Annotated in this window: 48 protein-coding genes and 1 pseudogene (1 of these 49 running past the window's edge); 28 read left to right on the forward strand and 21 right to left on the reverse strand. The window is 57.4% G+C overall.

What is annotated here, in order from left to right; genetic code table 11:
* Window positions 1–285: 285 nt before the first annotated feature.
* Window positions 286–1,296 carry an isopenicillin N synthase family dioxygenase gene (locus EF096_RS02295; RefSeq protein WP_123888002.1) on the reverse strand — a complete coding sequence of 337 codons (1,011 nt, stop codon included), beginning with the start codon at window positions 1,294–1,296 and terminating at the stop codon, window positions 286–288.
* Between the two features lie 577 nt (window positions 1,297–1,873).
* Between EF096_RS02295 and EF096_RS02300 the strand changes: the two genes are divergently transcribed.
* Window positions 1,874–3,232 carry an amidohydrolase family protein gene (locus EF096_RS02300; RefSeq protein WP_123888003.1) on the forward strand — a complete coding sequence of 453 codons (1,359 nt, stop codon included), beginning with the start codon at window positions 1,874–1,876 and terminating at the stop codon, window positions 3,230–3,232.
* Window positions 3,233–4,355: 1,123 nt separating this feature from the next.
* Here EF096_RS02300 and EF096_RS02305 read toward each other — a convergent pair.
* Together EF096_RS02305 and EF096_RS02310 are read right to left on the reverse strand one after the other, a co-directional pair.
* A complete protein-coding gene (locus tag EF096_RS02305; protein WP_123888004.1) occupies window positions 4,356–5,426 on the reverse strand; it encodes a BMP family ABC transporter substrate-binding protein in 1,071 nt (356 codons plus the stop codon).
* Window positions 5,427–5,663: 237 nt separating this feature from the next.
* A complete protein-coding gene (locus EF096_RS02310; RefSeq protein WP_123888005.1) occupies window positions 5,664–6,713 on the reverse strand; it encodes an MBL fold metallo-hydrolase in 1,050 nt (349 codons plus the stop codon).
* Window positions 6,714–6,915: 202 nt separating this feature from the next.
* Between EF096_RS02310 and EF096_RS02315 the strand changes: the two genes are divergently transcribed.
* The 3 genes from EF096_RS02315 (at window position 6,916) to EF096_RS02325 (ending at window position 12,113) form a co-directional block, all read left to right on the forward strand.
* Entirely contained in the window at window positions 6,916–8,022 is a 1,107-nt protein-coding gene (locus EF096_RS02315) for an efflux RND transporter periplasmic adaptor subunit (protein ID WP_123888006.1), read from the forward strand.
* Complete coding sequence (locus EF096_RS02320) at window positions 8,022–11,096, forward strand: efflux RND transporter permease subunit (protein ID WP_123888007.1); 3,075 nt, start codon at window positions 8,022–8,024, stop codon at window positions 11,094–11,096. The genes EF096_RS02315 and EF096_RS02320 overlap by 1 nt, the downstream gene beginning before the upstream one ends.
* Window positions 11,097–11,177: 81 nt before the next feature.
* Window positions 11,178–12,113 (forward strand): pirin family protein, encoded by a 936-nt coding sequence (locus tag EF096_RS02325; RefSeq protein ID WP_123888008.1) that lies wholly within the window; start codon window positions 11,178–11,180, stop codon window positions 12,111–12,113.
* A 21-nt stretch (window positions 12,114–12,134) separates the two neighbouring features.
* Here EF096_RS02325 and aroE read toward each other — a convergent pair whose 3' ends face one another.
* From aroE to EF096_RS02350, 5 genes are all read right to left on the reverse strand, one after another.
* Entirely contained in the window at window positions 12,135–12,947 is an 813-nt protein-coding gene (gene aroE / locus EF096_RS02330) for a shikimate dehydrogenase (RefSeq protein WP_123888009.1), read from the reverse strand.
* Between the two features lie 14 nt (window positions 12,948–12,961).
* On the reverse strand, window positions 12,962–13,867 hold the full coding sequence (gene hemF / locus EF096_RS02335; RefSeq protein ID WP_256671225.1) for an oxygen-dependent coproporphyrinogen oxidase: 906 nt from the start codon (window positions 13,865–13,867) through the stop codon (window positions 12,962–12,964).
* A gap of 66 nt (window positions 13,868–13,933) precedes the next feature.
* Window positions 13,934–14,491, reverse strand: coding sequence for an L-threonylcarbamoyladenylate synthase (locus EF096_RS02340; RefSeq protein WP_123888010.1), 558 nt, complete (start codon window positions 14,489–14,491; stop codon window positions 13,934–13,936).
* A 54-nt stretch (window positions 14,492–14,545) separates the two neighbouring features.
* Window positions 14,546–15,655, reverse strand: coding sequence for a DNA-processing protein DprA (gene dprA / locus EF096_RS02345; protein ID WP_123888011.1), 1,110 nt, complete (start codon window positions 15,653–15,655; stop codon window positions 14,546–14,548).
* 63 nt (window positions 15,656–15,718) lie between these two features.
* Window positions 15,719–16,744: a LysM peptidoglycan-binding domain-containing protein gene (locus EF096_RS02350; RefSeq protein WP_123888012.1), complete on the reverse strand. Its 1,026-nt coding sequence runs from the start codon at window positions 16,742–16,744 to the stop codon at window positions 15,719–15,721.
* Window positions 16,745–16,883: 139 nt separating this feature from the next.
* Between EF096_RS02350 and def the strand changes: the two genes are divergently transcribed.
* The 5 genes from def (at window position 16,884) to EF096_RS02375 (ending at window position 22,567) form a co-directional block, all read left to right on the forward strand.
* Window positions 16,884–17,396: a peptide deformylase gene (def, locus tag EF096_RS02355; protein ID WP_123888013.1), complete on the forward strand. Its 513-nt coding sequence runs from the start codon at window positions 16,884–16,886 to the stop codon at window positions 17,394–17,396.
* Between the two features lie 69 nt (window positions 17,397–17,465).
* Window positions 17,466–18,404: a methionyl-tRNA formyltransferase gene (fmt, locus tag EF096_RS02360; protein ID WP_177412293.1), complete on the forward strand. Its 939-nt coding sequence runs from the start codon at window positions 17,466–17,468 to the stop codon at window positions 18,402–18,404.
* The gene (rsmB, locus tag EF096_RS02365; RefSeq protein ID WP_123888015.1) at window positions 18,401–19,732 is read left to right on the forward strand and encodes a 16S rRNA (cytosine(967)-C(5))-methyltransferase RsmB; all 1,332 of its coding nucleotides are present in this window, start codon (window positions 18,401–18,403) and stop codon (window positions 19,730–19,732) included. Before fmt ends, rsmB begins: the two co-directional genes overlap by 4 nt.
* Window positions 19,732–21,105: a Trk system potassium transporter TrkA gene (trkA, locus tag EF096_RS02370; RefSeq protein ID WP_123888016.1), complete on the forward strand. Its 1,374-nt coding sequence runs from the start codon at window positions 19,732–19,734 to the stop codon at window positions 21,103–21,105. Before rsmB ends, trkA begins: the two co-directional genes overlap by 1 nt.
* A gap of 13 nt (window positions 21,106–21,118) precedes the next feature.
* Window positions 21,119–22,567 carry a TrkH family potassium uptake protein gene (locus tag EF096_RS02375; RefSeq protein WP_123888017.1) on the forward strand — a complete coding sequence of 483 codons (1,449 nt, stop codon included), beginning with the start codon at window positions 21,119–21,121 and terminating at the stop codon, window positions 22,565–22,567.
* Window positions 22,568–22,579: 12 nt separating this feature from the next.
* Here the strand turns inward: EF096_RS02375 and EF096_RS02380 are convergent, their stop codons facing one another.
* From EF096_RS02380 to EF096_RS02390, 3 genes are all read right to left on the reverse strand, one after another.
* Entirely contained in the window at window positions 22,580–22,849 is a 270-nt protein-coding gene (locus EF096_RS02380; protein WP_123888018.1) for a PilZ domain-containing protein, read from the reverse strand.
* A gap of 99 nt (window positions 22,850–22,948) precedes the next feature.
* Window positions 22,949–23,836: a lysophospholipid acyltransferase gene (locus EF096_RS02385; protein ID WP_123888019.1), complete on the reverse strand. Its 888-nt coding sequence runs from the start codon at window positions 23,834–23,836 to the stop codon at window positions 22,949–22,951.
* Between the two features lie 65 nt (window positions 23,837–23,901).
* Window positions 23,902–24,498, reverse strand: a complete 597-nt coding sequence (locus EF096_RS02390) for a DNA-3-methyladenine glycosylase I (RefSeq protein ID WP_235869616.1) — start codon at window positions 24,496–24,498, stop codon at window positions 23,902–23,904.
* Between the two features lie 113 nt (window positions 24,499–24,611).
* Between EF096_RS02390 and EF096_RS02395 the strand changes: the two genes are divergently transcribed.
* The 3 genes and pseudogenes from EF096_RS02395 to ilvA form a co-directional block, all read left to right on the forward strand.
* A complete protein-coding gene (locus EF096_RS02395; RefSeq protein WP_123888020.1) occupies window positions 24,612–24,953 on the forward strand; it encodes an FKBP-type peptidyl-prolyl cis-trans isomerase in 342 nt (113 codons plus the stop codon).
* 36 nt (window positions 24,954–24,989) lie between these two features.
* Window positions 24,990–26,003: a mechanosensitive ion channel family protein gene (locus EF096_RS02400; protein WP_123888021.1), complete on the forward strand. Its 1,014-nt coding sequence runs from the start codon at window positions 24,990–24,992 to the stop codon at window positions 26,001–26,003.
* 288 nt (window positions 26,004–26,291) lie between these two features.
* Window positions 26,292–27,266 (forward strand): annotated as a pseudogene (gene ilvA, locus EF096_RS02405) (threonine ammonia-lyase, biosynthetic); the annotation flags it as partial.
* A 174-nt stretch (window positions 27,267–27,440) separates the two neighbouring features.
* Here ilvA and EF096_RS02410 read toward each other — a convergent pair.
* A complete protein-coding gene (locus tag EF096_RS02410) occupies window positions 27,441–28,784 on the reverse strand; it encodes an autotransporter outer membrane beta-barrel domain-containing protein (protein WP_158611227.1) in 1,344 nt (447 codons plus the stop codon).
* Between the two features lie 245 nt (window positions 28,785–29,029).
* Between EF096_RS02410 and glyQ the strand changes: the two genes are divergently transcribed.
* The 5 genes from glyQ (at window position 29,030) to EF096_RS02435 (ending at window position 34,630) form a co-directional block, all read left to right on the forward strand.
* Window positions 29,030–29,977 (forward strand): glycine--tRNA ligase subunit alpha, encoded by a 948-nt coding sequence (glyQ, locus tag EF096_RS02415; RefSeq protein ID WP_123888024.1) that lies wholly within the window; start codon window positions 29,030–29,032, stop codon window positions 29,975–29,977.
* The gene (glyS, locus tag EF096_RS02420; protein ID WP_123888025.1) at window positions 29,977–32,031 is read left to right on the forward strand and encodes a glycine--tRNA ligase subunit beta; all 2,055 of its coding nucleotides are present in this window, start codon (window positions 29,977–29,979) and stop codon (window positions 32,029–32,031) included. The genes glyQ and glyS overlap by 1 nt, the downstream gene beginning before the upstream one ends.
* A gap of 76 nt (window positions 32,032–32,107) precedes the next feature.
* Window positions 32,108–32,641, forward strand: a complete 534-nt coding sequence (gene gmhB / locus EF096_RS02425) for a D-glycero-beta-D-manno-heptose 1,7-bisphosphate 7-phosphatase (RefSeq protein ID WP_123888026.1) — start codon at window positions 32,108–32,110, stop codon at window positions 32,639–32,641.
* 3 nt (window positions 32,642–32,644) lie between these two features.
* Window positions 32,645–33,379 (forward strand): lysophospholipid acyltransferase family protein, encoded by a 735-nt coding sequence (locus EF096_RS02430; protein ID WP_123888027.1) that lies wholly within the window; start codon window positions 32,645–32,647, stop codon window positions 33,377–33,379.
* A gap of 75 nt (window positions 33,380–33,454) precedes the next feature.
* Window positions 33,455–34,630, forward strand: a complete 1,176-nt coding sequence (locus EF096_RS02435; RefSeq protein ID WP_123888028.1) for a PilT/PilU family type 4a pilus ATPase — start codon at window positions 33,455–33,457, stop codon at window positions 34,628–34,630.
* A 76-nt stretch (window positions 34,631–34,706) separates the two neighbouring features.
* Here the strand turns inward: EF096_RS02435 and gyrB are convergent, their stop codons facing one another.
* The 4 genes from gyrB to dnaA are packed head-to-tail and all read right to left on the reverse strand — an operon-like array spanning window position 34,707 to window position 40,899.
* Window positions 34,707–37,121: a DNA topoisomerase (ATP-hydrolyzing) subunit B gene (gyrB, locus tag EF096_RS02440; RefSeq protein WP_123888029.1), complete on the reverse strand. Its 2,415-nt coding sequence runs from the start codon at window positions 37,119–37,121 to the stop codon at window positions 34,707–34,709.
* An 18-nt stretch (window positions 37,122–37,139) separates the two neighbouring features.
* Window positions 37,140–38,234 carry a DNA replication/repair protein RecF gene (gene recF / locus EF096_RS02445; RefSeq protein ID WP_123888030.1) on the reverse strand — a complete coding sequence of 365 codons (1,095 nt, stop codon included), beginning with the start codon at window positions 38,232–38,234 and terminating at the stop codon, window positions 37,140–37,142.
* A 6-nt stretch (window positions 38,235–38,240) separates the two neighbouring features.
* Window positions 38,241–39,344 (reverse strand): DNA polymerase III subunit beta, encoded by a 1,104-nt coding sequence (dnaN, locus tag EF096_RS02450; RefSeq protein ID WP_123888031.1) that lies wholly within the window; start codon window positions 39,342–39,344, stop codon window positions 38,241–38,243.
* A 46-nt stretch (window positions 39,345–39,390) separates the two neighbouring features.
* Window positions 39,391–40,899, reverse strand: coding sequence for a chromosomal replication initiator protein DnaA (dnaA, locus tag EF096_RS02455; RefSeq protein ID WP_123888032.1), 1,509 nt, complete (start codon window positions 40,897–40,899; stop codon window positions 39,391–39,393).
* A gap of 600 nt (window positions 40,900–41,499) precedes the next feature.
* Between dnaA and rpmH the strand changes: the two genes are divergently transcribed.
* The 5 genes from rpmH to mnmE all read left to right on the forward strand — a co-directional run bounded on the left by rpmH (window position 41,500) and on the right by mnmE (window position 45,432).
* A complete protein-coding gene (rpmH, locus tag EF096_RS02460; RefSeq protein WP_092286972.1) occupies window positions 41,500–41,634 on the forward strand; it encodes a 50S ribosomal protein L34 in 135 nt (44 codons plus the stop codon).
* 14 nt (window positions 41,635–41,648) lie between these two features.
* The gene (gene rnpA / locus EF096_RS02465; protein WP_123888033.1) at window positions 41,649–42,044 is read left to right on the forward strand and encodes a ribonuclease P protein component; all 396 of its coding nucleotides are present in this window, start codon (window positions 41,649–41,651) and stop codon (window positions 42,042–42,044) included.
* The gene (gene yidD, locus EF096_RS02470; protein ID WP_123888034.1) at window positions 42,037–42,288 is read left to right on the forward strand and encodes a membrane protein insertion efficiency factor YidD; all 252 of its coding nucleotides are present in this window, start codon (window positions 42,037–42,039) and stop codon (window positions 42,286–42,288) included. The genes rnpA and yidD overlap by 8 nt, the downstream gene beginning before the upstream one ends.
* Window positions 42,285–43,979 carry a membrane protein insertase YidC gene (yidC, locus tag EF096_RS02475; RefSeq protein ID WP_123888035.1) on the forward strand — a complete coding sequence of 565 codons (1,695 nt, stop codon included), beginning with the start codon at window positions 42,285–42,287 and terminating at the stop codon, window positions 43,977–43,979. Before yidD ends, yidC begins: the two co-directional genes overlap by 4 nt.
* 82 nt (window positions 43,980–44,061) lie before the next feature.
* Complete coding sequence (mnmE, locus tag EF096_RS02480) at window positions 44,062–45,432, forward strand: tRNA uridine-5-carboxymethylaminomethyl(34) synthesis GTPase MnmE (RefSeq protein ID WP_123888036.1); 1,371 nt, start codon at window positions 44,062–44,064, stop codon at window positions 45,430–45,432.
* A gap of 6 nt (window positions 45,433–45,438) precedes the next feature.
* Here the strand turns inward: mnmE and arsB are convergent, their stop codons facing one another.
* The 5 genes from arsB to codB all read right to left on the reverse strand — a co-directional run bounded on the left by arsB (window position 45,439) and on the right by codB (window position 51,358).
* Window positions 45,439–46,455 (reverse strand): ACR3 family arsenite efflux transporter, encoded by a 1,017-nt coding sequence (gene arsB / locus EF096_RS02485; protein ID WP_123888037.1) that lies wholly within the window; start codon window positions 46,453–46,455, stop codon window positions 45,439–45,441.
* 145 nt (window positions 46,456–46,600) lie between these two features.
* Window positions 46,601–47,962: an MFS transporter gene (locus tag EF096_RS02490; protein ID WP_123888038.1), complete on the reverse strand. Its 1,362-nt coding sequence runs from the start codon at window positions 47,960–47,962 to the stop codon at window positions 46,601–46,603.
* A 104-nt stretch (window positions 47,963–48,066) separates the two neighbouring features.
* The gene (gene codA / locus EF096_RS02495) at window positions 48,067–49,323 is read right to left on the reverse strand and encodes a cytosine deaminase (RefSeq protein ID WP_123888039.1); all 1,257 of its coding nucleotides are present in this window, start codon (window positions 49,321–49,323) and stop codon (window positions 48,067–48,069) included.
* Entirely contained in the window at window positions 49,307–50,071 is a 765-nt protein-coding gene (locus tag EF096_RS02500) for a PucR family transcriptional regulator (RefSeq protein ID WP_123888040.1), read from the reverse strand. The genes codA and EF096_RS02500 overlap by 17 nt, the downstream gene beginning before the upstream one ends.
* Window positions 50,072–50,074: 3 nt before the next feature.
* Complete coding sequence (gene codB, locus EF096_RS02505; RefSeq protein ID WP_123888041.1) at window positions 50,075–51,358, reverse strand: cytosine permease; 1,284 nt, start codon at window positions 51,356–51,358, stop codon at window positions 50,075–50,077.
* Between the two features lie 685 nt (window positions 51,359–52,043).
* Here codB and mnmG point away from each other — a divergent pair.
* The 6 genes from mnmG to atpB form a co-directional block, all read left to right on the forward strand.
* On the forward strand, window positions 52,044–53,942 hold the full coding sequence (gene mnmG / locus EF096_RS02510) for a tRNA uridine-5-carboxymethylaminomethyl(34) synthesis enzyme MnmG (protein ID WP_123888042.1): 1,899 nt from the start codon (window positions 52,044–52,046) through the stop codon (window positions 53,940–53,942).
* A 5-nt stretch (window positions 53,943–53,947) separates the two neighbouring features.
* Window positions 53,948–54,583 carry a 16S rRNA (guanine(527)-N(7))-methyltransferase RsmG gene (rsmG, locus tag EF096_RS02515; RefSeq protein ID WP_123888043.1) on the forward strand — a complete coding sequence of 212 codons (636 nt, stop codon included), beginning with the start codon at window positions 53,948–53,950 and terminating at the stop codon, window positions 54,581–54,583.
* A 153-nt stretch (window positions 54,584–54,736) separates the two neighbouring features.
* Window positions 54,737–55,540: a ParA family protein gene (locus tag EF096_RS02520; protein WP_123888044.1), complete on the forward strand. Its 804-nt coding sequence runs from the start codon at window positions 54,737–54,739 to the stop codon at window positions 55,538–55,540.
* A gap of 19 nt (window positions 55,541–55,559) precedes the next feature.
* Window positions 55,560–56,420 (forward strand): ParB/RepB/Spo0J family partition protein, encoded by an 861-nt coding sequence (locus EF096_RS02525; RefSeq protein ID WP_123888045.1) that lies wholly within the window; start codon window positions 55,560–55,562, stop codon window positions 56,418–56,420.
* Between the two features lie 301 nt (window positions 56,421–56,721).
* Window positions 56,722–57,120 (forward strand): F0F1 ATP synthase subunit I, encoded by a 399-nt coding sequence (locus EF096_RS02530; RefSeq protein WP_123888046.1) that lies wholly within the window; start codon window positions 56,722–56,724, stop codon window positions 57,118–57,120.
* 18 nt (window positions 57,121–57,138) lie between these two features.
* Window positions 57,139–57,671 carry the 5' portion of a F0F1 ATP synthase subunit A gene (gene atpB / locus EF096_RS02535; protein WP_123888047.1) on the forward strand. It continues 340 nt past the right edge of the window, so the window shows 533 of its 873 coding nt (coding positions 1–533); the start codon lies at window positions 57,139–57,141; its stop codon lies beyond the right edge, outside the window.

Raw genomic sequence — 57,671 nt, forward strand, 5'->3', positions numbered from 1 at the left:
TGGGCCTGTCAGGCTTGGTGGCTTTGATCAGCGCAAAGCCGGTGGGAATCTAACTCCGTATTGGACGTTAAAAGTGTAACCCATGTATTTGAAATGATGTGTTACCTATGTTTTTGAATCATACAGGTGCATTTCTTTGCGTCAGGTTTCTTTATGCAAGTAAAGAAAGGTGACTCGCCAGCAAGGCGAAAAGCGCGCGTGAAGACCGAAACCGATACTGCTAAAAGCCCCAAAGCACCCACAAAAAAGGGCTACCGAAGCAGCCCTTACGCCAAAACCCAAAACCTACTTCTTGGCCTCCGCAAAATTAGCCTGAATCCGCTGCAACAAATAATCAGCAGCAGAAATGGGCGGATACTTACCAGCCGGACTCTCAATCATCACCGTTTTGTTGGCCTGACAAAAGAACGCCATGCTGTAACGCGGACCGCGATACTCACCCGGCTTGGGCATGCGCACGCGGTGCAGAGTGGACTTGAGTTGATCGTCACTCCAGCGCATCAGCATGTCGCCAATGTTGCAGGTGATGATGTCGTCACGCGGAATCACACTGCTCCACTCGCGGTTGTCACCAGCACCCTCGGCATCTTTGCCGGGGCTGACCTGCAGGCCGCCCTGGCCTTCTTTCTGGAACACCATGGTCAGGCAATCAAAGTCGGTGTGCGCGCCAGCGCGCCACAGGCTTTCATCCTGATCCTCTTCCGGCATGGCGAGGTAGTGCAGCAGGCGCAGGGTGCTTTGGTAATCCGGCTGGCGCCGGTCGTGCGCTTTGGTGAAAAAGTCGCGCTCAAAACCCAGGCGCTCGGCAAAGCACGACAACACCTGCATGCCCAACTGCCAGGCGCGGTATTCAAAGTCGAGCATGATGCGGTGAAACTCCGGCACGACCGTCTGGTTGGGCCAGCGATCGTCCATATGCGGCAAGGTGATCTGGAAGGATTCTTTCTGGTCGGCGGTGCGGGTCGAGGGCCGTACCTGCGACATAAACTCCCAACCAGTATTCAAGCCTTTTTTCAGCGCAAAGGCGGCTTTTTGCTCGTTGCTCAGGCTGAAAAAAGCTTCCGATAGCGCAAAGGCACTCTGCACCAGCTTGACGTCCAGACCATGGTTCACCAGCTGGAAGAATCCCACCTGGGTCGCGGCCTGCCAAAGCTGGTCGGTGATCTCGCTGCGGCGGTTTTCAAAATCACTGAGGTCGATCAGCGGAATCTCGCGCTCGGTTTCCTTGCCCATGCCGCCAAAAGTGGTTTCCAGCTGCAGTTCTTTCAGTCCGTATTCTGGGGTGGTGGTTGTCATCTGTGTTCTCCGAGTAGTGCCCTTGAGGGCGCAAGGGGCGGAGAATGGCGTGCGTGAAAGCGGGGTAATCGGAGGGTGAGGCAGCTGTGCCTGTCAGTCCGATGGGTCCGCCGCGCAGCGCGCATTGTCCGACCGTAAACTGAGCAATGACCTGGGGTGGTGCCCCCTGACAGCTTCTACTCACGTTGCCGAGGATAATCGCGCAACGAAATTTATCAAGCAGTTATCAGGCCAGCTCGACGTTTTCTGACGAACGTGGGCTTGCTGAGGCCTGCAGCCCTGCTTGCGCAGCGGCAACCGCTGTGCGGCTGCACCGCCTTCGCGCAAAAGCTGACCACTTGCACCATTTTTGCGCCAACACAACGCGTGGACTCGCCAACAAGCGCCAAACGATAGAGCCTGCAGCCGCATGACGGGTTGGTGAGAAAATTGCTACTGTTTAGCCGAAGACAACTTACCGGCAAATAACCGGCCGGGCTTAGCCCGACGGTTCGCGGCCGAATGTGCACTAGAGTAGAAGCGGTCAGGAGCCAGGCTCCGGGACATTGCTCTTTGGCTGGCTTAAAGGAGCAGTTCCATGGCGTACCTGATCAAGAATACGGCAGCAATTTTTTCCCCGACCCAAAGCGACGCGCGCGATATTCGCATCAGCGCGGGCAAAATCACCGAAATGGGCGGCAACCTGCAGCCATTGGCCGATCAATCCGAGCAGATCATTGACGCCAAGGGCTGCGTCGTTTGGCCGGGGCTGGTCAACACCCATCACCACCTCGCGCAGTCCATCATGAAAGGCGTGCCGGAAGGCCTGAACCAAGATCTCGGCGACTGGCTCAGCTCGGTACCCTACCGCTACTGGCCCAAGGTGACCCCAGAGCTGATGTACCACGCCGCGCGGCTTGGTTTGTATGAACTGCTGCGCTCGGGCGCAACCACCTGCGCCGACCACCACTACCTGTACCACGCGACCACCAGCCCCGAGCTGGAAGACGCGGTCTGGCAGGCCGCCGATGAACTCGGCATGCGTATGGTGCTGTGCCGGGGTAGCGCGACCGAGGTCGGCAGCCACCAGGGCATGGTCGATCACGGCATCGCGCCGGAAAGCCTGGAGCAGATTCTCAACCGGCTGGAAGCCAGCCGCAGTCGTTACCACCAGAGCGGCGGCGATGCCATGCGCAAACTGGTGGTCGCTCCCACCAGCCTGATCCACTCCAGTGACCCGGACGGTCTGCGCGCGCAGGCAGCCTATGCCCGCGAGTTTGGCCTGGGCATGCACTCGCATTTGCTGGAGGTCAACTTTGACGAGGTGCAGGCGCAGAAGAAGTACGGCATGAGCGCCGTCGACTACGCGGAGTCCTGCGACTGGCTGGGTGAGGACGTCTGGTATGCCCACCTGGTGCACTGCGACGACCACGCCCTGTCACGCCTGGCCGAACGAGGTACGACCATCGCCCATTGCCCCACCTCCAACTGCCGCCTCGGCAGCGGCGTAGCACGCGCCATCGAAATGGAAAAACTCGGCCTGCCGGTGACTCTGGGCGTGGACGGCTCCGCTTCAGCCGAGTCTGGCTCGATGCTGCAGGAACTGAACATGGCCTGGCTGATTCATCGCGCCATGCACGGGCCCGAAGCCACGACGCTAGAGCAGGTGCTGACTTGGGGCAGCCGCAATGGCGCACAACTGCTGGGGCTGGACAACGTGGGTGAACTGAGCGTCGGCATGGCCGCCGATCTGGTGCTCTACGACATCAACCTACCGCGCTTCGCCGGTGTACACAGCCCGCTGACGGCGCCACTGATGTGTGGTGAGCCGGTGAGTGTAAAGTACAGCTTTATTCAGGGCCGGCCGGCTATTGAGAATGGTGATGTTTGTGGGTTGGATGAGGCTGAGTTAACAGCTCGGGTGCAGGAGTCGGTGGCGCAGTTGATTCGGGGCTGATTAGCGAGCCTTGTAAGCTGCCAATCCCTGACCAGCCTGCGCTTTTCACAGCAACGGCGTTAATTGTTCTGGTCAGCCTTTCGCCCTGATGGCGAGCGGGGGAAATGCTTGGCCATTTCCCCCTGCACCCCCTAGGCCACCCCAACTGCCCGGCCCTGCGGGTTCGCTGCGTTGCTCGGTCTGGCGGGGGCACTCGCAAACTCGGCGCTACGCACCTCAAACACCGCGAGCACCTTATCCCGCCAGTCCTGTGCTACTCGCCCGTGCAGACGGGGATTTGGGGTCCGTGCATTCTGGTCGATCTTTTCGTGGTGTTGCTCACCCTCGCCCTAGCCATAGGCTCACTGAATGATCGTTCCCACGCTCCAGCCTGGGAACGTGTGCGGCAATTGAGCAGAGGATTTTGGTTTCTGTGGTGTTAGTTACGCAGTGACGGACTGGGCTGCTCTTTAACCCGGCCTTGGCAGGTTGTTCTGATCAGCTTTTCGCCCTGACGGCGAGCAGGGGGAAAGGCTGACCAAAACAATTCACCGAAGCATGCATTTCCTCGCAGAGCTGTGGGCGCGATCAGACTCTTGTGGTGCAAATGGCCGCAATGGACACGGGGCATCGAGGGCTGCGTTCCCACGCCGGAGCGTGGGAACGATCACTGCACAAGCAACGCTATGCAAGCAGCACCAGAAAAATCCACCAGAATGCACGGACCCCAAATCCCCGTCTGCACGGGCGAGTAGCGCAGGACTGGCGGGAAATAGGTGCTCGCGGTGTCTGAGGTGCGTAGCGCCGAGTTTGCGAGTGCCCCCGCCAGACCGAGCAACGCAGCGAACCCGCAGGGCCGTGCAGTTGGGGTGGCCTAGGGGGTGCAGGGGGAAATGGCCAAGCATTTCCCCCTGCTCGCCATCAGGGCGAAAGGCTGATCATGCCAATCTGCTGCGTGGTTGAGCATGTGCACGTGATGGACGCAGAGCATCCGGGGCTGCATTCCCACGCCGGAGCGTGGGAACGATCACTATCCAGTATGTAGCCCATAAAAAAACCCGAACCAAAATCCGGGTTTTTCACTACCTGCGAATCCCACTGACAGCCACGTGATGAGCGCGCTGTTAGCAAGAGCACATCAAGATTACTGCGGAATAGTGGCCGTCATACCCTCAACGTACCAATCCATACCCGCCAACTCCTCATGTGTCATCTCCACACCATCAGCAACGCGAACGGTACCGCTCTGATCCTTGATCGGACCAGTGAAGGGGTGGAACTCACCGCTACCGATAGACGCGATCATGGCATCAACCTTGGCGCGTTGTTCAGCGGTCAGCTTGTCACTGATGGATTCAATCTTGATCACGCCATCGTGGATGCCGCCCCAATAGTCAGCGGACTCCCAGGTGCCGTCCATTACGTCCTGCACGCTCTTGATGTAGTAAGGACCCCAGTCGTTAACCACTGACAACAGGTGCGCTTCAGGAGCAAAGTGGCTCATGTCCGATGCTTGACCTACACCCCATACGCCGCGTTTCTGCGCAGCCAAAAGAGGAGCTGGGCTATCGGTATGCTGCACGATCACGTCCACGCCCTGGTCGATCAGCGTGTTGGCGGCATCAGCTTCCTTGGCCGGGTCGAACCAGGTGTTGACCCATACCACTTTCATTTCTACATCCGGGTTGACCGCACGCGCGCCCATGAATGTGGCGTTGATGTCGCGGATCACTTCCGGAATCGGGAAGGAGGCGATGTAACCGATGGTGTTGCTCTTGGTCACCATACCAGCGGCGGTGCCGGTGACGTAACGGCCTTCATAGGTAACTGACAGGTAAGTGCCCAGGTTGTCGGCCTGCTTATAGCCCGTAGCGTGCATAAAGGTTTTATCAGGGTAGTCTGCGGCAACGCGCGCAGTCGCGTTCATGAAACCGAAAGACGTGGTGAAAATGACGTCATTACCGGCCTGCGCCAAGCGACGGATGGTACGCTCGGCATCAGCGCCTTCGTTGACGTTCTCAACGTAGGTGGTCTGTACCTTGTCGCCGAAGTGGGCTTCGAGCTCCTTGCGGCCCTGATCGTGCTGGTAGCTCCAGCCGTGGTCACCAATGGGACCAACGTAGACAAAACCCACTTTTAATGGATCTTCCGCTGCCGTTACCTGCATGGGCAGCACCAGTGCGGCTGCCAGTGCGAGAGTGCGTTTCAAACTCATGGGTACTTCTCCTGGGATCTAGTTATCGGCGACCGCCACACTTGCGTTGAGAACGGCGGATACAAGCTTGCAGCAAAAAGCTGGCCATTTGTTCAGGAAATGACAAAAAAAATTCACCTGCCCTGATAGCATGCCGTTAGCCTGACTCTACTGCACCCGACCACGTTGGCAGGCAAAGCATCATGCGATCGGCCCGCACTATTATAGTGCGGGCAAGCAATTCATGCACCGCAGCGATCAGCCATGCGCCAACGGCAGCAAGCCTCCGCGCAGGCTGGCAACCTGCTCCAGGCCCTGTTCCCGCAGGATCGACGTTGCCAACGCCGAGCGCCGGCCGGAGCGACAGAGGGTAACCACCGGAAGGTCGGTCGGCACTTCTGTGACGCGCTGGCGCAGCTGATCCAGCGGGATTTGCAGCGCCGTGCCGAGCACCTCCGGCAGCTCACCGGGAATCACCTCTCCGGCCTGCCGCACATCCAGCAGTGTTACCCGATCCGCATGCAACAGCAGCCACTCAGAGCCGATCTCTGGCACACCGGCATAGGTGACGCGCAGGTCCTCGGCCCAGTTCGGTTCGGGCGGCACCTGACCATCTGCCGGGCAACCGCTGCGCAGATTGGCTGGCACTGCCTCGTCGATCTTCTTCGGATGCGGCAAGCTCATGGCCTGCATGTAGCCGACAAAATCTGCTTCATTGGCACTACCACCTACTCTGGCGTTATAGCTGCGCTCTTCGCCAATGCTGCTTTGCGTGCGGCCGTTGTAGTCGTGCGCCGGGTAAACCTGGCAGTCATCCGGCAGGCTGAACAGTTGCTCGGTGATCGAATGAAAAAGAGTGGCCGCATTGCCCTGCTGAAAGTCACTACGGCCACAGCCCCGAATCAATAGCGCATCACCGGTAAATACCATCGAATGGTCGGCCAGCACATAGCTCATACAACCGTCGGTATGACCGGGAGTGGCCCGCGCCTCCAGGCTCACGCCGGCAACGCCAAACGTCTGACCATGGGATAACGGCAGATCGAGGTGCTCTGCGTTTATAACGGCCGCAGAAGCGATCAGGCAGCCGGTTTTCTGCTTAAGCAGCCAGGCCGCAGTGATGTGATCGGCGTGGGCATGTGTGTCGACGACCAGCTTGAGTTGTAAGCCCAGTTCACGGATCAGTGAGAGATCGCGCTGAGCCTGCTCAAACACCGGATCAATCAATAGCGCTTCTCCGCTGGTAGTGTCACCCAGCAGGTAGGTGTAGGTTGATGACGCGGCATCGAACAATTGACGAAAGACCATGGCAAAGTACCTCTGGGCTATTATTAACGAAAATATAATATATAAAAATATAGATTGTTTGCTGGTCACGTGCAAGCGGCAAAACGCCACAGGTCTCTAGCTACATGAAATACCGACGATATTGCTTCGTTTTCCTGCCATTTATCCGGTATTTACCTATAATCTGTGCTGATATTTCCCGTCATAAGAACACGGATTACCTATGCATCGCGCCAATCAACTTTGCCGTATTTCTGTCTTGGTCACAGTCTGCCTCGCCCTGCTCAGTGGCTGCGCAGACGAACAACCACCTGCGGCAACGCAAGCGCGACCAGTCAAGCTGTTTACCGTCGCAGACCCCAGTAGCCAACGCGTGCGTGAGTTCCCGGCAAGGCTGCAGGCGCCGGAACAGGCCGAGCTGTCCTTCCGACTTGGAGGCGAACTGCAGGCGCTGAAAGTGCTGGAAGGTCAGCAGGTAAAGAAAGGCGAGTTAATTGCCTTGCTCGACGATACCGATTACCAGCTAAAGGTCAGCGACCGTCAGGCCAGTTATGACCTGACGCAAAGCCAATTCGCGCGCATGCAGCAGCTGCTTGAAAAGCAGATGGTCTCGCGCGCCGAATACGACCAGCGTAAAGCGCAGTTCAACTCTGCCGAGGCGGCGCTGAACCTGGCCAAACAGGAACTGGCCTATACCCGGCTAACAGCACCTTTCCCCGGCATCATAGCTCGCACCCACGTAGAGCAATATCAGGTGGTGCAACCGAACCAGCCCATCGCCACCCTGTATGCCCGCGAGAGCATGGACGTTGTCTTTCAGGTCCCAGAGGGGTTGTTGTCGAGCCTGCGCCGCGATCTAATTCCGGCGGACATACACCCGCGTGTGCGTCTGGACAATCTCAATGGCGAACTGGTGCAGGCTGTCTACAAGGAGCACGCCAGCCAACCAGATCCAAAGACCCTGACCTACGATGTCACCCTGAGCATGCCGATGCCCGAAGGCATCGTACTGCTGCCCGGCATGAGTGCCACTGTGATCATCGATTTTGCTTTGCTCAGTCGTAACGGCAATATCCCGATTATAGTGCCGGTAGAAGCCGTGTTCAGCCCGGATACCCGCGATAGCAGTCAGCAGCAAGTATGGGTGACCGAAGAGACTGATGAGGGCTTGCAGGTGGTTGCCCGCAAGGTGGAAGTTGGCCAATTGACCCACGATGGTATTGAAGTCACCTCAGGGCTTGAAGCAGGAGAGCGGGTGGTCGCCGCCGGAGGCGCCGAACTGCAGGCGGGCCAACGCGTCCGGCCCTGGGTGCGTGAGCGGGGTCTGTAATGGATATCGCTGGTTACTTCATCAAGCACAAGGTTACCAGTTGGCTGGTAGCCCTGATCATGGGCGTTGGCGGCGCTATTGCCTTTGTCGAGCTGGGTCGACTGGAAGATCCGGCCTTTACCCTGAAAATGGCTATGGTCGTCACGCCCTATCCGGGCGCTTCGCCGGAGCAAGTAGAAGAAGAGCTCACCTACCCGCTGGAAAACGCCATTCAGCAGCTTCCCTATATCGATAAGGTCACCTCCATCAGCAGCGCCGGGCTGTCGCAGATCACCGTTGAGGTGCAAAGCAGCTACGGCGCAGACCAGCTGCCACAGATCTGGGACGAATTGCGTCGTCGCATCAACGATCTGCAACCCAGTCTGCCGCCCGGCGTCGGGGAGCCGCAGATCAAAGACGACTTTGCCGACGTGTACGGCATCTTCCTCATGGTCAGCGGGGAAGGCTACGACTATAGCGAGCTGCGTGATTTTGCCGAGCACCTGCGCCGTGAGCTGGTGTTGGTGGATGGCGTGGGTAAGGTCAGCCTGGCTGGAGTGCCACAGGAGCAGGTGTATGTAGAAATATCTCGCGCGCGGATGACGGCACTGGGCATTGCACCGCAGCGCTTGCAACAACTGCTGAGCAACCAGAATGTGGTCTCGGATGCGGGCAAGATACTGGTAGGTAGCGAATCCATTCGCCTGCACCCCACCGGCGAGTTTCAGGATGTTAACGAGCTGGAGCGCCTGATCATCAGCGAGCCGGGTAGCTCGCGCCGGGTCTACCTCGGCGACATGGCGACCGTCAGCCGCGGCTTTGCCGAAGAGCCAACCAATCTGTATCGCGCTCAAGGCCGGCCCGCCCTGGGCTTGGGCGTATCCTTTGCCAATCACGTAAACGTAGTGGATGTTGGTAATGCGGTCACCGCAAGACTGGCGCAACTGGACGCAGACCGTCCTGCGGGTATGCAGGTTGGGATGTTCTACAACCAGGCGCATGAGGTTGAGGCGTCGGTCAGCGGCTTTGTCTTCAACTTCATCATGTCTGTCGCCATCGTGATTGCCGTGCTGCTGATGTTCATGGGACTGCGCAGCGGACTGCTGATCGGCCTGATACTGGCGCTCACGGTACTCGGCACCTTCATTTTCATGCGCCTGCTGGACATAGAGTTGCAGCGCATTTCCCTGGGCGCACTGGTTATCGCACTAGGGATGCTGGTTGATAACGCCATTGTTATTGTCGAGGGGGTTCTGGTCGGGCGCCAGCGCGGGCGGAGCACACTGCAATCGGCCCGTGACATCGTCCAGCAAACCCAACTGCCGCTGCTGGGTGCAACCGCAATCGCCATTATTGCCTTTGCGCCCATCGGCCTGTCGGATGACGCCACCGGCGAATACTGTCTGTCGCTGTTTCAGGTATTGCTGATCTCGTTACTGCTCAGCTGGGTCACCGCCATCACCCTGACGCCCTTCTTTGCCAGCCTGTTTTTCCGCGACCAACCAAGCCAGGCGGACGCTACGGACAACCAACAGGATCCGTACAAGGGACTGATATTTACCGTCTATCGTCGCCTACTGGGCAGTGCGCTACGCCATCGAGTCGTCACCCTGGTGATGCTCGTGGTGATGCTGGGCGCCTCGGTTTATGGCTTTAGCCTGGTACGTCAGAGCTTCTTTCCACCCTCCAATACGCCCATGTTCTTCATCGATATCTGGCTGCCCAAGGGCAGCGATATCCGCTACACCGAGCAGGTAACTGCCGAAGTCGACCAGTATGTATTGGCGCAGCCGGGCGTGACGTCGGTGACCTCGACCATCGGCCAGGGTGCGCTGCGCTTTATCCTCACCTACTTCCCGCAACGTATCCACGCCAACTACGCGCAGCTACTGGTGCGAACCGAGGAGCGCGAGCAGATAACGCCCTTGATTGCCGAGCTGGACAGCTATTTCAAACGCCAGCATCCGACCGCCCGGGTAAAACTCAAGCAGTTGATGCTCGGACCGGGCAGCGACAGCAAGATCGAAGCACGCTTTACCGGGCCGGATCCGCAGGTTCTGCGCTGGCTAGGCGCCGAGACTATCGCCATCATGCGCGCGGACCCGGTGTCCGACGCGGTGATGCACGACTGGCGCGAGCGGACAAAGCTGGTGCGCCCGCAGTTCGTAGAGGCCCAGGCCCGTGAACTGGGGGTCGATAAGCGCGATCTCGATGCGCTGCTGAAAATGAACTTCAGCGGTCTGAACGTCGGTCTCTACCGCGACGGCACCCGCATGCTGCCGATTGTGGCCCGCACCCCGGATGACGAGCGACTGGATGCCAGCACACTGAACGACCTGCAGGTCTGGAGCGGCGCACGCAGTACCTATATCCCGGTCGAGCAAGTGGTCAGCGGCTTCGTAACCCTGTGGGAAGATCCGATGATCATACGTGAGAACCGCAAGCGTACCCTTACCGTGCAGGCCGACCCGAGCATCATCAGCCAGGCAACCGCGACTGAACTGTTCAGCCGCCTGAGGCCGCAGATCGAAGCAATAGAACTGCCGCGCGGCTACAGCCTGGAATGGGGCGGCGAATACGAAAACTCGCGGGATGCCCAGAAAGCCGTATTCAGCAATCTGCCATTGGGTTATCTGGCGATGTTTCTGATCACGGTACTGCTGTTTGACTCGATCAAGCGTGCTGGCATCATCTGGGCCACAGTGCCACTGGCTGTCATCGGCGTCACCCTGGGTTTTCTGCTGACCGGTATCCCCTTCGGCTTCATGGCGCTACTGGGCTTTCTCAGCCTGAGTGGCATGCTGGTGAAGAACGGTATCGTATTGGTCGATGAGATAGGCCAGCAGATCGATAGCGGCAAGGACCGCTACTCGGCCCTGGTCGATGCGTCCATTAGCCGGGTACGGCCGGTCGCAATGGCGGCGCTGACCACCATACTCGGCATGGCGCCACTGCTGACCGATGCCTTCTTCCAGAGCATGGCGGTGGTCATCATGTTTGGCCTTGGCTTTGCCACCCTGCTTACGCTACTGATACTGCCGTTGCTCTATAGCATGGTGTACCGCATTGCTGCGCCCCAAGAGGGCGCCGCTTGAGTCAGGCTGAACAGGACACAGGTCGCCAGCCGGTGCGGCAATAAACCTACTGCAATACATTACGCCGTGAGGAACCTGCCCATGAGCAATCAGGAAACCCGGAGCCAGCTGTCCTCGTCCAGCGACTGCCTGAATGAGGTAGCCAGTGTGCAGCGTATCAATGCGCGCAGCGCCGAGATTGGCGGCACACTAACCGTCAATCGCGTACTGCCGACTCGGCAGCGGCGCATGATAGGCGCCTGGTGCTTTCTCGATCATGCCGGTCCGGCGCGCTTTGCACCGGGCGAAGGCATGCATGTGGGAGCGCACCCGCACACCTGTCTGCAGACCTTCACCTGGATGATTGAGGGCGAGGTTATGCATCGGGACAGTCTGGGCAATGAACAGGTGCTGCGCCCCGGCGAAGTCAACCTGATGACCGCCGGGCGGGGTATCAGCCATACCGAGGACTCCCTGCCAAGCGCCAGCGGCCTGCACGCTGCGCAGCTGTGGATTGCCCTGCCAAAAACGCATGGCCACTGCGACCCCGACTTTACTCATTATCCGGATTTACCGCGCTGGACGGCGCAACGCGTGAAACATAGTCTGCTGGTGGGCAGCTACGCCGGTTATCGCTCTGCCGTGCAGGTGCATTCACCGCTGCTGGCGATGGATCTGGAATCCACTCAGGGCGCTGCGCTTGAGCTCGATCTTGACCCGCGATTCGAGCACGGTATTTTGCTGCTGGAAGGGGAGTTGAGCATCGGCACCGAGGTGTTCAGCGAAAACCAGTTGGCCTATATGGGCTGCGGGCACCAATCACTGAAGGTGCACCTGGCGCCCGGCTGCCGCGCCATTCTGCTGGGCGGCGAGCCCTTTACCGATGAGATTCTGATGTTCTGGAATTTTGTCGGTTACAGCAAGGCAGAGATTGCCGACGCATGGCGCGACTGGAACGCTGGTGATGCGCGCTTCGGGCGCGTCACCGGCTACCAGGGTGAACCCTTGCAAGCGCCAGCCCTGCCTTGGCGCGCGTGAGCGCCGGGCAGGCAAGCTAGCTCAACTGGTGCGTAGCTTGGCCAGCACCGGCGCGGTATCAGGACGCACACCGCGCCAAAGGTAAAAGGCCTCAGCCGCTTGCTCGACCAGCATGCCCAGGCCGTCGATGCAGCGCGCCGCACCCTGCTCACGCGCCCACCGGTTGAACGCGGTTTCATCGCTGCTGTACATCATGTCATAACACCAGGTGTGACCCGGTTTGATCAGACTCTCCGGGATCGGCGGCACGTCCCCGGCGAGACTGGCTGAGGTCGCATTGATGATCAGATCAACCGGCTCGACCAGCCACTGCAAACCGGCTGCCGCAATAGGGCCCTGATCAACAAACAGGGCTGCCAGCTCTTCCGCCTTGCTCACTGTGCGGTTGATCACGCACAGATGCGCTGGCTCCGCCGCCAGCAAGGGCTGAATCACGCCGCGTGCTGCGCCGCCGGCGCCTACCAGCAGCACACTCAGGCCCCGCAGTGACAAGCCCGCGTTGACTTGAATATCGCGCACCAGTCCCTTGCCGTCGGTGTTATCGCCCAGCAGGCTGCCATCAGCGCGGCGCACTATGGTGTTCACCGCGCCCGCCCGTTCAGCGGCAGCCGAGTGCTCGTCTACCAGCGCCCAGGCCTGCTCCTTGAAAGGCACGGTGACATTGACGCCGCGTCCGCTACGCAAGAATTCACGTACGCTCGCCTCAAAGCCATCCAACGGCGCCAGCAAGGTGCCGTATTCGAGCTGCTGCCCGGTTTGCTCGGCAAACATGGCGTGGATCAGAGGGGATTTGCTGTGCTCAATCGGATTACCTACAACGGCATAACTATCCATCGTCTTGGCTCCCATCAGTCGGCCTGCGCCAGCCAATCGCGCGGCGTCAGGTATTGCTCGGCCAGCAGGGCTTCGGGGCTATCGGCCTCAGGCTGCCAGTTGTAGCCCCAGCGCACTTTTGGCGGTAGCGACATCAGGATGGACTCGGTGCGTCCGCCGGTCTGCAGACCAAACAGGGTACCGCGGTCGTAGACCAGATTGAATTCGACATAGCGACCACGGCGATACTCCTGAAACGCCTTCTGCTGTGCGTTGAAGGCGGCTGCACGGCGGCGCTCGATAATCGGCAGGTAAGCCTCCAGGTAGGCATCACCAATCGCACGCTGAAACTCGAAGCAGCGCTCAAAGCCCCACTCATTCAGGTCATCAAAGAACAAGCCACCAATACCCCGTGCTTCATTGCGATGCTTGAGATAAAAGTACTCATCACACCATTTTTTATAACGCGGGTAGACGTCATCACCAAAGGGCGCACAAGCGTCGCGCGCGACCCGATGCCAGTGCACGCAGTCGGCGTCATTAGCGTAGTAGGGCGTGAGGTCAAAACCGCCGCCAAACCACCAGACCGGATCGGCACCCTCTTTCTCGGCAATGAAAAAACGCACGTTGGCATGCGAGGTGGGTACAAAGGGATTTTCCGGATGCATCACCAGAGACACGCCCATGGCCTGAAAATGACGGCCAGCCAGCTCGGGGCGGTGCGCCGTCGCGGAGGGCGGCATACCGTCGCCAAATACGTGGGAAAAGCCCACACCGCCTTTTTCCAGCAGGCCGCCGTCTTCGATAATACGCGACCGACCACCCCCACCACCCGGCCGCTGCCAGCTGTCTTCAACGAAACGAGACTGACCATCGGCCGCCTCCAGTGCGCTGCAGATTCGGTCCTGCAGGTTCATCAAATAGTCTTTGACCGCAGCCACATCGGCGGGGGTAGGAAGATCATGTTTCACAGAGATTCTCTCTTGCTGGCTTGCGGGCGCGCCTGCTCAGGACGCCCGAATGACTTTTTCAGTACGCAGATCACGAATGATACTGGGATTGCGCTGCGCACCCAACGCGCCAGGCACGATAGCGTCCAGCTCATTATGAAAATACTGCTCAACCCGCAACCGTGAACGCGCCGGAGGGTGGCCCGCCGGATTGGCTGACGTAGAGACCAGCGGCCCGACGGCGGCACAGAGTTGGCGAATCACCGGATGGCTGCTGACGCGCAGCGCCACGGTGTCATGCTGCCCGGTAATCCAGGCCGGCAGGCGGCCCTGATGGGGTACCAGCCAGGTATTGGGACCTGGCCAGGACAGGCGCAATTTGGCCAGCTGCGCGTCGGGTAGATCCCAGAGTAGAAAGTCGAACTGCTCGATATGGCCAGCGACCAGTATCAGTCCCTTGGCCACCGGACGCTGTTTGATCAACAGCAGCCGTTCAACCGCCGAACCAACCCAGGGGTTGCAGCCCAGCCCCCAGACTGCCTCAGTGGGGTAAGCAATCACGCCGCCAGCCTGTAGCAGCGAGTTCAGACGGGTAGTACGCCAGTGTGCCAGCATGGAAGTTCCTCAACGGGTCAATGCCTGCGACAGTAGCGGCTCGCGGCCAAAGGCTCAAGGTCGCGCGCGGCAAAAACCCTGAGCGGTATTCAATATCAGCCCATCCAGCTCCCATTCCAGCAGCGCTGGCATCACCTCCTGCACCGCCAGGCCGCTGTGCTGCACCAACCAATCGATACTGACCGGATCATAACCGAGCCATTGCCACAGGGGGCTATCCGGCTCACTCGGAGCAGTGCTCTCGAGCTGCAGCGCGGTCTGTAATGGCAGCTGCAGCACATCGAGCACATCCTGCACGCACTCCACCAAATTGGCGCCTTCACGCAACAGACGGTGACAACCCCGCGCCTGCACGTTATGAATTGAGCCCGGCATGGCAAAGACCTCACGGTCCTGCTCCAACGCCAGTCGCGCAGTAATCAATGAACCGCTATTGAGGCTGGCCTCCACCACCAGTGTGCCTAATGACAACCCGCTGATGATGCGATTACGCCGCGGAAACTGCCCCGCCTGTGGGCCGATATCAGGCCACATCTCCGATACCAGCACGCCGCCTTGCGCCACAATCTGTTCCGCCAACTTGCGATGGCGCGCCGGATAGCAGCGGTCCAGCCCGGTGCCCCACACCGCCAGCGTTTGCCCGCCAGCATCCAGTGCGCCCTGATGACAGGCCGCATCCACGCCCAACGCCATGCCACTGGTCACACTCAGGCCGGCCTGGGTAAAGCTGCGGGCAAAAGCACGAGCGGTTTCCGCGCCAAGCGGGCTGGGGTGCCGCGTTCCAACCATGGCTATCTGTGGATCGCCCAATAGCCCGGCATTACCCCGCACAAAGAGTACCGCTGGCGGATCGGCGATCTGCCGCAAAAGGGCAGGGTAGTCTGTCTCATCCAGACAGATGATCTGCTGGCCAGCGCTGGTCTGCCATTCCAGGGCCAACTGCAAACGGGCCAGCAGCGATGATTCGCCACGCTGTAACGCAGCGAGACTATTAAGCACACGCGGTACTACACCCAACGCACGCAGCGTTGCGGGCTCAGCATTGAGAAAGGCGGAAGGAGAGGTAAATTCTTGCAACAGACGCTGGATAAAGCGGGGACCAACACCATCGAGCAGTGTCAGCGCCAACCAGGCCTGCCGCGAATCGGACAGGTCGGGAAACATGGATCATCCTTGATCTACAGAAACAACAAGGCCGCCTTCCGGCGGCCTTGAACAGCGTTCAACTCAGGGGTTGCGTACCTGATCGAGAATCGCCATCTGGCGCGTCGCGTTGAGCACGATGCCATAGCTCATCTTGTCGTACACACGGAACACCATCAGCAGGCCGGCACGCTCGGCAGGCAATTGCACCCGCTCGTTGCGTACCCGGTCGCGGACGATTTCGCCGGTCTTGTAGATGGCCAGTACGTTGCCTTCGATCAAGCCTTCGCGCGAACCCTTGTCGAGCAGTACCACATCATACTGACCAATCTGGGTAACGCCGTTTGGTACGTCCATGATCAGGCCATTGATTTCCTGACTAGGCTCGCTGGGGAAGAAGGTAGAGGCAACAGAGCGCTCTTCCGACTCCAGCAGACGATCTTCTACCAATACTTCCTGACGGCTGCGGGTGATATTCAGCGTGGCGATATCATCGTTGACTGCCGCAACAGTACCGTTACCCACTTCCTGCAGGTGGATACCCAGCAATTCACCGGTTTCCGGGTTGGTGTAGGCCTTGCCGCGACGATAGATCTCGTAGGCAGGAACGTTGGCGGAAAAATCACCACGCGCATACACCTTGCTGCCCGCACCAGCGACCACACTTTCCGCCGCGCCACCGATAACATAGGGCGCCTGCTCAATCTCGGAAGGGTCATTGATCACACGGCCAGCGCGCAGGAAGGAATTGATCGCTTCCAGCGGAATAGTCGGAATGGCCTCGGCAATCGGACGCACGCGAGCCTGCGGCGACAGCTTGATCTTGCCGCCGTTACCACGGTTAACCATCAGGCGCGGTTGACCATCGATATACACCAGGGAAATAAGATCACCGGGGTAGATCAGGTGTGGGTTATCGATTTGCGGGTTAGCGTGCCAGATTTCCGGCCACTTCCATGGCAAGTTGAGGAAACGTCCCGAGATATCCCATAGAGTGTCTCCCCTGACCACTGTGTAGGTATCTGGATGATTTTCCTTAAAAACAGGCTCTTGAGCCTGTACCCAAACGCTCACTGCGAGCAACAGGAGGCCGAGTAATGTTTTCCTCATGACGCGAATCCCTTTATTATAGAGGCCAGCACTTAGGCCTGGCACGTGCTCCCACACGCTAGACCTGCATTATTCCAAGCTGCTCATCATCTTAGCAGCACAAATTAGATTTGTTCCACATAAAGCATCACAAACCGATATGGCCATACTGAACATACTTGAATTTCCAGATCCACGGCTGCGTACCATCGCCAAGCCAGTCACCGCGGTGGATGCGCGCATCAAGCAACTGATCGACGACATGTTCGAGACCATGTATGACGCGCCCGGCATTGGCCTGGCCGCATCCCAGGTCAATGTGCATGAGCGCGTCGTGGTGATTGATCTGTCCGAGGATCACAGCGAGCCACGGGTGTTCATCAACCCCGAGCTAGAGCCGCTGACCGAGGATTTGGAAGAGATGCAGGAGGGCTGCTTGTCGGTCCCCGGTTTCTACGAAAGCATCAACCGCCCCGAGCGCGTGCGGGTCAAGGCGCTGGACCGCGACGGTAACCCCTTTGACGAGGTATATGAAGGCCTGCTGGCGGTCTGCATTCAGCATGAATGCGACCACCTCAACGGCAAGCTATTCGTCGATTACCTGTCTAACCTGAAGCGTGACCGGATTCGCAAAAAACTGGAAAAAATTCACCGGACCCAGGCTACCTCCTGATTCGGACCTGATCATCAAGGCTTGCTTCGGCAAGCCTTTTCTTTACGGAACCTCATGAAGTCGACTGAACTGCGCATCCTGTTTGCCGGCACGCCCGAATTCGCTGCAGCACACCTGCAAGCCCTGATTGACGCCGGACTGAACATTGTCGGCGTGTATACCCAGCCGGACCGGCCAGCGGGGCGCGGCCACAAACTGGCGATGAGCGCAGTCAAGCAACTGGCGCAACAACACGCACTACCGGTATACCAGCCAGAAAAGCTGCGTAGCGCCGAGGCCCAGCAGGAACTGGCCGCGCTCAAGCCCGACCTGATGGTGGTCGTCGCCTACGGGCTGATTCTGCCGCAGGCGGTGCTGGATATTCCGCGTTTGGGCTGTATCAACAGCCATGCCTCGCTGCTGCCACGCTGGCGCGGTGCTGCGCCCATTCAACGCGCGATCGAAGCGGGCGATAGCCAGTCGGGGGTCACCGTCATGCAAATGGAGGCCGGCCTGGATACCGGCCCCATGCTGCTCAAGGTAACCACCCCCATCAGCCCCGCCGATACCGGCGGCAGTCTGCACGACCGGCTTGCCGAACTGGGGCCACCGGCGGTACTGCAAGCGATAGATGGACTGGCTGCCGGTAGCCTCATGGCAGAGGTGCAGGACGATGCGCTCGCTACCTACGCGCATAAACTGAACAAGCAGGCCGCTGCTATCGATTGGCAACGCAGTGCCACTGAGCTGGACTGCCTGATCCGCGCCTTTAACCCCTGGCCTCTGGCGCATGCCGGCCTGGACGGTAAACCACTCAAGATCTGGGCAGCACAAGCGGCTGAAGGCAAAGGCCAACCCGGTGAAGTGCTGAAATGCAGCAAAGAAGGCCTGCTGGTTGCCTGCGGCGAACAGGCACTACTGCTGACCCGTCTGCAATTGCCCGGCGGCAAACCGCTCGCTTTCAGTGATCTGTACAACGCCCGCCGCGACCAGTTTGCTCCCGGCTTGCTGTTGAGTAACGGTCTGTGAGCCCACGTCTGGCGGCTGCCCGCGCACTCACGGCGGTAATGGCAGGCAAAGCGTCACTGGGCAGTAGCTTGCCCACCCAGCTAAAAGAGGTGGCAGCGCGTGATCAGGCACTGGTACAGGAGCTGGCCTTTGGCACCGCTCGTTGGTATACACGCCTGGATGCGCTGACCCGCGATCTACTGAATAAGCCCATGAAGGCAGCCGACCTGGACTTGCAGGCGCTACTGCTGGTGGGGCTCTACCAACTGCTTTACCTGCGTGTGCCAGCTCACGCCGCCATCGCCGCCACGGTGGAATGCGCTACCGAGATGGGCAAGCCCTGGGCCAAAGGCATGCTCAACGCGGTTCTGCGCCGCGTACAGCGTGAAAGTGCAGCGCTAATGGCGATCGTCGATCAGTCACCCTCAGAGCGCGTATCGCATCCCGGCTGGCTGTTCAAACGACTGCAGCGTGCCTGGCCCGAGCAGTTGGACGCCATCACCCACGCCAACAATCTGCATCCACCCATGACCCTGCGCGTTAATCAACAGCAGGTCAGCCGCGATGACTACCTGCTAGCCTTGCACAACGCTGGCATTGCCGCCACGGCCTGCAACTTCAGCACTCTGGGCATTCAGCTAGCGCAAGCCTGCGATGTGCTGCAATTACCGGGCTTTGCCCAAGGCCAGGTCAGCGTGCAGGACGAGGCCGCTCAGTTGGCTGCGCCCTTGCTGGATCTGCAACCGGGTCAGCGAGTACTCGACGCCTGTTGCGCCCCCGGTGGCAAGACCTGCCAGATGCTGGAGCAGCAGCCAGCGCTAAGCGAAATGCTGGCTCTGGACCTGGAACCCCAACGCCTGAAGCGCGTGGCGGAGAATCTCCAGCGCCTGCAGTTAACAGCTACGCTGAAGGCAGCAGATGCACGCGACCTGGCAGACTGGTGGGATGGCACGCCATTCCAGCGTATCCTGCTGGACGCGCCCTGCTCGGCGACCGGCGTGATTCGCCGCCATCCCGATATCAAGTTGACGCGCAAGGCGGCTGATATCAGCGCACTGGCCAGTCTGCAGGGCGAGATATTGGACCAACTGTGGCAAACATTGGCGGTCGGCGGAATTCTGGTTTATGCCACCTGTTCTGTGCTACCCGAGGAGAATACCCAGGTGATCGAAGCTTTTCTCGCACGCCAGCCCGGAGCAAGGGCGTTGGATATCGCCGCCGACTACGGCATTGCACAACCCTGTGGCCGCCAGTTGCTGCCGCAGGCTGACGGGCACGACGGCTTTTATCTGGCCAAGCTGGTCAAACTGTCCGCCAGCCCGGCTGCGACCAGGCAGGAGTCTGCTTAATGAAGATCATCATTCTCGGCGCGGGGCAGGTCGGTGGCAGTCTTGCCGCGCAACTGGCGAGTGAAGCCAACGACATCACCGTCATCGACACCGATGCTGTAAGGCTACGCGAGCTGGGCGATCGTCTGGATATCCGTACGGTGCAGGGCAAGGGCTCCTTCCCGACTATTCTGCGTCAGGCTGGCGCCGACGACGCCGATATGCTGATTGCCGTGACCAGTAGCGACGAAACCAACATGATCGCCTGTCAGGTCGCCTATACCCTGTTCCGCACACCGACCAAGATCGCCCGCGTGCGCGAATCCGCTTACCTCACGCGTGGCGGACTCTTCCACAATGAGGCCGTGCCTATCGACGTGCTGATCAGCCCGGAACAGGTGGTCACCAATTACGTCAAACGTCTGATCGAAACCCCCGGCGCACTGCAGGTGCTCGACTTTGCAGAGGGCAAGGCGCAGTTGGTCGCGGTACGCGCCTACTATGGCGGCCCGCTGGTTGGTCAGGAGCTACGTTTCCTGCGTCAGCATATGCCGGGCGTGGATACACGGGTTGCCGCTATCTTCCGCAAGGACCGCCCCATTATCCCCAAGGGCGATACCATCATCGAGGCCGATGACGAGGTGTTTTTCATCGCCGCCACGCGGGATATTCGCGCGGTCATGAGCGAATTGCGCCGCGTCGAGAAAACCCACAAGCGGGTCGTGATCGCGGGCGGTGGCAACATCGGTGAACGCCTCGCCGAGGCGATTGAAAATCGTTATCAGGTCAAAATCATCGAAGCCAGCAAAGCCCGCGCCGACTACCTGTCACAGAATCTTGATCGCGCCATAGTGCTGCACGGTAGCGCCTCCGACCGTGAGCTACTGATTGAAGAAAACATCGAGGAAGTCGATATTTTCTGCGCCGTGACCAACGATGACGAGGCCAACATCATGTCCTCGATGCTGGCCAAGCGCCTGGGGGCACGCAAGGTGATGACGCTGATCAACAATCCAGCCTACGTCGATCTGGTACAGGGCGGCGAGATCGACATTGCCATCTCCCCGTCGCAAACCACCATTGGCACGCTGCTGACGCATGTGCGCCGCGGCGACATCGTCAATGTCTACTCCCTGCGCCGCGGGGCAGCCGAAGCCATTGAGGCGGTAGCCCATGGCGACGCACGTTCGTCCAAGGTGGTGGGCAAGGCGATCGGCCAGATTGATCTGCCACCGGGCACCACCATCGGCGCGATCGTACGCGATGATGAGGTACTGATCGCCCACGACTCTACGGTCATCGAGTCAGACGATCACGTGATCCTCTTTGTGATCGATAAAAAACACATCCGTGATGTCGAGCGCCTGTTCCAGGTCGGCCTGACATTCTTCTGAGGTAAGCAGCTGCATGCAGTATCCCCAGATACAACGCATCATCGGCATTCTATTGATGCTGTTTTCTACCAGCATGTTGCCGGCGGCGGGCGTTGGTCTCTATTACAACGAACCGGCGATGCAGGCCTTTCTCAGCGGCTTTCTGATCACCATGGTGGCAGGCGCGCTGATCTGGCTGCCCGTGCGTGGTCGTCGCAACGAGTTGCGTACCCGTGACGGTTACCTGATTACCGTCCTCTTTTGGCTGGTACTGGGGTTGTTCGGTGCGGTGCCATTGTGGCTGCTGGAGATGCCCGATCTGAGCGTGGCCGATGCTGTGTTCGAGTCTTTCTCCGGCCTGACGACCACGGGCGCCACCGTGATTACCGGGCTGGATACACTGCCCCGCGCTCTGCTGTATTACCGCCAGCAGCTGCAGTGGTTTGGCGGCATGGGGATCATCGTCTTGGCGGTGGCGATTCTACCCATGCTTGGCGTGGGCGGTATGCAGCTATACCGTGCCGAAATGCCCGGCCCCTTGAAGGAAAACAAGCTGACGCCGCGTATCGCCGAGACCGCCAAGGTACTCTGGTACATCTACGCGGGTCTGACCCTGGCCTGCGCGCTGGCTTACTGGGCGGCGGGCATGGACCTGTTTAACGCCATAGGTCACAGCTTCTCGACGGTCGCCATCGGCGGCTTCTCGACCCATGACGCCAGCATCGGCTACTACAACAGTCCGCTGATCGAGGGTATCTGCATCCTGTTCATGCTGATCTCCGGCATCAACTTCGCTCTGCATTTTCTGGCCTGGCGCTTTCGCTCGCTGAAGAACTACTGGCAGGACCCCGAGTGCAGGGCCTATGTGTTGATTTTGTTTGGGCTCTTTGTGGTCTGTACCGCCGTGCTGATTCACTTTCAGCACCACGATGTCTGGACCTCAATTCGCTACGCCGCCTTTGAAACCGTCTCCATCGCAACGACCACCGGCTTTGGCGTAACCGACTTCTCCACCTGGCCCACTTTGCTGCCTTACCTGCTGCTATACGCGAGTTTCATTGGCGCCTGCGCTGGCTCAACCGGCGGCGGCATGAAGGTTATTCGGGTGTTGCTGCTGTACAAGCAAGGCTCGCGCGAAACCAAGCGGCTGCTGCATCCGCACGGGGTGTTTCCGGTGAAACTGGGCAACAAACCTGTGCCTGATCGGGTAGTAGAAGCAGTTTGGGGGTTTTGCGCAGTCTACGTCTTCACCTTTGCCATGCTGTTTCTGCTGCTGCTCGGCACCGGGCTGGACTTTGTCACCGCCTTTTCCGCACTGACCGCCTGTATCAACAACCTGGGCCCAGGTCTCGGTGAAGTGGCGGTGCACTACGGCAATCTGGAAGCGTCGGTAAAATGGATATTGACCTTCGCCATGCTGCTCGGGCGGCTCGAAGTGTTTACCCTGCTGGTGCTGCTCACTCCCATGTTCTGGCGCCGCTAGGCGCTGGCTGCCTCAGGCTTCGTCGAGAAACTGCATACCAGCGCCTTCGCCAGCGACGATGCGCTGCACCACCATACGCAGCACCGGAGCTTCGAAGGGCATACCTTGCACCTGACCGGTAACCTCGTCACCCGGCTGCAAAGCCGTCATATTCACATGCTCAACAAAGACGCCCCCATCTGACAGGTCCTTGGTATACGCCAGCAGTTCACCGAAGCTGTCGTGCCAAATTTTAATCTGCGCCCGCATCGGCGTGCGCGGGTGCTGCCGCTGGTTACTCAATCCATGACCCCCTGATACATCGCGTTCGGGTTTTCCCAACCGGGCCCTTTACGGTGTGGTTGCGTGTATGTCTGCGCGTCGCTCAGCTCAAGCTATGACTTAATACCATCTTTTTTCGCCCGGCGGGCGTTTCTTGAACCGTTTCATGCTCCACATGTACTGGCTGGGCCAGCGCCGAACATAACCTTCAATAACCGCGCTCATGCAGGCGACCGCCTCATATTCATCACCACTATAGAGTGCCGCGGGCGCTTCTTCGAGAATCACCTTGAAGCCGCTGTTGTCCGGCAGGCGCAGGCAGTGGAAGAAGATTGCCCTGGCATCGTTACCTTTCAACAGGTTTGGGACAAATTTACTGGTCAATGCCTGGGTGGCAAAGAAGGGCACAAAAACGCCACTTTTGACTGCTGGCTCCGGGTCGGCAGGAATTCCCACCGCGCCACCGCGCCGCACTTCACGCATCACGCTGATAATACCTTCACGGGTCGAGGCCGCGACCTTATTGCCCAGTTGCGTGCGCTGACGCTGCAGTAACTCATCGACGGCCTTCTGCTTTGGCGGTCGATAGAAAATGACTGGTTTGGCCCGCGAGCAGTACCAGTGGTTGAGTACCTCCCAGTTACCCAGGTGGCTGGTAATACCTACCACGCCCTTGCCAGCGGCCAGGGCTTCGGCCAAAAGGTGCTCACCTTCTACCTCTTTAATCAAACCGATGGTTTTGCTCGGCGACCACATCCAGGCGCAGGCACTTTCTGCCATGCTACGCCCGGTGTCGAGTAGCGTCCGCCGCACCAGCGCATTGAGCTCCGGCTCACTCAGCTCTGGCATACAGTGGCTGAGGTTGATCCGGGTGACATCCCGCGAACGGTTGGGCAAGATCCACATCAGCCAGCCAACAAAGGCCCCCAGTCCCTGCGCAGCCGAAAATGGCAACAGGGCAAAGAGCTTGAGAAATCCAATAATGAATGCGCCTTTCAACCGCTCCACTGCAACGCTCCAAGCAAAAATGAAAGCAATATTGTAAGTCGCCCAAGGCGACAGAGCGAGCGAGGCTAGTCTGCCCCGCGCAAAGCATTGTAGCGAAAGCACTCGGTCACGTGATCCATCACCATACCGGTGGCCTGCATGAAGGCATAACAGATAGTCGGCCCCACGAAGGTAAACCCGGCCTTTTTCAGTGCCTTGCTCATGGCCTCTGCCGCCAGCGTACTGGTAGGTGCATCGCGCAGGCTGGCCAAATGGTTGATCTGGGGTGTACCGCCGACAAACTGCCAGAGCCACTCAACCGGGTCGTGCTGCTCACTCAGTACCAACCAGGCCTGGGCATTGCGTCGCGCGCCATAAACTTTCAGCCGATTGCGAATGATGCCCGCATCCTGCAGCAGCTCCTGCAACTCGGTATCCGTCTGGTTCGCCATAAACCCGGCATCAAAACCGCGATAAATAAGCCGATAGTGCGCGCGCTTGCGCAGCACCGTAATCCACGACAGTCCGGCCTGAAAGCCCTCCAGCAGGAGCATCTCGAACAGCTTCTGCGCATCTCGACAGGGCACACCCCATTCGTGATCGTGGTACTGCTGATATAAAGGGTCGTCGCCACACCAGCTGCAACGCAGCGGCGCTATCGATCTATCGTTCCGGTGATCCACAAAGACTCCTGTATCGCATCAATCACAACATCGACTCCAGAGCTGTTTATACTCCCTATGCGCGCCGTTGCCAAAACGGCCGACTGACTAAGGACTGCATTCGGGAAACGGCCATGAGTAACGAACTGACGATAACCGACCTCTGTGTTGGCGAAGGCAAGGAGTGCGTCAAAGGCGCACTCATCACCACCCACTACACCGGGTGGTTGGAGGACGGCAGCGTATTCGACTCGTCACACCAGCGCGGCAAGCCCTTCCAGTGTGTGATCGGTACCGGCCGGGTGATCAAGGGGTGGGATCAGGGCCTGATGGGCATGCGGGTCGGCGGCAAGCGACGCTTGTCAGTACCCGCGCACCTGGCCTACGGGGAACGATCAGTAGGTGAGCACATCAAAGCCAACAGCGATCTGCAGTTTGAAATCGAACTACTGGAGGTTCTAACCCGGGATGACTGATCCCCGCCACACCACCGCACCGCAGAGGAAGCGCGCATGCCAGACACCCTGACATTCAATATGGACGCCGTACTGCAGCGTCTGCTGGAAGAGTGTTACAGCCTGCTGGCGGCGCTACCGCTGTTTCTACTCGCGCTCGTGGTGGTCGCGGTGTTCTGGCTCCTGGGTAGCTGGCTAGCCCGCCGGCAGGTGCTCGACCGCGTCGCCCAGCGCAACCCTTTCCTGCGTGACCTGACCCGCACCACCATACGTTGGGTCATCAGCCTGATCGGTATCCTGATCGCACTGGAAGTCATGAATGCCACCGCACTGGTTGGTGCGGTACTAGGCACCGCCGGGGTCATGGGGGTGGCGCTCGGCTTCGCCTTCAAGAGCACCATGGAGAACTATCTGGCCGGTATTCTCATGAGCCTGAGGCAACCCTTTTCGCCAAAGGATCATGTCACCATTGATGGCAATGAAGGCATTGTGGTCGCGCTGACCTCGCGGGCGACCATTCTTATGACGCTGGACGGCAATCACCTGCGCATCCCCAACGCCTTGGTGTTCAGCAGTGTCATGCTCAACTACACCCGCAACCCCAGCCGCCGCTTTGCCTTTGATGTTGGTATCGGCGTCAACGAAGATCTGGTACGCGCCCAGCAGATTGGCGTCGAGGTCCTCATCGAACTGGAGGGCGTGATGGATACCCCGCCGCCGCGCGCCTATATCACCGCGCTGGGCGACTCCAACGTACAGATTCGCTATCAAGCCTGGGTGGACCAGCGCAGTCACGACTTTGCCAGCGTCAAGAGTGAGGGTATCCGCCTGGTCAAACTGGCCCTGGAAGCCGCCGAGATGGATATGCCTGAACCCATCTACCGCGTGCAACTCAGCGAACGGGGCGCGCCCGCCAAACCGAGTAGCACCGCACCAACAGTGCCGCTGCAGGAAAACATAACCAGCACAGTGGATACCCGCGTTCAGGCCGATCTCGACGAGCAGATCGCAGCAGACCAGCGTAAGCGCGGGAGCGAAGACTTGCTTGATCCCAGCGCCCCGAAAGAATAAGAGGTTGACCGCTACCAGCACAGCCGCTAGATTCGATGACATGAACTGCACACGCGCACTGACAGCTCGAATGATTATTACCGCCATTCCCATATCGGCGGGCTAGCTACGTGCGCACCCAAACCCGCCTCCGAGGCGGGTTTTTTGTACTGTCTTTGAGGTAAAAAAGCGTCAGGAGACAGTATGACAACCGCAGCATCCCCCCTCGATAGCGCACAAAGCGCAGACGACGACAGGCAACCCGCACTCCCGGTTGACGTGCGCGTTGCGTCCGCTGATTGTCCCTCCCTGCTGCAAGCCAGACTCAAGCAGCAGGTTGCCAGCATTCTGTCGGCTCCGGTTTACGACGTCGCCATCGAAACCCCGTTGCAGCCCGCCCAGAGCCTTTCAGCCCAACTGGGCAATCAGGTATTGCTCAAGCGCGAAGACCTGCAACCCGTGTTCTCTTTCAAGATCCGCGGTGCCTATACCCGCGTCGCGCGCTTAAGTCCCGAGGCCAGAGCACGGGGGGTTATCACTGCCTCCGCCGGCAACCACGCCCAGGGCCTGGCGTTGGCGGCGCAGAAACTTGGCATCAAGGCGCTGATTGTCATGCCCACCACCACGCCCGCACTCAAGATAGAGGGTGTGCGCTCACGGGGCGCCACTGCGCTGCTGCACGGCGAAGCCTTCCCCGAGGCACTGACCCGTGCATTGCAACTGGCCGAAGAGCACGGCTACACCTTCGTGCCGCCGTTCGATGACCCAGATGTGATCGCCGGGCAGGGCACCGTCGGCATGGAAGTGCTGCGTCAGCAGGGCGGCCAGCTCGACGCCATCTTTGTACCCGTGGGCGGCGGCGGTCTGATTGCCGGTATCGCCGCCTACGTGAAGTATCTGCGCCCCGAGATCCGCATCATCGGCGTCGAATCGGAGGAGTCCAACTGCCTGCAAGCGGCGCTGGCGGCGGGCAGTCGCGTGGTGCTACCCAAGATCGGACGTTTCGCTGACGGCGTCGCCGTGGCGCAGGTGGGGGAACACAACTTTGCGCTCTGCCGCCACTACGTGGATGAAGTGATTACTGTCAGCAACGACGACATCTGCGCCGCGGTGCGCGACATTTACGACGACACCCGATCCATCACCGAACCCTCTGGCGCACTGGCGGTTGCCGGGCTAAAAGCCTACGTCGCACGCGAAGAGATCACGGATCAGGTGCTGGTTGCCATCAACTCGGGCGCCAACATCGACTTTGACAGCCTGCGCCATGTGATTGAGCGGGCAGGACAATGCGGCCGATAAGCACCAGCACAGACAAGGGAGAAGAAAGGCGGAAGACGGGATGAGAAAACAGCAGGGGACAAACGAAGTGCCAATGACTCCGGCCTGAACCGGAGCATGGTAAAGCACACCGTCACGGCGCCATCGGACGCCGTATCAGGTTATCTGCAAGCGCTATCAGAAGGACAACTGGTAGCTCGCCGCAACCCACATGTCAGGTTGGTCGCTATCGGTGGTGCCGTTCAGCATCAGCGAGGCCTTGCCGTCGCCCAGCAAACCTTCGATACCAACACCGGCCTTCAACCAATCGTTCTGGTAATCTTCGCCGGGCAGGTTGAAAGTGAAGAGTCCATTCACATTGCCGCTGACGCCGGCGCTGCGATCTTCAAACCGATGCGCCGCCTCAAGATTGGCAACCAGGTTATAGCCAGACCACCAGCTCAGCGGTGTTTCTGTGCCAAAGCCCAGGCGCGCTTCGGTATAGCGGTCTGTCCGACTATCAAAACTGGCCGGATTCGCACCGCCTTTCTCGGTGTAACCATCAAGCTTTGAGTGGGTATAGCTCAGATCCGCGTAGGGGCTGATTCCGGTATTACCCAGCGACAGCGCATCGACCCAGTCCAAACGTGCCCGCAGGCCCCAGGTTTGACTATCGGCATTACCCTTTGATGAATCCAGCGCGCTGGCGCTGATGTAGCCACGACGCATGTCTATCTCGCCCCAGTGACCAAAGGCACCCAGGGTCGCGAACAGGTTTTGCTCTGAAGAGACCGGGACTATCCCTTCTACCAACAGATACTGGCCGTCACTTTCGGCACGGCCATTGCTGCTCAAGTCTTGCCGCGCCCAGGTTTGACCCAGTGACGCATTAAGCTGAACGCTCCCGTAGTTATGGCCAACCCCCACTTCCGCCAGCCCAGCGGAGCCGGAACGCTGGCCATGCTCATCAGTACCCCAGTCACCCGCCGCCCAGAAGGTGCTCTTGCCCGGCGCAACCATACGCGACAACGGACGACTGTGAGCGCCATTGATCATCATATTCAGGCCGCTATTGAGCGAGCTTAAACCTTGCGAGGTTGATTGCAGGCTATTGGCCATGGATGCCTGCGTTATCAGCTCGTTGAGGATGGCGTAATTATAGACATCGACAACTCTAGGGCATCCATTTGGACAATCTTCTACAGAACCAGATCCGCCAGGAAGGTAGGTTATTGAGACGCTGTCGTCCTGAATGCCATACGCAAAGAGCAAAAAAGTATCCAGGTTCCCTGCTTGCCCCACTAGTCCGGCAAGAGCATAGGACAGGCTGGAGTTGCCCCACCAAGGCTGGGCACTCAGAATGTCGGGGCTATCCGTGTACGACGTATTCAGATAGGTGATGCTATAGGTGCTGCCGCCGTATTCAACAGTCACGAACGGATTCATACTCGGATCAACCGGGCCCGGCTCAGCAAAGCCGACCATCGGCAAACACAAACCAGCCACAAAGCTGAACGGCAAAAGTCTATTTTTAAGTTTCAAGCTTACCTCCATGTTTGAACAGCATCATCTGATATCAACACAATATTAGAATCGTGACATAGTGCTCAAAAGACAAAAAAAAGGCAATAAACAAGAAACCACTCTTTTCTGCCGTAATATTGACGACCAGTACTCGTCAACCGTCTGCAGCCAACCCGGCAAGGCAGCAGCACCGTCGCTGTCTGCGCCCATAATCCTGTATACTGCGCCCTTTCTTTATTTCGCAGCCTATCCGGGTGAAACACGTGACTCAGACCAATCCAGCCGTCCACACCTTTCAAGGACTGATCCTTGCCCTGCAAAGCTATTGGGCAGAACGGGGTTGTGTGGTGATGCAACCCTACGACATGGAAATGGGTGCCGGCACCTTCCACACCGCCACCTTCCTGCGCGCCATTGGCCCGGAGAAGTGGAACGCCGCCTATGTGCAGCCCAGCCGCCGCCCGGCTGATGGTCGCTACGGCGAGAATCCCAACCGCCTGCAGCACTACTACCAGTTTCAAGTGGTACTCAAACCGAACCCGGACAACATCCAGGAGCTATACCTGGATTCCCTGCGTCACATCGGTATCGACCCGCTGGTACACGATATCCGCTTTGTCGAAGACAACTGGGAATCCCCTACGCTGGGTGCCTGGGGTCTGGGTTGGGAAGTCTGGCTGAACGGCATGGAAGTGACCCAGTTCACTTACTTCCAGCAGGTCGGTGGCGTCGAGTGCTACCCGGTAACCGGTGAGATCACCTACGGTCTTGAGCGTCTGGCGATGTACCTGCAGGGCGTCGATTCAGTCTACGATCTGGTGTACTCCGATGGCCCGTTCGGCAAGGTCACCTACGGCGATGTGTTCCACCAGAACGAAGTGGAGCAGTCGACCTACAACTTTGAACACGCGAACGTCGATAAGCTGTTTGGCCTGTTCGACTTCTATGAAAGCGAAGCCAACCGGCTGATTGAACTGGCGTTACCGCTGCCAGCTTATGAGATGGTCATCAAGGCATCGCACACTTTCAACCTGCTGGATGCGCGCCGCGCTATCTCGGTAACCGAGCGTCAGCGCTACATTTTACGTGTGCGCTCACTGTCTCGTGCCATCGCCCAGAGTTACCTGCTGGCTCGCGCCCGCCTCGGTTTCCCGATGGCTACCCCCGAATTGCGTGATGAAGTACTGGCGAAGCTGAAGGAGGCCGAATAATGCAGGCTCAGGATTTTCTGGTTGAACTGGGTACCGAAGAGCTGCCGCCCAAGGCGCTGAAAAAGCTCGCCGAGGCCTTTCTTGCAGGCGTTGAAAAAGGACTGAAAGAAGCTGCTCTGGAGTACCGCGCAGCGCGTTACTTTGCGGCGCCGCGCCGTCTGGCCATTCAGGTGGACCAGCTTGCCAGCCAGCAACCCGACCGCAGCAATCAAATGGACGGCCCGCCGGTCCAAGCCGCCTTTGATAAGGACGGCAACCCAACCAAAGCCGCCGAAGGCTTTGCCCGCAAGTGTGGCGTTAGCGTCGCCGAGCTGGATCAAAGCGGCCCCAAGCTGCGCTTTGTACAGGCCATACCCGGTCAGCCCGCCGCTGACTTGCTACCTGGCATCGTTGATGCCGCATTGGCCGCGTTGCCGATCCCCAAGCGCATGCGCTGGGCCGATCGCAAAACCGAATTTGTTCGCCCCACCCAATGGCTGGTGATGCTGCTGGGTGAACAGGTGGTCCCCTGTGAGATTCTGGCCCAGAGCGCTGGAAACCAGTCGCGCGGCCATCGCTTCCATCATCCGGACAACATCACCATCAGCTCGCCATCCGCGTATGCCGATGCGCTGCGCAAGGCCTATGTGATTGCCGATTTCGCCGAGCGTCGCGAGCTGATCAGCCAGCGGGTAGCAGAGCTGGCCGCCGAGCAGCAGGGCACCGCAATCGTACCGCCAGATCTGCTGGACGAAGTGACCGCGCTGGTCGAGTGGCCGGTACCTTTGGTGTGCAGCTTTGAAGAGCGATTCCTTGATGTGCCGCAGGAAGCTCTGATCTCCACCATGCAGGATAACCAGAAGTACTTCTGCCTGCTGGATGCCAACGGCAAGCTGCTACCCCGCTTTATTACCGTCTCTAACCTGGAAAGCAAAGACCCACGGCAGATCATCGAGGGTAACGAGAAAGTCGTGCGCCCGCGCCTGACCGACGCCGAGTTTTTCTTCAAGCAGGATAAAAAGCAGCCGCTGGAAAGCCACAATGAGCGCTTGGCCAATGTGGTATTCCAGGCTGAACTGGGTAGCGTCTTCGACAAGGCCACCCGCGTCTCCAACTTGGCCGGCTTTATCGCTGAACACATTGGCGGCGACAGTACCAAGGCGCAGCGCGCCGGTCTGCTGAGCAAGTGCGACCTATCGACCGAGATGGTCGGCGAGTTCCCCGAGTTACAGGGGATCGCCGGTTATTACTACGCCAAACACGACGGCGAGGCCGAGGATGTTGCTCTGGCGCTGAACGAGCAATACATGCCCCGTGGCGCGGGCGCCGAGCTGCCCAGCACCCTGACCGGCGCCGCTGTCGCGCTGGCTGATAAAATCGATACCCTGGTTGGCATTTTCGGTATTGGCATGCTCCCCACCGGTTCCAAGGACCCCTATGCGCTGCGTCGTGCGGCACTGGGCGTGCTGCGTATCCTGATCGAGAAGCAGCTGGAACTGGATCTGAACGCCGCCCTGCAGGTTGCCATCCAACAGTACGGCGAACGGGTAAAAGCCGACGGCCTGATCGCGCTGGTGCAGGACTTTATTTTTGATCGCCTGCGCGCCCGCTACGAAGACGAAGGTATCGATGTTGCCGTTTACCAGTCGGTGCGAGCCGTTAGCCCGGTATCGCCGCTGGACTTTGATCAGCGCGTGCAGGCCGTACAGGCTTTCCGCCGCTTACCCGAAGCCGACACCCTGGCCGCTGCCAACAAGCGCGTATCCAACATTCTGTCCAAGGCTGACGGTGAGGTAGCTACCGCCATCGACAACGCATTGCTGCAGGAAACGGCGGAGCAAGCGCTGGCCAGCGCCGTAGCGGCTGCTGAACAGCACGTCGCGCCGCTGGCAGCTGACCGGCAGTACCAGCAGGCACTCGAGCGCCTGGCAGGGCTGCGCGAGCCTGTGGATGCCTTCTTCGATCAGGTGCTGGTCAACGCCGAAGACCCCGCAGTAAAAGCCAACCGCTACGCGCTGCTGGCACGTTTGCGCGGGTTGTTCCTCGGTGTCGCCGATATATCGCTATTGGGTTGAAGCAGCAACAAGCTACGAGCACTGGGCGGCGATGCGTCCGCTTTGGCTTGTAGCTTGCCGCTAGGAGCTTGCCGCTGTGAAGCTGATCATTCTCGACCGCGACGGTGTCATCAATCAGGATTCCGACGCCTACATCAAGACGCTGGATGAGTGGATTCCCATCCCCGGCTCTATCGCGGCAATGGCGCGCCTTAGCCTGGCTGGCTGGACCGTTGCTGTGGCAACCAATCAGTCGGGGGTAGGCCGCGGCTATTACTCCGAGGCCACCCTGGAAAGCATGCATCAGCGCCTGCGCGAGTTAGTGGCAGAGCAGGGCGGCACGGTAGATCTGATTCGCTATTGCCCGCACACCCCTGAGGCCGGCTGCGACTGCCGCAAACCGGCCCCGGGGTTATTTCGCCAGATTGCCCAATTGCTGCACACTGAACTGACCGGTGTACCGACCGTAGGTGACAGCCTGCGAGATCTCGAAGCGGGCGTTGCCCTTGGCTGCACGCCTTACCTGGTACGTACTGGCAAAGGCGAGAGCACTCAGTACAAAGCGCTGCCCGCAGGTACTCAGGTTTTTGATAACCTGAGCGCCGTTGTCGATCATCTTCTGGAAACCTGAATCATGTCATTGCTGATGCGCCTACGCGTCACCCTGTTCTATCTATTGTTGGCCTCAAGTGCTGGTATCTGGTGCGTTCTGGTCGTGTTTGTCGCCCCTTTTCTCAGTACCCGCTGGCGGATCAAGGTAATTATCGAGTGGTGGACCCGCGCAGCGGTCTGGCTGACCAAGACCATCGTAGGGATCAAGCACGAAGTGATCGGGCGAGAGAATATACCCGACCAGCCGGGCGTGATCTTGTCCAACCATCAAAGCACCTGGGAGACCTTCTTTCTTCCCCAACTGTTTCGCCCACAAACGCAGCTGATCAAGAAGGAGCTACTCTACGTGCCCTTCTTTGGCTGGGCTTTTGCTCTGGCCAAACCCATCGCCATCGACCGCAGCAAGGCCCGCAACTCACTGCAACAACTGACGCGTATCGGCGGTCAGCGCCTCGCCGAGGGTATATGGATTCTGGTCTTCCCCGAAGGCACCCGCAAAGAGCCTGGAGAGCAGGTCAAGTTCTCTCGCGGCGGAGCCGCACTGGCGTGTGCCAACAACGCGCCCATCGTCCCCATCGCGCACAATGCCGGTGAGTACTGGCCCAAGCACGGCTGGAGCAAGAAGCCAGGCACCATCAAGGTCATGATCGGGCCTGCTATCTATCCTGCGGGTAGCGACCCACGCTCTATTGTCGCAGCCAATAAACAGGCCGAAGCCTGGATCAATAGCGCGTTACAAAGCCTGCGCGACGCCTGAACAGGATATGGTCCATAATGGCGAATCAACGGTCGCCACGGCTACCGATGAACACTAATCTGACGGTGTCTTGCTATGGATATTTATCGCTACCTGAAAGCTCTGGTAGAAAAGGAAGGATCTGATCTGTTCTTCAGCGTCGGCGCTCCGGTCACGCTGAAACGTGAAGGTGATTTTTTTGCGTTTGGCAATCAGCCACTAGGCAGCGGCTCAGTCAAGGAGCTGGCCTATCAGGTCATGAGTCAGAAGCAGATTGAAGAGTTTGAAGAAGAGCAGGAAATGAACCTCGCCGTTGGGCTGCCCAACTACGGTCGCTTTCGTATCAATGTCTACTACCAGCGCAGCGAAGTCGGCATGGTGGTTCGCCACATCAGCCACAAGATTCCACCCTTCGCCGAGCTCGGCCTACCCAAGCAGCTGGAAAAGCTCGCCCTGAAAGATCGCGGTCTGGTGCTGGTGGTTGGCGCTACCGGGTCAGGTAAATCGACTACCCTGGCGGCCATGCTGGACTACCGCAACACCCATCGTGCTGGCCACATTGTTTGCATTGAAGATCCGATAGAATTTCTGCATAAACACAAGAAAGCCATCGTCGATCAGCGCGAAGTCGGCCTGGACACCAAAAGCTTTGGGCACGCCCTGCGTAACGTACTGCGCGAATCACCCGACGTCATCATGATCGGCGAAATTCGTGACAAGGCGACCATGCAGCACGCTCTGCATTACAGCGAAACAGGTCACCTGGTAGTGTCAACACTGCACGCCACTAACAGCGTGCAGGCCGTTGAGCGCATCGTTAACCTATTTCCGGAAGGGGAGCGCAAGCAAACGCTAAGCGATATCTCGATGAACCTGGCCGGCATCGTGGCCCAACGCTTGGTACCAGGCAAAGAGAAAAAGCGCGTTGCTGCTGTCGAAGTACTCTTACGCACACCCTATATCCGCACGCTAATTGGCCGTGACGAGCTGTCCGAGATAAAGGATTCAATGAATCGGGGGCAGGAGCCGGGCCTGCAGAGCTTCGATCAGCATCTCCATGAGCTGGTCACTGCCGGCAGCGTGACGCTGGAAACGGCCCTGCGCTACGCCGACTCACCTACCGATCTCAAGCTGAAATCCAAGTTCAACGACACCCGATCCGAGTCACCGCTCGCCACCGGCGAAGAGGAAAAGCCGACAGCAGCCGAACCAGAGCAACAAGCCGCACCCTCTGGCTTTTCTGATTCTGATCTGACTGACGACTTTCGTTAGACCTCAGCTGACCAGCAGTATAAAAAAACCCCTTAACGCATTTGCCTTAAGGGGTTTTTATTATCGCCGACCGGGATCAGACATCCAGGTTGGATACTGCCAAAGCGTTACTCTCGATGAACTCACGACGCGGTTCAACGTGATCGCCCATCAGCGTGTTGAAGATTTGGTCTGCCGCAATGGCGTCCTCAACATTCACCTGCAGCATACGACGGCTTTCCGGGTCCATCGTGGTTTCCCACAACTGATCCGGATTCATCTCGCCCAGACCTTTGTAGCGCTGAATAGTGTGGCGACGCGCTGTTTCCGTCATCATCCATTCCAGTGCTTCCTTGAAGGTACTGATCGGCTTCTTCTTCTCGCCGCGCTGCATGTAGGCGCCAGACTCCAGCAGGCTCTGTAGCTTCTCGCCCAGCTCCGCCATAGTGCGGTAGTCGTTACTCGCGAACAGGTCACGGTTAAAGGTGACATAGCTTGAGAGGCCGTGAGTGATGGACTCCACCTCGGGCAACCACAGGTGACGCTCGCGATCTTCACGCAGGTTGACGTTGTATTGCTGGCCAGATTTCTCACCGGTCAATACACGGGCTTCAAAGCCTTTCAACCAGGTATCCATGTAGGCTTTGTCTGCCAGGTTTTCCACGGTGAGACGCGGCAGATAGATGAAGTGCTCCATCAGTTCCTGTGGATACAGCCGAGCCAGACGCTTGAGCGTGCGCATTACCGAGCGGAACTCCTGCACGATGCGCTCCAGCGCTTCACCGGTAATCCCAGGTGCATCCTCGTTGACGAACAGGTAGGAATCTTCCAACGCAGACTGCGTCAGATATTCTTCCAGTGCTTCATCGTCCTTCAGATACTGTTCCTGCTTACCTTTCTTGATCTTGTAGAGTGGTGGCTGGGCGATATAGATGTAGCCGTTCTCGATCAGCTCAGGCATTTGACGGAAGAAGAAGGTCAACAGCAGGGTACGAATGTGTGAGCCGTCGACGTCAGCATCGGTCATGATGATGATGTTGTGGTAACGCAACTTCTCGATATTGAACTCTTCACGGCCAATGCCACAACCCAAGGCAGTGATCAGGGTGCCTACTTCCGCAGAGGAGAGCATCTTGTCAAAGCGCGCTTTTTCAACGTTAAGAATCTTACCCTTAAGCGGGAGGATCGCCTGCGTCTTACGATTTCGGCCCTGTTTGGCGGATCCGCCGGCCGAGTCACCCTCCACTATGTAGAGTTCGGAAAGGGCAGGGTCTTTCTCCTGACAGTCAGCCAATTTGCCGGGCAAACCTGCGATATCCAGAGCACCTTTGCGACGTGTCATTTCACGCGCTTTGCGTGCTGCTTCACGAGCGCGGGCAGCATCAATCATCTTGCCGACAACGGCCTTGGCTTCGCCTGGTTTTTCCAACAGGTAATCAGCAAAGGACTTGTTCATTTCCTGCTCTACTGCCGTCTTCACTTCTGACGAAACCAGTTTATCTTTGGTTTGCGACGAGAACTTGGGATCGGGCACTTTAACCGAAATGATCGCGGTCAGACCTTCACGGGCATCATCACCGGAAGTTGCCACCTTCAGCTTTTTCAGCAGGCCTTCCTGCTCGATGTAGGTATTCAGTGTGCGGGTAAGGGCACTACGGAAACCAGCAAGGTGAGCACCACCATCGCGCTGCGGAATGTTATTGGTAAAACAGAGAATGCTCTCGTTGAAACTGTCATTCCACTGCATCGCCACTTCTACTGCAATACCATCGTCGCGCTGCAGGTTGAAGTGAAACACGGAGTTGATGGTGGTCTTGTTGACGTTGAGGTAATCAACGAATGCCCGCAGGCCGCCTTCGTATTTGAACAGTTCCTTCTTACCCGAACGCTCGTCAGTCAGGTTGATACCAACACCCGAGTTCAAAAAGGACAATTCACGCAATCGCTTGGCTAGGATATCCCAGCTGAAACTGATGCTACTGAAGGTTTCGGAAGAGGGCTTGAAGTGAATCTGGGTGCCTGTGCTGTCGGTATCACCGACGGGCGCTACAGGCGCCTGTGGGACGCCATGGACGTAGGTCTGCTCCCACACTTTGTTGTGGCGTCGCACGGTCAGGATCAGCTCCTCAGAGAGCGCGTTGACCACGGATACCCCTACACCGTGCAGGCCGCCAGACACTTTGTAGCTGTTGTCATCGAACTTACCACCGGCGTGCAGCACGGTCATGATGACCTCGGCTGCAGAGACGCCCTCTTCGTGAGCGTCTACCGGAATGCCGCGACCGTTGTCGCGTACGGTGATGGACTCATCGGTGTGGATGATAATGTCGATATCGGTACAGTGTCCCGCGAGGGCTTCATCGATAGAGTTATCGACGACTTCAAAGACCATATGGTGGAGGCCCGTGCCATCGTCCGTATCACCGATATACATACCAGGACGCTTACGGACTGCATCAAGGCCTTTCAGTACCTTAATGCTCGATGAATCATAGGCTTTATTGTCGGTCATCTTAAGTCACTCCAGACTTCATTCGGTCTGCACAATGTGTCCATGTTCCACGTGGAACATGGATAAAGGTGTCTCTTTTTTCCAGCAGTTCAGTAGCGGCTCAGGCTCAACGCAGGTGATAAACACCTGACAGTCGAGCGACTCAAGCAAACTACAAAGCGCCTGCCGGTGGTTCTGATCAAGTTCGGAAGGAAGGTCATCAACCAGGAATACGCAGTCCTGTTGCCGCCCAAACTCCTTTAGCATTCGCCCCTGCGCCAACTTCAACGCGCAGACCACAAGCTTCTGCTGCCCTCGGGATAAAACCTCAGCCGCATTGAGCCCCTGGATTCTTAGCCGCAAGTCAGCGCGTTGAGGCCCGGATTGGGTATGCCCTATCGATAGGTCACGATCAAACTGACTATCCAACACCTCGGCCAGAGAGCGCTCCTTGTCCCAGCCGCGATAATAACTGAGGGACAAACCGTCGAGCCGCAAGAGCTCACTGAGCACCGCTTCAAATACCGGCTTTAGCTGGCTGATGTACTCCCTGCGGAACAGGTCTATCTGCTCGCCAGCGGCGACCAGCTCTGTCTCCCACGGGGACAACATCGAACGCTCGATTCTACCACGTCGGAGCAATGAATTCCGTTGTTTCAGGCTCTTTTGCAGACGCTGCCAGGCAGGCAGAAAACGATGTTCCACGTGGAACACACCCCAATCGAGATACTGCCTGCGCTGTTTGGGCGCACCTTCAAGCAAACGAAAGCTATCAGGATTGATCAGTTGCAGCGGCAGAGTTTCCGCAAGCTGAGCGGTGCTTTTAACATTCTGGCCATTAACCCGTATCTCATAATCAGCCTGCTTGTTACGGGTAATACCCATGGAGCAGAGGGGTACAGACGGCCGCTCAATTTCAGCAAAGACCGTACAGGCATTCTGCTCGTACTGAATAACCGGCTGCAGACGTGTACTGCGAAAGGAGCGAGCCAGACCCAAAATATGCACGGCTTCCAACAGACTGGTTTTACCACTGCCGTTGGCGCCGGAAAGGATATTGATACGAGGGGAGGGGAAGATGGTCACCGGGTGCAAATTGCGCACCGCGGTGACGGAAAGGCGTTTTAGCGGCATTACGCGTTAGAGGCGCATAGGCATGACGACGTAAAGACTGTCTTCGGACTCGGCTTCCTGAACCAAGGCACTGCTGTTGGCATCGGACAAAATCAGCTTTGCCTGCTCGTGTCCCAGCACGTTCATCACATCGAGCAGATAACTGACATTGAAGCCAATCTCCAGCGCGCTGCCGTTGTAATCGACCATCACTTCTTCTTCCGCTTCTTCCTGCTCAGGGTTGTTGGCCTGAATCTTCAACTGGCCAGCCTGCAGCATCAAACGAATACCGCGGTACTTTTCGTTCGACAGAATCGATGTGCGACTGAAGGCGTCGCGCAGCATTTGACGGTCGGCCAATACAATCTTGTCACCGCCGCGTGGCAGCACACGCTCATAGTCCGGAAACTTGCCGTCTACCAACTTGGAGGTGAAGGTAAAGTCACCGGTGGTCGCGCGAATGTGATGGGTGCCCAGCACAATGTTAACGCTGTTATCTGCTTCACCCAGCAATCGAGACAATTCGAGAATACCTTTGCGCGGCACGATCAGCTGATAGCGCTCCTGGTAATCTATCTCCGCATCGACGGTGCACATCGCCATACGGTGACCATCGGTAGCCACGGCACGCAGTTGACCCTTATTAATCTCAAGCAGCAGGCCGTTGAGGTAATAACGCACATCCTGCTGCGCCATGGCAAAACTGGTGCGCTCAATCAGACGGCGTAGTTTCGCCTGGCTTATTGAAAAACTCATAGCGCCAGGACCGTCTTCCACGTTCGGGAAGTCATTGGCCGGCAGAGTAGCCAAGGTAAAGCGGCTGCGCCCTGCCTTGATGATCGCTTTGTTTTCTTCGACCTTGAAGGTCAACGTGGCGTCATCCGGCAATGATTTGCAGATGTCCATCAACTTGCGCGCGGGGACGGTAACCTCACCGGCCTCGGCTGACTCTTCCAGGTTAATCCGACCCACGAGCTCAACTTCAAGATCGGTACCGGTCATCGACAGGGTATTGCCGTCTACGACCAACAACACGTTGGACAGCACCGGGAGTGTCTGACGACGTTCAACAACCCCTGCTACCAATTGCAGGGGCTTCAACAGGGCTTCGCGCTGAATGGTGAATTGCATTTGTCTTCCTCGACCTCGTGCAGTTTGGCAGATGGTTGCTTGACTATCAGGTAGTCAGAGTCCTTAACAGATTCTTATAATCTTCGCGGATATCAGCGTCAATTTCACGCAGTTCTGCAATTTTACGCGTAGCGTGCAACACCGTTGTGTGATCACGACCACCAAAGGCGTCGCCGATCTCGGGCAAGCTATGGTTGGTTAGCTCTTTTGATAGCGCCATAGCCACCTGGCGTGGCCTGGCCACCGAACGCGAACGGCGCTTGGATAGCACGTCGGACACCTTGATCTTGTAGTACTCGGCGACGGTACGCTGAATATTATCAATACTGACCAACTTGTCCTGCAAGGCCAGCAGGTCCTTGAGCGAGTCACGGATCAACTCAATGGTGATATCCCGACCCATAAAGTGAGAGCTGGCGATAACCCGCTTGAGCGCACCCTCTAGCTCACGCACGTTGGAACGAATACGCTGCGCAATAAAGAAGGCGGCGTCATGCGGCAAATCTACCCGCGACTGCTCGGCCTTCTTCATCAGGATGGCAACGCGGGTTTCCAACTCCGGCGGCTCAACCGCCACCGTCAGCCCCCAACCAAAACGGGATTTGAGACGTTCTTCCAAGCCATCAATTTCACGCGGGTAACGATCACTGGTCAGGATGACCTGCTGACCGCCTTCAAGCAGCGCGTTGAAGGTATGAAAGAATTCTTCCTGCGAACGCTCCTTCTTGGCGAAAAACTGAATATCGTCAATCAGCAACGCATCAACCGAACGGTAGTAGCGCTTAAAGTCGTTGATCGCATTCATCTGCAGCGCCTTGACCATATCGGCAACAAAACGCTCGGAATGCAGATAAACAATTTTTGCTGCGGGATTTTTCTTTAGCAGGTGGTTGCCCACCGCGTGCATCAAATGCGTCTTACCCAGACCAACGCCGCCATAAAGGAAGAGCGGGTTATAGCCGTGCTTCAAATTGTCGGCGACCTGCCAGGCAGCTGCACGAGCAAGCTGGTTGGATTTACCCTCAACAAAATTCTCAAAGGTAAAACTGCGATTCAGGTAACTGGTGTGCTTGACCAGATTATTGCCGGCTTGCTCGTTACGATCAGGCGCTGTGCGATTCTCTTCATCGGATTCAGCGAAGGCTTTGCCCGCGTCCGGCTGAAAACCCTGTGCGCTGACCTGCGCACGGGGCGCGGCGGCTGGCGCGGTTTGACGCGGAGCGGGTGGTGGCGGCTGACTAGCTGGAGCGGAAGGGGCCGAGGTTGCGTTACCGCTTGGACGCGGCGCAACAGCTCCTGCGGAAGTAGTGCGACGACTACCGATCAGTAGCGACACCAAAGGCGCCTGACCATGCGACAAGTCATCAAGCAGCTCCTGAATACGGTTCAGGTACTTGTCGTTGACCCAATCAAGAACAAAACGGTTGGGTGCATAAAGGCGGATCTCACTCTGATCACCATCGGCCTGTAAGGGACGAATCCACGTATTGAACTGTTGGGATGGAAGCTCATCTCGCAAAAAATCGATGCATTGCTGCCATAGTTCAACAGACACTAAATCCCCCGGTCCGCCACGGGTGGCGGTTTTTATTGAAGTCGGATGGTTACCACAAAAGCCAGCGCTCAGGCGGTACAACATAGCCGACTATTCTATCCCTTCACCAACGACTTATCCACACTGGATGGCACTGATTCCACTCTTCGGCATGCGTCAGTAAGTAGCACTAAAAACCGGCGTACTTTTAAATTCAGGCTACCGAGCCTTGCAAAACGTGCCCTGTAGACCTTGTGGAAAACTGCACTTGAGCTTTGTTGGCAACTATCGCTAAAAGCAGTGGGTAAGTCTGCCTGTGGATATCTAGCCACTTTATCCACAACAAGAGCACATCTTTGACCCCCTCCTGCCAACCGCTTGCCCACAAGGTTATACTTGCGCCAAGAGCATGATTTAAAAGCGGTTAAATGACTTATCCACGGAAAAGTGCTGCACCATATACAACAACATCATTTATCTATTTAAAGATCTGATTTTATTTTGTTTTTTAGTTATCCAATCAGGTGTAATTCAAATTGACCTAAGCGATCTTATTCTCTAGAATTGCCGATCCCTTGAAAGGGCACTTTGCTCTGATGTGAATTACTCAGGTATCTGAAGATGAAAAGAACGTTCCAACCCAGCGTATTGAAGCGCAAGCGCAACCATGGTTTCCGTGCACGTATGGCCACCAAAAACGGTCGTGCGGTTTTGGCCCGTCGTCGTGCCAAAGGCCGTCAGCGCCTGTCAGCTTAAGAACCGGCTGCCAGGTGGGTCTCGGCTTCGCTCCTGAATACAGGCTATTAACGCCTGCTCATTTCAAGAACGTATTCGATGGAGCCACCTGTAAAGCCTCAGGACCCAGTCTGTTGTTGCTTGCCAGAGAGAACGAACTGGCACACGCCAGGCTGGGTCTGGTTATTGCCAAGAAAAATGTCCGGCGGGCAGTTGATCGTAACAAGGTCAAGCGTGTCGCCCGTGAGTCGTTCCGCCAGCATCGCGCTGAGTTGGGCAACCTGGATATTGTCGTGCTCGCTCGTAAGGGCGTAGGCGACCTGGACAATACTGCTCTACATGCTCTCTACGAGGGCATGTGGCGCAGGCTTATTAAGACCGCTGCGAAAAATCGCTCACGCACCTCTGGACCCCCGTCATCCAATGCGTAATGTCGCACTCGGACTGATCAAGGTTTACCGCTACGCTATCAGTCCTCTGATGGCCAGCCATTGCCGTTTCTATCCCTCCTGTTCCTGCTACGCCCAAGAAGCCATAGAACAACATGGTTTGCTCAAAGGCGTTGCGCTGAGTGCCCGGCGCCTGGGGCGCTGTCACCCGTGGAATCCTGGCGGGTACGATCCAGTACCAACTCACTCTGACAACCGACCTTCCCAGATGGCCAAAAAACCATGAACATGCAACGAAATATCCTCATAGCTGCCTTGCTCGTGATTACCTATCTCATGGTTTTGCAGTGGAACACTGATTTCATGCAACAGGATCTTCCCCCTGTTGCTGAAACCAACGTGGCACCGATCAATAATTCCGATCTGCCTACCGACACTGCTCCTTTGGCTGATGGTGCGAACAGCGATGTTCCCCAGCCAATCGATGCCAACGGTGAACCTACCGTGAGCGCCGGTGACCTGCCAGCCAAACAGAACGACAACCTTATCCAGGTTTCGACCGGTACGCTGAATGTCACCATCAACCCGATTGGCGGCGACATTGTCTCGCTGTCACTGCCCCAATACCCAGCGCGCAAGGATCGTCCGGATCTGCCTTTCCAGCTGATGGAACAGTCCAGCAACCGTCTGTACGTCGCGCAAAGTGGTCTGACTGGCCGCCAGGGTCCGGATAGTGCCAAAGGTCGGGCACGCTACACCAGCGAGCAGAGCAGCTATACCCTGAGCGAGGGTCAGGACAGCCTGGTGGTTGACCTGAAAACCAGCGATGCAGGCGTTAACTTCACCAAGCGCTACACTTTCAGCCGCGACACCTATCTGGTTGAAGTGGACTACCTGATCGACAATCAGAGCACCGAGAGCTGGTCCGGCAGTGCCTTTGGGCAGCTCAAGCGCGATAGCAGCGGCGATCCTTCCAGCTCTACTGCCACCGGCATGGCCACCTTCCTGGGTGCTGCCTACTGGAGCGCAGACAGCTCTTATACCAAGATGAAGATGGGCGAGCTGGATGACGAAAAGCTGAACGAAAAGGTCAACGGCGGCTGGATTGCCTGGCTCCAGCATTACTTTGTCAGTGCCTGGATACCCGATGCGAACACCCAGCACACCTTCAGCACACTGAAGGATAGTCAGGGTAACTACATCGTTCGTTTCACCAGCCCCTCGGTCAGCGTTGGGCCAGGTGAGCAGGCCACGATCAAGAGCCAGTTCTATGCGGGTCCGAAGATTCAGGACGACCTGAAAGCGATTTCGCCCGGTCTGGATTTAACCATCGACTATGGTTTCCTCTGGTGGATTGCCCAGCCGTTGTTTGTCGTGCTGAGCTTCATCCACAGCTTCGTCGGTAACTGGGGCTGGAGCATCATCCTGCTGACCTGTCTGATCAAGCTGATCTTCTTCCCGCTGTCTGCCACCAGCTATCGCTCAATGGCCAACATGCGCCGGGTAGCACCCAAACTGCAGGCACTGCGTGAACAGCACGGCGACGACCGTCAGAAGATGTCGCAGGGCATGATGGAGCTGTACAAGAAAGAGAAGATCAATCCGCTGGGCGGCTGCTTGCCGATTCTGGTGCAGATGCCGGTCTTCATCTCGCTGTATTGGGTACTCATGGAGAGCGTCGAGATTCGTCAGGCCGAGTGGCTGGGCTGGATCACTGACCTGTCGCTGAAGGATCCCTACTTCATACTGCCGATCATCATGGGCGCGACCATGTTCCTGCAGCAACAGCTGAACCCGACTCCGCCAGATCCGATGCAGGCCAAGGTCATGAAGATGCTGCCTATCGTCTTCACCTTCTTCTTCCTCTGGTTCCCTGCTGGTCTGGTGCTGTACTGGGTGGTCAACAACTGCCTGTCTATCGCACAACAGTGGTACATTACTCGTCAGATCGAGAAGGGCGCAGCCGCCAAGAGCTGATCGCGAGTCTGCCAGTCAAACGCCCCGTTTTCGGGGCGTTTTGCTTTGTGTATGCCATGCCAGTGAATGACCAGGAGCGACCATGAACCAGCCTTACCACGCCGATACCATAGCCGCACTGGCCACCGCGCCCGGTCAGGGTGGCGTTGGCATTATCCGCGTGTCTGGCCCGAGTGCCTTGCCGATAGCCAGGCTGATTGCGCGCCGTGAGCCCAAGCCGAGATACGCTCACTACGGGCCTTTCTGGTCCGGTGAACAGGCGCTGGATCAGGGGCTGACGCTGTTCTTCCCTGGGCCGCATTCCTTTACCGGTGAAGACGTGCTGGAGTTACAGGGGCATGGTGGTCCTGTGGTAATGGACTTGCTGCTCAAAGCCTGCCTTGCTGCCGGTGCGCGTCAGGCCCGGCCAGGTGAGTTCAGTGAACGCGCCTTCCTGAATGACAAACTGGACCTGGCGCAGGCTGAGGCCATTGCCGACCTGATTGAAGCCAGCTCTGAACAAGCTGCGCGCAATGCACTCAATTCCTTGCAGGGCGTGTTCTCGGATCGGGTTAATGCGCTGACCGAATCATTGATTGCCCTGCGTATCTACGTTGAAGCCGCCATCGACTTTCCCGAGGAAGAAATAGACTTCCTCGCCGACGGTCATGTGCTCTCGCAGCTGGAGGCAGTGCAGGCCGAGTTGACCCAGGTACAACGCCAGGCAGGGCAAGGTGCGCTGCTGCGGGACGGCATGACAGTGGTGATTGCCGGCCGCCCGAATGCGGGCAAATCCAGTCTGCTCAATGCCTTGGCTGGCCGCGACAGCGCTATCGTCACCGATATCGCCGGTACCACCCGCGACATACTGCGTGAGCATATTCACATTGACGGAATGCCACTGCATATCATCGACACTGCGGGCCTGCGCGATACCGACGATCAGGTTGAGCGTATTGGCGTGGAACGCGCCATGGCCGCCATCAATGAAGCCGACCGCATTCTACTGATGGTCGACGCCAGCCAGCCCGAAGCTATGGACCCGGATCAGTTGTGGCCGGAATTTCTGGCGCTAAAGCCGGACCCAGGCAAGGTCACGCTGATCTACAACAAAGTGGATATCACCGGAGAGTCTGTGGGCACCGCCACCGCAGCGGATGGCTCGGTAAGCTTGCGCGTTTCCGCCAGGCAAGGCGAGGGCATTGAGCTGCTACGCGAGCACCTGAAAGCCTGCATGGGATTCGAGCAGACCGGCGAAAGCCTGTTCAGCGCTCGCAGGCGCCATCTGGACGCGCTGGAAGAGGCTGCCCTTCATCTTGGCCACGGCTATCAACAGCTGACTCTGATGGGCGCTGGCGAGCTACTGGCGGAAGATCTGCGTATGGCACAGCAATCGCTCGGTAGCATCACTGGTGTTTTCAGCGCCGATGACCTGCTGGGACGCATCTTTTCCAGCTTCTGCATTGGCAAGTAGCCTAGATCAACTAAAGCTTCCTCTATTGCGGTTGAGCAGCCAGACCAGTGACAACATTACGGGTACCTCAACCAGCACACCTACGACGGTTGCCAGGGCGGCGCCCGAGTGTAAGCCAAATAAGGAAATCGCCACTGCTACCGCTAACTCGAAAAAATTTGATGTGGCGATCATGCAGGCAGGGGCCGCAACAGAGTGCGCCAGCCTTAAACGTTTAGCGACGACATAGGTAAGGGCAAAAATACCGTAGGTCTGGATCAATAACGGCACGGCGATCAAAATAATCACCGTTGGCTGTCGCAGGATAGTTTCGGCTTGGAAACCAAAAAGTAGCACGACCGTTGCCAGCAAGCCGACGATCGACCAGGGCTTCAAGCGGCTGACAAACGCGTCCAGACGGCGGTGATCATCATTCGCGCGCAACAGTTTGCGCGTAAGCATCCCAGCCACCAGCGGCAGCACTACGTACATAGCGACCGAGAGCAGCAGAGTTTCCCAAGGCACCTGAATATCGCTAACGCCCAACAAGAAGGCAGTTATGGGAGCGAAAGCAAACACCATGATGATGTCGTTGATCGAGACCTGCATCAAGGTGTAGCTGGGATCGCCTTTGGTCAACTGACTCCAAACGAAAACCATCGCCGTACAAGGCGCCGCCCCCAATAAAATCATGCCCGCTATATATTCACTGGCTGACTGCGGATCTACCCAGTCAGCGAACAGGTAATGGAAAAATAACCAACCGAGCAACGCCATACTGAACGGCTTGATCAACCAGTTCACTGTCAGCGTCAGTATCAGACCTTTGGGTTTACTGCCGACCTCCTTCAGTGAGCGAAAGTCGATTTGAATCATCATCGGGTAGATCATCAGCCAGATAAGCAGCGCTACCACCAGGTTGACCTGTGCATATTCGAGCGCTGCCAGACTGGCAAACGAAGCGGGCGCCAGGCTGCCGAAAACCACCCCGGTAGCAATCCCCAAGGCTACCCAGAGTGAAAGGTAACGTTCAAATATTCCCATCTTAGTCTTCCCTTGAAGAGCGGCGGCGATCGAACAACAGTAGCCTTGTCCATCAGCAATGAGTCGGTTCACTGCGCGAAGTATGCGCTATAACAGACAGGCTGAGCGACCCATACGAAGTCTGCTGATCTCAGCATCATTGGGATTAGCGTATTGGCGTCTGACTCATGCGAAGACTGCTTACGATCGCGGCAACACAGGCAAAACTACCAGCTGCGATGAGCGAAGCGTGCGTGCCGTTGTCGGCAAACAGGTTGAACGACAACGCCACCAACGCAGCCCCGGTAGTTTGTCCGACCAGGCGGGCGGTGCTCAGCATGCCACTGGCACCGCCGCTGCGCTCAAGCGGTGCGGCGGTCAGAATAGTGTGATTATTAGGCGACTGAAACAGTCCGAAGCCTGCGCCGCAGAGCAGCATGCGCAGCATGATTTCAAGGTGCGTGGCCTCTTGCGGCAGAGCCGCCAGCATAAACAGACCGGTCGCAAAGATGGCCAGGCCAATCCCGCCCAGCAGCCCCGCGTGCACTCTGTCCAGCAGACGCCCGGCGATCGGCGCCATTACCATGGTTGCCAGCGGCCAGGGCGTCATCAGCAAACCGGTTTCGATCTCACTCAGACCCAGGGTCTTTTGAAAGTAGAACGGAATGGAGACCATGGCGAGCATCTGCGCGGCAAAGGAACAGACCGAGGTGCCAATGGATAGCGAGAACACCGGAATCCGCAACAGATCAATTGGCAGCAATGGAAAGGGCTGATCCAACTGCCGGCGCACAAAGAACCAGCCGACGACTATCGTCAGCACCAGCGGTAGCCCAATCATCCAGCCCGCATGACCCTGTGCAAAGCCGGTTAACGCAGCGAAAAACAAACCAAAGGTAATGGCGTTCAGCAAGCCACTAAGCTTATCGAAACGTTGCTCACGAACCCCGGCGTTAGCCGGTAAGAAACGGTACCCCATGATTAGCGCGAGCAGGCCAATAGGCACATTGATGGCGAACAGCCAGGGCCAGCTGGCAATCGACAGCACGCCGGCCGCCACGGTTGGACCGGCGGCGGCGGACACCGCTACGATCAGCGTGTTGATAGCGATACCGCGAGCCAGAATGCGGCGGGGATAGATCAGGCGGGTCAAGGCGCCGTTCACGCTCATCACCGCAGCAGCGCCCAAGCCCTGTAGCATGCGCGCGATCGTCAGGGTGAGTAACGAATCGCTAAGCGCACAGAGTACCGACATAGAGGCGAAAACACCGAGCCCTATGAGGTATACCTTGCGGTAGCTCCAAAGATCACCAAAGGATGCCAGCGACAGCAGGCTCATGGTGATCACCAGTTGGTAGGCGTTGACGATCCAGATTGAATTGGCCGCGCTGGTACCCAGGTCATCGGCAATGGTCGGCAAGGCCACATTGGCGATCATGCCGTCCAACACGGCCATGGTGACCCCCAGCGCTATGGCAATGATGGCGCCAAGGCGCTGGGGCATCGGCAGGCCATCGAGGTCTTTCATCAGAGATCAGCAGTCCTTGCGGCAGGGCTTGAAGATATGAAAACTACCCGCAAACGATAACATATCCATTGGCACGCCCCGCCTCAATAGTCTGCCGATCAGCTTCAATCCCAACCAGCGACGGAATTGACAACAGCCTCACGCTGCAGCAAACAGCGACCATCGCGAATCGATGCCAATACCGGTGATTGATTCAGCAACACCTCATAGGGGGTTGCGCCGTTCAGCACCATGCAACGCGCAGGCAAACCTGGCGCGATACCATAATCGCTGAGGTTGAGTGCTGCCGCGCCATTGCTGGTGACAATCTCCAGCGCTGTTTCGATCCGCTCAATACCGAGCATATGGCAGGCGTGCAAGCCCACATCCAGAGTGCGCAGCAGATTGCCGTTGCCCATCGGATACCAGGGATCACGAATCGAATCCTGGCCCATACAAACCTTTAAGCCAGCGTCCAGCAGCTCCGGCACACGGGTAATGCCGCGACTCTTGGGGTAGCCGTCAAAACGACCTTGCAGGTGCAGGTTTTCGGTTGGCAGGGCGACAAATCGCAGGTCTGCCTTCTGCAACAGGCGAAACAGTTTGCTGCAGTAGGCGTTGTTGTATGAGTGCATGGCACAGGTATGGCTGGCGGTAACCCGCGTGCCGTAATCACGGCTCAGAGCCTCAGCCGCCAGAACTTCAAGAAAACGCGAGTTCGGGTCGTCAATTTCATCGCAGTGCACGTCGACCAGACAATCGTTGTCTTCAGCCAATTGCATCAACATCTTGACCGACTCGACGCCGTAGTCACGCGTGAACTCAAAGTGCGGGATACCACCAATCACGTCCGCACCTATCTCTACCGCACGGCGCATCAGATCCTGCCCGCCGGGGAAAGACAGGATACCTTCCTGCGGAAAGGCCACAATCTGCAGGTCAATATGTTCACGTACGCGCTCGCGCACCTCGACCATGGCTTCAAGCGCCACCAGCGACGGGTCAGTGACATCAATATGGGTACGCACATACTGAATACCGTGCGCGGCAAAGAGTTTGAGTGTCTGCTCAGCACGGCTGATCACGTCTGCATGGCTTAACGTCGCCTTGCGTTCAGCCCAGCACTCGATACCTTCAAATAAGGTGCCGCTGCGATTCCAGCGCGGCTCACCGGCTGTCATCGCTGCATCCAGGTGAATGTGGGGCTCAACGAAAGGCGGCGACACCAGATTGCCACCGGCATCGAGCTGCTGCTCGCCCGCAGACAGCTTTTCCGACTGGGCAACCAGGCTAACAAAGCGTCCATCGCTGATGGTCAGTGTGTGCAGCCCATCCTTGCCGGCTAAACGTGCGTTGATGATGGCTTCAGGGTGTTGAATCATGGGGTGTCTCCAAAATGTCTGCTTTCTCGGCTGTTTTTGACAACAGCACGTGCAGCAGTATCAGTGTTTGCATGTCGGCAGGACGTTTAGGGTCCAAACCGCTCATGTTAAAAATCTTGTTCAAGCGATAACGCAGTGAGTTGCGATGACAGCCCAATTGCTGTGCCGCCGCCGACAGGTTGCCCTGCTGTGCCAGCCAGGCGTCCAGCGTCGATTGCAGCGGGCTCAGTTGCTCTGGTGCACAAGCAATAAAGGGACGAACGAAATCGGCTATCTCTGTCGCGCTCCCCAGTCGCTGCTGCAACCGGTCTGCCAGTGAGTCTGCCTGTTGCTCAGCCCGGCGGGCATACGCCTGTTCGCGCTGCACAATGGCCCGGCTGATGGTCTCCGTCACCTGCACCATCGGCAGCGAATAAGGCTGCTCCAACAAGGGTAGCGCCAGTTGGTCGGCCAACCGCAGCAGACCATTGGGCAACTGACCTATATAAGCTTCGCCGGTAAGAATAACCAGGCCGGCAACCCCCGATTGCACCGCTTCGTACAGCCGTTCAGTCAAGCTGGCTTGACTGTGATGACGGCCTATCCCGGTGATAAAAACCAGCTCTCCGCCCTGTATCCAGGGACTGAAAGAGCGGTTCTCTGCGACATAGGGCCAACGTACTGGCCGCTCCCCACCTGCCAGGCCTGCGCGCAGCACAATAGCGCCGAGACCGGGCAGAGTAGGGATGTCGGCGCAGCGCAGCAACACCGGTTAAACACTACCCATGGCACTGGCGCGACGGGCCTTAACACCGGCAACCACCGTTTCCAGCAAGGCATAGCTCAATGCCGCCACCAGCACACCGACCAAGGGAGCGACCCAGGCAGAGGTGTAAGCCACCAGGGAACCGATGGCATACGCACTAAGCCCCACGATATTAAAGGCAGGCAACTTGGCGCTGGCGATATCGGGGTACTCGCCGCGGTAACGCACAAAGAAGTTACCCATAATCACGCCGCCCACCGGCGGAATAAAGGTACCCAGCAATACCAGGAAGGGAATCAGCCATTCATACATCCCGAGCACCGCCAGCAGCGTTCCTATGGCAGCGCCCACTAGGGTGATCGTCTTGCGGCGACGCGTACGCAGCATGTTGCAGCCAGCCACCGCAAAGTTGTAAACCGTATTGTCCTGCGTGGTCCACAGATTCAGAAACAGCATCAGAATACCCAGCGTGGCCAACCCCTGCGCCACCATGATATCGACGATATCTGCTTGCTGATAAACCAGTGCGCCCAATGCGCCGACCAGGGTCATCAAGCCGTTGCCCAGAAAGAACGCCGCCAGGGTAGCCAACACGGCCGTCTTGCCGGAGCGAGCAAAGCGCGTCCAGTTGGTCGCTTGGGTTCCGCCGCTGACAAAGGTGCCGAACACCAGGGTAATCGCCGCCGCCACGCTCAAATCACTGGTCGGAGTAATGCTGGTCAAACCGGCCAGACCGCCTGCGTCGGAGGTGGCAATAAACATGCTCACCGCGATCAACACAATCATCGCCGGAACCGCAATTCGCGACAGCAACTCAAGTCCGCGATAGCCAATAAAAGCGGTGACACAAAAACCGAAACCAAAAATCACCATCAAGGGCAGGGTAGCCCCCTCGGGTAAGCCAGTCATTTTCACCAGCAGCAGCGCCATGGTAGCGGTACCCCAGGCGTACCAGCCAATTTGGGTAAAACCAAGAATGAAATCAGATAATTTGCTACCAATATCGCCAAAAGCGTAGCGACTCATTAACGCGGTGTTCATGCCGGAGCGCGCCGCTATATAGCCAAGAATCGCGGCGTAGATGCCAAGCAGCAGGTTACCTGCCAGCAGGACCAGCATCAGGGTAGAAAAATCGAACGCGGTGCCAACGGTGCCGCCGGCCCACATGGTCGCGGTAAAAAAAGTGAAGCCCAAAAGCACCAGCCCCATGGACCACAGGCTTTTTCTGGCCGAAGCCGGTACCGCGCTGAGCGGATAGTCCTGCTCTTGCGCCGTGGTGTTGTTCGTCATCGTTACTCTCCTGTCGTTCAATCTATCTGCAGCCGAGCGAGCATCGCAGCAGCCTGCGGTTCAGTGGATCAGCAGGGTTTTTGCAATGGCTATGCCAGCACCTCTCTTTCGGCTAATAAGACCCGATCGGCCCTGAATATTTTTGTGCATTTTGCACAAAACCTCCAGTGCAACAGATTCTATGTGCTCCGAAAAAGCGCTCTCGCCAAGCGGTTCTTGGCTAACTGCACCAGCATGTGCAGTTAAATAGGCAGTAAAAAGCCGCGTTAAACAAAAAAAATCAGCGGCTAAGCCCTGTGGAAAACCGCACCTAAGCCCGGTCCATAACCCTGTGGGTAAATAGGGGTATAACTCGCCTGTGGATAAGTAAGCACTTTATGCACAGGACCAGCACCCGCTTACCCACCAGTGCAGTACCGCTTTCACACATACTTATGCTTTTCCCAAGTCACTGAATAATATTGACTTTATTCGCTTACCCACAGAAAAAGCGCTACTCATTAGTAGTAACTACATTAAGCTCTATATAAATCTTTATCTTTAATTCTATATAAGTACCTTGTCCTGATCGCGTTCGAATCCCTGTACAAAAAATACTCAACAGCAGCTGCAATTTTTCCCGTCAGACCCTATAATCAGCCCCCTTTTTCCGAAGCCAGGCAAAACCTGAGCAACGAGGTGTTACGTGGATTTCCCCAATCGCTTTGACGTTATCGTCGTAGGTGGTGGTCATGCTGGTACTGAAGCCGCTCTGGCGGCTGCTCGTATGGGCTCGAAAACCCTACTGCTGAGTCACAACGTTGAAACGCTGGGCCAGATGAGCTGCAATCCCGCCATCGGCGGTATTGGCAAAAGCCATCTGGTCAAGGAAATCGATGCCCTCGGCGGTGCCATGGCTATCGCTACCGACAAGGCAGGCATCCAGTTTCGTGTGCTCAACAGCCGCAAGGGCCCTGCAGTGCGGGCAACCAGAGCGCAAGCTGACCGTGTTTTGTACAAGGCCGCGATCCGCGAGATTCTGGAAAACCAGCCGAATCTCTGGATATTCCAGCAAGCCTGCGATGACCTGATTGTTGAACAAGGCGAAACCAAAGGCGTTGTCACACAGATGGGCCTGCGTTTTCTGGCTGACAACGTGGTACTGACCACTGGCACCTTCCTCGGTGGTCTGATTCACATTGGTCTGGATAATTACTCGGGCGGCCGAGCCGGTGACCCGCCAGCAATTTCTCTGGCTCAACGATTACGCGAATTACCCTTACGCGTTGATCGTTTGAAAACCGGTACACCACCACGCATCGATGGCCGCAGTGTGGATTTCAGCAAGATGACTGCACAGCCCGGCGATACGCCGATTCCCGTGATGTCGTTCATGGGTAACGCCGAGCAACATCCTGCCCAGGTGAATTGCTGGATTACCTACACCAACGAGCGCACCCACGAGATCATTCGTAACAACCTCGACCGTTCGCCCATGTATACCGGCGTGATCGAAGGCGTGGGACCGCGGTATTGCCCGTCGATTGAAGACAAGATCCATCGCTTCGCCGACAAGGATCAGCATCAGGTATTTATCGAGCCAGAAGGCTTGACCACGCACGAGTTGTATCCCAATGGCATTTCCACTTCATTGCCATTCGACGTGCAACTGCAGATTGTGCAATCCATTGTTGGCATGGAAAACGCGCACATCCTGCGTCCCGGTTACGCGATTGAATATGATTACTTCAATCCGCAGGATCTGAAGTATTCGCTGGAAACCAAGGTGATTGGCGGCTTGTTCTTTGCCGGTCAGATCAACGGCACCACCGGTTACGAAGAAGCTGCAGCCCAGGGATTGCTGGCCGGGTTGAACGCCTCGCGGCGTGCCCAGGGTCTCGAGTCCTGGTGCCCGCGTCGGGACGAAGCCTACATCGGTGTGTTGGTTGACGATCTGATCACCATGGGCACCCGTGAACCCTATCGCATGTTTACCTCGCGAGCTGAGTACCGGTTGGTACTGCGCGAAGACAATGCCGACTTGCGACTCACCGCCAAGGGCCGCGAATTGGGACTGGTTGATGATGCCCGTTGGGCCGCGTTCAATACCAAGCGCGAAGCCATTGAGCAGGAAACCCAGCGTCTGCGCAGTACCTGGGTACAGCCCAGCAGTGAAATTGGCAAAGCCTATAGCGCGCGGTACAACACGCCTTTGACCCACGAATACAATCTGCTGGATTTGTTGCGCCGGCCGGAAGTCGATTACCAGGCACTGAGCGAGTTGACCGGGAAAGTTGAGATCCCCGCCGATGCCGCTGAGCAGGTTGAGATTCAGACTAAATACGCCGGTTACATTGAGCGTCAGCAGGAAGAAATTGACCGTTTGCGTCAGCACGAACAGACCACACTGCCATTGGATCTCGATTACAGCAGCTTGAGTGGGCTGTCGAATGAGATCCGCCACAAGTTGTCTGATGTGCGTCCCCAAACCCTCGGCCAAGCCTCGCGGATTCCGGGCGTCACGCCGGCAGCGGTGAGCCTGTTGCTGATTCATCTGAAAAAACGCAACGCCTTGGGCGGTAGCAAATTGGCCCAGGAGGCATAACCCCCATGGTGGACCACGCAACACAACTGGCCAACGGCGCCAGTCAGTTAGGCATAGACCTGCAGCCAGAGCAGAGCGACAAATTGCTTGCCTACCTCGGGTTGCTGAACAAGTGGAACAAGGCCTATAACCTGACCGCAGTGCGTGATCCGGATGAAATGGTTAGTCGGCATTTGCTCGATAGCTTGAGCATACTGCCGTATGTCCAGGGTGATACCTGGTTGGATGTGGGCAGCGGCGGCGGCATGCCAGGCGTGATTCTGGCGATTATGTGCCCTGACCAGACGTTCAGCCTGCTCGATAGCAACGGCAAGAAGACCCGGTTTCTTACCCAGGTTAAGCTTGAGCTGGGCCTGGATAACCTGCAGGTACTCAACTGCCGGGTAGAAGCCCTGGAGCAGGACCAGCCGTTTGCCGGTATTACCTCCCGTGCTTTCAGCGCATTGGGCGACTTTGTGCAGAAAACCCGTCAGCTAGGCAACACAGAAACTCGCTGGTTGGCGATGAAAGGCGTGTATCCTGACGATGAGCTGGCGGCGATGCCGGTCGACTTCATGCTTGAGCGTAGTGCAGAATTATCGGTTCCCGGTTGCGTGGGGAGTCGACATCTGTTGATACTGCGACGCTCGGATCAGAGTTAATTCGCACAGCAGACTGTTGAAAAAATAGGCAAGGCAGCTCGTATCCGAAGAAATGGCAAAACACACAGCATGTCTGGGTGGGCGCTTTTTTTGCCGTTTTTACGGCAATATTGGCAATACAGGAAGTTTTCAACGGCTTGATAGGGGGTCTACGTGGGCAAGGTATTGGCAGTAGCCAACCAGAAAGGCGGAGTGGGTAAAACCACCACCACCATCAATCTTGCCGCTTCATTGGCCGCAACCAAACGCAAGGTGCTGCTGATTGACCTGGACCCTCAGGGCAACGCCACCATGGGCAGCGGTGTCGACAAGGCGGAATTGGATAACTCCGTTTATGAATTGTTGACGGGGCGTTGTGAGTTTGCCGACGCCCTGCGGACGTCAGAGCATGGTGGTTACGATCTGCTCCCCGCCAACGGTGACCTGACTGCGGCTGAAGTTGAGCTGATGAACATCAAAATGAAGGAAAGCCGGCTGCGTTATGCCCTGGTCAAGGCACGTACGCAGTATGATTACGTGCTCATAGACTGCCCGCCGTCGCTGAACATGCTGACCGTCAATGGCTTGGTGGCAGCAGACGGGGTGATTATCCCGATGCAATGCGAATACTATGCACTGGAAGGGTTGTCGGCATTGGTCAATACCATTAGCCGAATCAGCTCGCTGCTCAATCCCTCGCTGCAGATTGAAGGTCTGCTGCGCACCATGTATGACCCGCGCAACAGCCTGACTCTCGACGTGTCCGCGCAATTGACCGCGCATTTTGGCGATAAGCTCTACCAGACCGTAATACCGCGTAACGTGCGTTTAGCCGAAGCCCCCAGCTTTGGCATGCCGGCGCTGACTTATGACAAACAATCGCGTGGCGCCGTGGCCTATCTGGCGCTCGCTGGCGAATTGGTGCGTCGCAACCGACAGGCAGCCAAAGCGGCTGCCGTGACAGATTCAACCGAATAACCAAAAGGACATCAGCGGCATGGCGGCTAAGAAACGCGGCTTGGGACGGGGACTGGATGCGCTGCTCGGACAGAGCAATGCAACCGAGGGCAACGGCTACAGCCAGGATCAGCAACTCAAAGAACTACCAGTTGACCTGATTCAGCGTGGTAAGTATCAGCCTCGCCGCGATATGGATCCGCAAGCGCTGGAAGAACTGGCCGAATCCATCCGTGCTCAGGGTGTCATGCAGCCGATTGTAGTGCGTTCGATTGGTGGCGAGCGCTATGAAATCATCGCTGGCGAGCGTCGCTGGCGCGCGACTCAACTGGCTGGCCTGGATACCATTCCGACGGTTATCCGTGATGTGCCCGATGAAGCTGCCATTGCGATGGCTCTGATCGAAAACATCCAACGTGAAGATCTCAATCCCATCGAAGAAGCCATTGCACTGCAGCGACTGCAGCAGGAATTTGAGCTGACCCAGCAGCAGGTAGCCGATGCTGTAGGCAAGAGCCGCGTCAGTATTACCAACCTGTTGCGTCTGACCAGCTTGCCGGAAGACGTCAAGCTGATGCTAGAGCGTGGTGATCTGGAAATGGGTCATGCGCGTGCCTTGCTCGGGTTACCGGCAGAGCAGCAAACCACCGCAGCACGTCAGGTAGTGGCCAAAGGGTTAACCGTTCGTCAGACTGAAGCGCTGGTTCGGCAATGGCTGAATCCCCGCCGCGATCCGGGTCAGCAACGGCTGAATCCCGATGTAGAGCGTCTGCAACAGGATTTGGGCGAACGCCTTGGTGCTGAGGTGAAGCTGCAGCATGGAGCAAAAGGCAAGGGTAAGTTGGTGATCAGCTACAGCTCACTGGATGAGCTTGATGGCATTCTTGGACACATCCGCTAAGCTCCTTTGACTTGGCGGCAGCCTGTTATGGCTTTGTCTTGGATCAATAATTATTACAAAACATGACCGTAATATAGGTAATTGCCAGTGTTGACCACAAGATGTAGTGCTCCAGCAGCAAGTACAACCAAGTGAAGCAAAACTCCCGCTAACTTCAGTGATCATGCGACTTCACGGGGGGAGACGGGTCTAGCGTTTTGTTGATTCAGGGCAGGCGAACACATATAATCACCGGCGCTTTACGGCTAGCCCGGTAATTCGATTCAGACACGCAGCGTCCGGCGAGAAAAGCAGAGTAGTTATGACGACAATGAAGACCAATGCCATTCGTCGTCCTCCGCTGGGCAAATGGTTTGCGTTCCAGGCTGGCGTAATTCTTTTAATGGGGCTGGTTTTTTGGATTAAAAGCCCCGTGGCGGCTTATTCCGCCTTGCTGGGAGGCATCATTTTTTTCCTCCCCAATGTGTATTTCGCGCTCAAGGCTTTTCGTTATAGCGGTGCGCGTGCTGCCAAGCAGATAATGGGATCATTTTATAAGGGTGAGACAGGCAAGCTCATTCTTTGCGCCATCCTCTTCACGGTGGTGTTTAAAAGTATTAAGCCGCTAGACGTCGCGGCACTGTTTCTAACATTTGCGATCATGCTGGTTACCAACTGGCTAACACCGGTAGTTTTCGGTGGTAAAACGCAGCAAAGCTAAAGGACCTGAGAGAACGATATGGCAGGCACCGCATCAGAGTACATCAAGCATCACCTTCAGAATCTGACCTATGGGAAGCTCCCGGCTGGCTATGAGCGTGCCGATGGCACTGTTCTATCGGACGCCACCTGGACCATCGCTCACGGCGGACAGGAAGCATCCGATATGGGCTTCATGGCGATCCATTTGGATACCATGGGCTGGTCCATTTTCCTTGGTGGTTTGTTCATTTTTCTCTTCCGCATGGCGGCCCGCAAGGCAACGTCCGACACCCCCGGTGGTTTGCAGAACTTCGTTGAAATGATGGTCGAGTTTGTCGATCAGAGCGTCAAAGAAACCTTCCACGGCCGCAACAAGGTCATCGCACCCTTGGCACTGACGATTTTCTGCTGGGTGTTCCTGATGAACCTGATGGATTTGATCCCGGTCGACTTCATTCCCCAGTTGTTCCATCTGGCGGGGGTTGAGTACATGAAAGCGGTGCCGACGACCGACGTGAATGCCACGCTGGGTATGTCGTTGTCCGTCTTTGCACTGATTATCTTTTACAG

Source organism: Pseudomonas neustonica (assembly GCF_003797945.1).
GTDB classification, from domain to species: Bacteria; Pseudomonadota; Gammaproteobacteria; order Pseudomonadales; family Pseudomonadaceae; genus Halopseudomonas; species Halopseudomonas neustonica.

Excerpts from the sequence above, each read along its gene's own strand:
- EF096_RS02295 (WP_123888002.1), bottom strand. The coding sequence starts at position 1,296 with ATGACAACCACCACCCCAGAATACGGACTGAAAGAACTGCAGCTGGAA.
- EF096_RS02300 (WP_123888003.1), top strand. The coding sequence starts at position 1,874 with ATGGCGTACCTGATCAAGAATACGGCAGCAATTTTTTCCCCGACCCAA.
- EF096_RS02305 (WP_123888004.1), bottom strand. The coding sequence starts at position 5,426 with ATGAGTTTGAAACGCACTCTCGCACTGGCAGCCGCACTGGTGCTGCCC.
- EF096_RS02310 (WP_123888005.1), bottom strand. The coding sequence starts at position 6,713 with ATGGTCTTTCGTCAATTGTTCGATGCCGCGTCATCAACCTACACCTAC.
- EF096_RS02315 (WP_123888006.1), top strand. The coding sequence starts at position 6,916 with ATGCATCGCGCCAATCAACTTTGCCGTATTTCTGTCTTGGTCACAGTC.
- EF096_RS02320 (WP_123888007.1), top strand. The coding sequence starts at position 8,022 with ATGGATATCGCTGGTTACTTCATCAAGCACAAGGTTACCAGTTGGCTG.
- EF096_RS02325 (WP_123888008.1), top strand. The coding sequence starts at position 11,178 with ATGAGCAATCAGGAAACCCGGAGCCAGCTGTCCTCGTCCAGCGACTGC.
- aroE (WP_123888009.1), bottom strand. The coding sequence starts at position 12,947 with ATGGATAGTTATGCCGTTGTAGGTAATCCGATTGAGCACAGCAAATCC.
- EF096_RS02340 (WP_123888010.1), bottom strand. The coding sequence starts at position 14,491 with ATGCTGGCACACTGGCGTACTACCCGTCTGAACTCGCTGCTACAGGCT.
- dprA (WP_123888011.1), bottom strand. The coding sequence starts at position 15,655 with ATGTTTCCCGACCTGTCCGATTCGCGGCAGGCCTGGTTGGCGCTGACA.
- EF096_RS02350 (WP_123888012.1), bottom strand. The coding sequence starts at position 16,744 with ATGAGGAAAACATTACTCGGCCTCCTGTTGCTCGCAGTGAGCGTTTGG.
- def (WP_123888013.1), top strand. The coding sequence starts at position 16,884 with ATGGCCATACTGAACATACTTGAATTTCCAGATCCACGGCTGCGTACC.
- trkA (WP_123888016.1), top strand. The coding sequence starts at position 19,732 with ATGAAGATCATCATTCTCGGCGCGGGGCAGGTCGGTGGCAGTCTTGCC.
- EF096_RS02375 (WP_123888017.1), top strand. The coding sequence starts at position 21,119 with ATGCAGTATCCCCAGATACAACGCATCATCGGCATTCTATTGATGCTG.
- EF096_RS02395 (WP_123888020.1), top strand. The coding sequence starts at position 24,612 with ATGAGTAACGAACTGACGATAACCGACCTCTGTGTTGGCGAAGGCAAG.
- EF096_RS02400 (WP_123888021.1), top strand. The coding sequence starts at position 24,990 with ATGCCAGACACCCTGACATTCAATATGGACGCCGTACTGCAGCGTCTG.
- glyS (WP_123888025.1), top strand. The coding sequence starts at position 29,977 with ATGCAGGCTCAGGATTTTCTGGTTGAACTGGGTACCGAAGAGCTGCCG.
- EF096_RS02430 (WP_123888027.1), top strand. The coding sequence starts at position 32,645 with ATGTCATTGCTGATGCGCCTACGCGTCACCCTGTTCTATCTATTGTTG.
- EF096_RS02435 (WP_123888028.1), top strand. The coding sequence starts at position 33,455 with ATGGATATTTATCGCTACCTGAAAGCTCTGGTAGAAAAGGAAGGATCT.
- gyrB (WP_123888029.1), bottom strand. The coding sequence starts at position 37,121 with ATGACCGACAATAAAGCCTATGATTCATCGAGCATTAAGGTACTGAAA.
- recF (WP_123888030.1), bottom strand. The coding sequence starts at position 38,234 with ATGCCGCTAAAACGCCTTTCCGTCACCGCGGTGCGCAATTTGCACCCG.
- dnaN (WP_123888031.1), bottom strand. The coding sequence starts at position 39,344 with ATGCAATTCACCATTCAGCGCGAAGCCCTGTTGAAGCCCCTGCAATTG.
- rpmH (WP_092286972.1), top strand. The coding sequence starts at position 41,500 with ATGAAAAGAACGTTCCAACCCAGCGTATTGAAGCGCAAGCGCAACCAT.
- yidD (WP_123888034.1), top strand. The coding sequence starts at position 42,037 with ATGCGTAATGTCGCACTCGGACTGATCAAGGTTTACCGCTACGCTATC.
- yidC (WP_123888035.1), top strand. The coding sequence starts at position 42,285 with ATGAACATGCAACGAAATATCCTCATAGCTGCCTTGCTCGTGATTACC.
- mnmE (WP_123888036.1), top strand. The coding sequence starts at position 44,062 with ATGAACCAGCCTTACCACGCCGATACCATAGCCGCACTGGCCACCGCG.
- arsB (WP_123888037.1), bottom strand. The coding sequence starts at position 46,455 with ATGGGAATATTTGAACGTTACCTTTCACTCTGGGTAGCCTTGGGGATT.
- EF096_RS02490 (WP_123888038.1), bottom strand. The coding sequence starts at position 47,962 with ATGAAAGACCTCGATGGCCTGCCGATGCCCCAGCGCCTTGGCGCCATC.
- codA (WP_123888039.1), bottom strand. The coding sequence starts at position 49,323 with ATGATTCAACACCCTGAAGCCATCATCAACGCACGTTTAGCCGGCAAG.
- codB (WP_123888041.1), bottom strand. The coding sequence starts at position 51,358 with ATGACGAACAACACCACGGCGCAAGAGCAGGACTATCCGCTCAGCGCG.
- rsmG (WP_123888043.1), top strand. The coding sequence starts at position 53,948 with ATGGTGGACCACGCAACACAACTGGCCAACGGCGCCAGTCAGTTAGGC.
- EF096_RS02525 (WP_123888045.1), top strand. The coding sequence starts at position 55,560 with ATGGCGGCTAAGAAACGCGGCTTGGGACGGGGACTGGATGCGCTGCTC.
- EF096_RS02530 (WP_123888046.1), top strand. The coding sequence starts at position 56,722 with ATGACGACAATGAAGACCAATGCCATTCGTCGTCCTCCGCTGGGCAAA.